Here is a 57,671-nt window from a genome sequence, read left to right on the forward strand (position 1 = left end):
CGCGGTTTCGGTTGGGACTGCCACGGCCTTCCGATTGAATCTCTCGTGCAGAACGAACTCGGTCTCGCGGGCGTTGCCGAAATTCAGAAGCTCGGTGTCGATAAGTTCAACGAAACCTGCCGCGGCAAGGTGCTCAAGTACACCAGCGAATGGAAGAAGACGGTGCGCCGCATGGGCCGCTGGGTGGACTTCGACAAGGGCTACAAGACCATGGACAAGAACTTCATGGAATCTGTGTGGTGGGTGTTCAAGCAGTGCTTCGACAAGGGCCTCATCTACCAGGGCTACCGCATCCAGCCGTACAGCCCGGCGCTTGCCACTCCGCTTTCGAACTTCGAAACGAACCAGGGCTATAAGGACCGTCAGGACCCGTCTCTCACGCTCATCTTCCCGCTCAACACGGACGAAGCCAAGTTCAAGGACACGAGCATCCTCGTGTGGACGACGACCCCGTGGACACTTTATTCCAACTTCTGCATTGTTGTTGGCCCGGATATGGACTACAACCTTGTGGAACAGGATGGCAAGAAGTACTGGATTGCCGCAAGCCGTACCGCTGCCTACTTCAAGAACACGAACATCGTGGATACCTGCAAGGGTTCCGAACTCGTGGGCAAGGACTACGAGCCGCTTTCCCGCATTTCCGATGCGTTCGTGACGCCGGACCAGCTGTCCCGCCACTACAAGATTTACCCCGCCGACTACGTGAGTACCGAAGACGGTACTGGCGCCGTGCATACCGCTCCTTCCTTTGGTGAAGAAGACTTCCAGAAGGGCGCTGAACTCGACCTCGGCCTTTTCGACCCGCTCGATACCGAAGGCAAGTTCACCGACAAGGTCCCGATGTGGAAGGGCCTCGGCGCAAAAGAAGCCGACAAGGAAATTATCCGCTATTTCAAGGAACAGGGCCGCGTGTTCAAGCAGGACGTGATTGTCCACAGCTACCCGCACTGCTGGCGTACCGGCGTTCCTCTGATTTACCGTGCCCTCAAGACGTGGTTCCTGAAGATTGATGCGCCTGTCACGAGCAAGGACGGCGTGACCAAGACTTTGAAGGAATGGATGGTCGAAAACAACCAGACCGTGAACTGGGTGCCGGACCACATCAAAAACGGACGCTTCGGCAAGTGGCTCGAAGGCGCCCGCGACTGGAACCTTTCCCGTAACCGCTTCTGGGGTACGCCGATTCCGGTGTGGCTCAGCGACGACGGCGACATGATTGCCGTGGGTTCCATCGAAGAACTCCAGCAGCTCACCGGCGTGAAGCTCGATGACTTGCACAAGCATTTTGTGGACAAGCTTACCATTGAAAAGAACGGTAAGGTTTACCGCCGTACGCCTGAAGTTTTCGACTGCTGGTTCGAATCCGGTTCTATGCCGTATGCTAGCCGCCATTACCCGTTCGAAAACAAGGAACTCGTGGAACGCAGCTTCCCGGCTGACTTCATCGCCGAAGGCCTTGACCAGACTCGTGGTTGGTTCTACACGCTGACCGTGCTTTCTAACGCTTTGTTCCAGAAGCCGGCTTTCAAGAACGTTATTGTGAACGGTATTATCTTGGCCGAAGACGGTTCCAAGATGAGTAAGTCCAAGCGCAACTACCCGGACCCGAACGACCTTATTGAACGCACGGGTGCCGACGCTATTCGCTTGTTCATGATTAACTCCGCCGCTTTGAAGGCCGAAGACCTGCGCTTCAGCGAAGAAGGCGTGAAGGGCATCGTGAAGCAGGTGATGTTGCCGCTCTGGAACGCCGTTGCATTCTTTGTCTCGAACCACAACGCCGACGCCGCCAAGGGCCAGCTCACGTGGAAACCCGGTCAGGAAGTCAAGAGCGATAACGAACTTGACCGCTGGATGCTTGCAACATTGCAGGATCTCGCTGCCAAGGTTGAAGTGGAAATGAAGGCTTACCGCCTGTACAACGTTGTGCCTGCTGTGATTGCCGCAGTTGATGACCTCACGAACTGGTACGTGCGCCGCAGCCGTCGCCGCTTCTGGAAGTCCGAAAACGATGGCGACAAGAACGCCGCCTACGCCACCATGTACAAGGTGCTGGTGGACTTCTCCAAGATTCTCGCTCCGTTCCTCCCGCTCCTCGCCGAAGAAATCTACCAGATTCTCGTTCGCGAAGTCGATGCCAACGCTCCGGTGAGCGTACACCTCTGCGAATTCCCGAGCGCCGACAAGTCCCTCATGGACGAAAAGCTCGTGGAACGCATCGCCATGGTGCGTGGCATGGTTGAAATGGGCCGCGTGATTCGTGCAACGAACAACGTAAAGAACCGTATGCCGATTGCCAGCATGACGGTGGTCGCTCACGGCACTGAAGAGAAGAACGTTGCTGAAACGATGAAGGACTTGATCCTCGAAGAACTCAACGTTCGCGAAATGAAGTTCTTGGAAGATGAGACGAAACTCGTGAAGCTCTCCGCCAAGCCGAACTTCCTTGCCATCAAGGCGAAGGGCCCGGATTACGCGAAGAACATGAAGGTGATTTCTGCCAAGCTGAATTCGCTGAGCGTTGACGAAATCAAGGCTCTGCAGAATGGCGAAACCATCAAGTTCGACTTCGGCGAAGTCGGTGCAGACTGCCTGATGCTCAACCGCATCGTGGCCGATGGCATGGCCGTGGAAGCCAACCAGCACTTCACCGTGGCTCTGGACCTGAAGATCACGGACGAACTCCGCCGCGCCTGCGTGGCCCGCGAACTTGTGAACCGCATCCAGAACAGAAGAAAGGATCAGAACTTTGCAATCTCTGACCGTATCAGCATTGAACTTTATTCTGAAAGCGAAGTGCTGAAACAGGCTGTAAAGGAAAACGAATCTTACATCAAGGGCGAGACCCAAGCTAACGCTATCGTGTGGAAGGATTCTGCTGCTGGCTTGCAGGAATCTGATGCAGATGGCGAAAAGGTCTTCGTTGAAGCTGTAAGATAACTGTCTCTAAGCCAACGATGCTGACGGGGAAGCGTTCAACTTCACGACTGTAAAGGCGTAATAAGGCTAGAGTCGCGCAATTGGCATCCTGAGCCCCGAAGGGGCGAAGGATCCAGACCCAAAACATTTATCCCCGGAATTCAAATTCCGGGGATATTGCGTTATACGCAAGACGGCTGCGGTTCCGAAATATCGAAACATGAATGTTTCGCTGCTTCGTAACCTTGCACGTTTTTTTGTATATTCATAACACCATGAAGTTTGTTAGGAATCTGATTTTTGCTTTAGCTTTGCTTTTGCCGGGTATTTCGATGGCTGAGGAAGGGTTTAGTCTTTATCCATATCCAATAGACTTTTCGATTGGGGGTGGACCAAGACTATTTTCAACTTCATTGGAATTTGTTTTAGGCTCTTGTGCAACACTCTATGAAACGCCAAAATCCGATTCTTTACAAAATTTTTTTGAGCCAAGACATGCACTAACATGGACTAATCGTATTCGGATGATTTATGATTACGACAATCATCAATATGGATTTCTTTTTCAACCAAGCATACGGTATATGTTCAAATTGATTGCATTCACTGCTGTAGTGGGCCCAGAAGTAGGATGGGAAACAGAAACAGGATTTGAATACGGAATGTCAGCTCGTGTTGGAGGACTTCCAGGATTGTTTTTGGCAAATTATGAAGTTGGCTATTTGATTAATTCCCAAAGGTTTTACTTTACGGTAGTATTTGATATGTTTTCTCTTTTGATGTTGTTAAGCGGGACGTGATTTCTACACAGGAAGCCAAAACACGGAGCATCCTTTTTTATATTCATAACATAATGAAGTTTATTCGTACTCTCGTTCTTCTTTTAGCCTTGCTCTTGCCGGGTTATTCCATGGCAGAAGCGGACTCAGTTTACACGCCCAAGACAAAAGCTACAGATTATATACCGATGCCAATTGGGTTTGAAATTGGTGGCAGAAGGTCTGTGGACGCCAGATGACGCGTTGATATGGATATTGAATGTTGAAGTTGGTTATTTTTTTTCGAAAAAAAAGAACCCATATGTGAGTTTTCTGTTCTCGCTATCCTTCCCGAGGTTTGGAATATTTGACCCGTAATTAAAAGAGTTGTTCTAAGAAAAAAGAGGGAATTTGATATTTTCCCTGGAATGCATTTTATCTATATTAAGATAAATTGATTACGAGTTGATGTGTATTATGAATTTTATTCATGTTTTTTTGTTGGTTCTTGTTTCGTTTACTTCTTTTTTGTGGGCCAAAACTTCGTATTATATTTTGCCGGTGCAATTTGAAGGTGTTCATGAAGATTATGCCAAGACCATATTCCATTTGACAAAAGAATATATCGAAAATGAAGGCGATGAAATTGTCTCCAATAAATCTGATTGCGATTTTTTATTGCAAATAAAGTTAATCTTAAAAGAAAAAGGAGTTGCTGTTGTTTTTGAAAAGATGAACGACAGTGGCGAAATCCTTTGGTCTTATGGTCACATAGCTTATTCGCCTGAGGGGTTTGTTCCTATTGTAAAACGTGTTGTTCGTAAAATGAATGCGTGGGAAAATGAATTTATTTGCGGATTTGGTTTTGGTGCCATGGGCTTGATTTCTTTGAATCGTTTTGTGGATTACAATTATGAACCTTTTATACAGTTTAATGTGGAATCCTTCAAGTTGGCGATGGATTTGGACATTGCTTATTTAGGATCAAAGCCTAAAGGTGTGCGAGGTTCCATGATGGGTATTTCATTTTCTGTAGCGTATATGTTTGGTCATCGTTTTGTAGTTCCCTATTTAGGAGCGGGTATGAATTACGCAATTTTTTCAACGGAAATAGAAAAGGAAGTCGAAAAAATGTATGGCGTAAAGGTCAAAGAGCCCTTTAGCGAAACGGGGCATACTCCGGGTTATTTTTTAGAAATGGGACTTTCGATGAAAATGAAAAATGAAATCCACATTATGCTTGAGTCTCGGTATTTTAGGGAACTTTATAAACAGAAGGATATTCTTGATGGCTCGAAAAGTATTGTTCATGGTTTTTCTGTTATGGTGAAGTTTGGTGTATGAGAAAGATTAGTCTATTGTTTTTGATGTTGTGGTTTGTTGGTTGCTCTTCTTATGTCCGCGTTCGCGTTTCGGATGGGGCTGGGGATTATTCTATTTATAGGAACGGTGAATTGGTGTGTTCGGCAAGCGATGCTTGCACTATTGAAAGTACGGTCGAAAGTGAAATGTATTTAGAAGCGAAAAAAGATAATGTTGTTTATGGTGCCGCTTATGTACATCGCCAAAAGCAAGATATTGACCACAGTCGTGATGATGAACGCGATTGGTTTACGGGGAAAACGAAGAAAGAGGAAAGGGAAGAGCTTGAAGCTGGGAATAGATCGTTAAGTTTCATATTTGCTTTTGTGTTTCCAGTGTTTTTGATTTGTATTGATTTTGGAAAATTCCCTAGCGAGTTTGTGATTCCTGTAGAAACGCCCGATTCTTCCGTTGAAAATTATCCTTGGGATCAGCCGTTAAGCAATGTCTATCGTTAATGGGGCTGAAAAAGTTTTTTTGTTTTTCAATATTTTGAAAACGGACCTAAAATGTTACGGGCTATTCGTGTAATATTTTACGATAAATGTAAAATTGAATGTTTAGCTTTACATATTTTGTAAAGCTTGGTTTTTTGTAAAATACAGAATAATTCCTTAAAATTGCCGTTTTTAGACGAATTTCGCGGTTTTTAACAATTTCTGTAAAATTGGCACGGTCTTTGCATATTGGGGGCGATAAATTAACCGCCTTCAATGGATTGTGCTTATGAATTTTTCAAAATGGACCGGGTTAGGTAACGATTTCGTGCTCCTGGAACCGGGTGAGTCGCTGGATTTTGGCAGCGGATTTGAACAGCGTATCATTAAACTTTGCGACCGCCGTTTCGGCATTGGTGCCGATGGCGTGGTCGCTGTGACACCGTTGGAAAACAATAACGGCGTGGATTTTGAAATGCGCATCTTTAATGCCGATGGTTCCGAGGCGGCGATGTGCGGGAATGCGACGCGCTGTGTCGCGAAGTACATTCAGACTCGCGGTCTTGCAAAAGATGCTGCTACCAAGGTTTTCAATTTGCATACGAAGAGCGGGCTTGTGCGCCCGACGCTTTTGGACGATGGGCGCGTGTGTGTTGACATGGGGCTTCCGAGGACGTTCCTTGGCTCGATTAAGCTTACGGCTGACTGCTATGATTTTACGGCCGAGACGGTCTCTATGGGCAATCCGCATGCGGTCATTTTTGTTGATGATATCGAAAAGATCCAACTTGAAAAATGGGGAAGTATTCTCGAGGTCGATAGGCAGTTCCCTGACCGTTGCAACATTGAATTTGCACAGGTAATTGCTCCCGGCAAGATCCGTATGCGTGTTTGGGAACGCGGCTGCGGTGTGACAATGGCTTGCGGAACTGGTAGCTGTGCAACTCTCGTGGCGGCCCAGCGTACAGGCCGAGTGGGCGTCGAAGCAGATGTTGTTCTTGATGGTGGCGTTTTGCACATCAAGCACGAAGACGGTGGCCCTGTCTTGATGACTGGCCCTGCGGAAGAAGTTTTCAAAGGAGATATCTGCGTTTAGCAATGAGCCGGGCGTTGCGGGCTGGCGATTGAAGCCCGCTAGAAAGGGTAGCGGATGCCGTTCCGGCAGAAGCGAGGGGAAGGCTTTCCCCACCCAGGATCCTTCGACTCCGCTCAGGATGACATCCCTAAAAATTAACACCTAATACCTAAAAAAATTATGAACGAATCTTACATTAACACCAATTACGATCGCCTTCCTGGCTCTTACTTGTTCTCGACCATTGCCCAGAAAATCAAGGAATATCAGAGCTCGCATGCAAATGCGGATATCATCCGTCTTGGCATTGGCGATGTGACGACTCCGCTTATTCCCGAGGTCATCAAGGCCATGCATGCGGCTGTAGACGAAATGGCGGTGAAGGGGACTTTCCGCGGTTACGGCCCGGAGCAGGGCTATGATTTTGTGCGCGAGGCGATTGTTCGTGGCGAATATACGGCCCGCGGCATTGAGATGGACCCGAACGATATTTTTGTGAGCGATGGTTCCAAGTGCGATGTGGCAAACATTCAGGAGCTTTTTTCAGAAAATGTAAAGATTGCAATTCCGGACCCGGTTTATCCGGTTTATTTGGATTCGAACGTGATGGCGGGACGCACGGGCGTGCTCCAGGCGGACGGTCATTTCTCGGAAGTGACTTACCTTGCTTCGACGGCGGAAAACGATTTCCAGCCGGACTTGCCGAAGAACCCGGTGCAGCTGATTTACCTTTGCAGCCCGAACAACCCGACGGGTACGGTGCTTAGCCGTGAAACACTCCAGAAGTTTGTCAACTACGCAAACGAAAATGGGGCCTTGATTTTGTTCGATGGCGCCTACAACTGCTACATTCAGGACGAAACGCTCCCGCATTCGATTTTTGAAATTCCGGGTGCCCGTACTTGCGCTATTGAATTCCGCAGCTTTAGTAAGACGGCAGGCTTTACGGGCGTGCGTTGCGCTTATACGGTCATTCCGCATGAACTTTCGAAACTCCATGCGATGTGGAACCGTCGCCAATGCACCAAGTTCAATGGCGTGAGCTATGTAACGCAACGTGCAGCCGAAGCGATTTATTCGCCGGTGGGCTGGCAGCAGACAAAGGAAGTCATTGCCGGTTACATGCGCACGGCTGGCGTTATCCGCAAGGAACTGACTGCAGCAGGTTACACAGTGTTCGGTGGTGAACATGCTCCGTACATTTGGTGGAAGATTCCGGATGGTGAAAAATCGTTCGACTTCTTTGACCGACTGCTTGCTACGTGCGAAGTTGTGGGGACGCCGGGAAGTGGCTTTGGCCCGTGTGGCGAAGGGTATTTCCGCTTGACGGCCTTCGGCGACTACGAACGCACCTGCGAAGCGCTGAGAAGAATCAGAGAGAAACTTTAGAGCTTAGAACTTAGAGCTTAGAACTTAGAACTTAGAACTTAGAACTTAGAACTTAGAACTTAGAACTTAGAACTTAGAACACTCTCTATTATCTTTAAGCAATTCTAAGCTCTGCCAACTAAGTTCTGCCAGCTAAGTTCTAAACTGCTAGTTACTAGGTCTTAAAAAATTTCTAGTAACTGATAACTATTAACTAGTAACTGCGCCGAAGGCGCGAATTCTAATTACTATCTTATGTCCATGCCCTCTTCTATCGGTCCTGAAATTTCGGTCATCCAGAAGATTAGCGTTGCGATTATTCACGAGCGCGATGTTGAAAAGTTGCTCGAGAATGTGCTTGGCATTTTGGAAACTGAACTTGGAATGCTGCGCGGAACTTTTGCGTTGCTCTTTGGCGATACGCTGAAAATCGAGGCTTCGCGCGGGCTTGACGAATCCGAAAAACAGCGTGGCTTTTACCATATGGGTGAAGGCATTACGGGGCACGTGGCCGAACGTGGCTTGAGCCATGTGATTCCGGACTTGCGCAAGGATTCCAGGTTCTTGAATCGTACGGGTAGCCGCCATTATGAATCTCAGGTGGCGTTTATTTGCGTGCCGCTGATTCATGACGGACAAGTTATTGGAACGCTTTCGATTGACCGCCCGGTGGACGGCTCGACGGATTTGGATCGCGATGTGGCGTTGCTCGAAATTATTGCAAATATCACGGGTGATGCGGCGAATGAATGCATTGAACTTCACGGTGAACGCGAAGCGATGCTCGAAGAAAACCGCAAGCTTCGCGATATGCTTTCGAATAATCCGGGTGAACTGGTAGGCAATTGCCGCGAGATGCGTCAGGTTTACGAACAAGTGCGCCAAGTGGCGCCGAGCGATGCTACGGTCTTGATTCGCGGCGGTAGCGGTACGGGTAAGGAAATGATTGCCCGTGCGATTGTGAACTTGTCTGCGAGAAAGGATAAGCCGTTCATTACGCTGAACTGCGCTGCGCTCCCAGAAAATCTTGTTGAAAGTGAACTTTTCGGCCATGAAAAGGGCGCCTTTACGGGGGCTTTGAACCGTCGTGTTGGCCGTGCCGAAGCGGCTGATGGGGGTACGCTCTTCTTGGATGAAGTTGGCGATTTGACGATGCAGACTCAGGTGAAGCTCTTGCGCTTTTTGCAGGAACGTACCTTTAGCCGTGTCGGTAGCAACGAAGAACTCCATTCTGATGTGCGCTTCTTGGCGGCGACGAGCCGTAATCTTGAAGAGCTCATTGCACAGGGCAAGTTCCGCGAAGACCTTTTCTACCGTCTGAATATTTTCCCGATCACGATGCCGGATTTGGCAAAGCGTAAGTCCGATATCATCTTGCTTGCGGAACACTTTATCGAAAAGATGAATTTGCGTTATGGCAAGAAGGTGGCTCGACTTTCGACGACGGCAATTAATTTGCTTATGAGCTATCACTGGCCGGGCAACGTGCGTGAACTGGAAAACTGCATTGAACGTGCGGTGCTTACGGCTACTGATGATTGCATCCATAGCTATAACTTGCCGCCTTCACTCCAGACCAGCCTGAGCGTTGGCTCTGTGGGTGGTGCCCCGAACGACAAGATTGCGCCTCTTGAAGTGATGATGGAAAATTACGAACGTGAAATCATTACTGAAGCGATTAAGCGCAATGATGGAAACATCTCTGCGGCAGGGCGCGATTTGGGCGTCTCTCCGCGTATGATGAATTACCGCATGAATAAGCTCGGGATTAAATCCGGACGATAGCGCTAGTTGTTTTATAGATAAAAAGGTTGTACGTTTTATGGCGTACAACTTTTTTTTGTTTCCTCGGAAAATTGTGTTGGCTGGATGCAAAAAAGTCACTCGCCAATGGCGAGTGACTTGTCTTCGGTTTTGATGTGCTTAAATCGTTTTACGAGTGCCGCGCATTTCAACGGCGGCTAGTAAATGAACAACATCTCACGATATTTCGGAAGCGGCCACTTTTCGTCCGGAACAATCTTTTCGAGAGAGTCCACAACCAAGCGGAGGTCGAGCATACCGTTCAAGATATCTTCGTGCTTCCCGGCGAGTGCCTTTTCCATCACTTCGATAGCGGAGAGCAACTTCTTGATGCCTTCACCAAGCGGCTTGGCGTAAGAATCGAGAGCCGGGAAGCCCTGGTTCAGAGCCATTTCGTTAGCCTTGAGAGCGGCGGAGTAAGCTTCGATAGCCTGCGGGAGAATGATGTCCTTGGCCATGTCGCGAGCGATTTCGCCTTCGATGTGAATCTTCTTGTGGTAGTCTTCCATGTTGACTTCGTAGCGGGAATCGAGTTCGCGCTTGTTGAACACGCCGTACTTTTCGAAGAGGGCAACGTTTTCTTTCTTGTTGAGTGCCTGGAGGGCTTCCATGGTGGTGCGGGTGTTCGGGAGGCCGCGCTTTGCAGCTTCTTCGACCCATTCGTCCGTGTAACCGTTGCCGTTGAAGATAACGCGCTTGTGTTCCTTGACGATCTTCTGCAAGAGGTTCTGGAGTTCTTCGTGGAACTTTTCTGCAGGAACGTTGGCGAGCTTGTCTGCGATGATGTCGAATGCTTCGGCGACGATCGTGTTGAGGATGACGTTCGGTTCAGAGCAGCTCTGGCTGGAGCCCGGTGCGCGGAATTCGAACTTGTTGCCAGTGAATGCGAACGGAGAAGTACGGTTGCGGTCCGTAGCGTCGCGCGGGAGCGGCGGGAGAGTGTCGGAACCGAGCTTGAGTGCGCCAGCCTGCTTGCTGGACTTCGGATCGCCTTTTTCGAGCTGGTCGACGACGTCAGCAAGCTGGTCGCCGAGGTACATGGAGATGATTGCCGGAGGAGCTTCGTTTGCGCCAAGGCGGTGGTCGTTACCAGCGCTTGCAACAGCCATACGGAGCAGGTCAGCGTGAGTATCGACGGCGTAAATCACAGCGCAGAGCGTGGTGAGGAAGATGGCGTTCTGGTGCGGGTCCTTACCTGGGTTCAAGAGGTTTGTCTTGCCGTAGTTCACGGACCAGTTGTTGTGCTTGCCGGAACCGTTGATGCCTGCGAACGGCTTTTCGTGCAGCAGGCACACGAGGCCATGACGGTCGGCGACCTGACGGAGGACTTCCATAATTTGCATGTTGTGGTCGCAAGCAAGGTTCACTTCTTCGAACATCGGGGCAAGTTCGAACTGGGCCGGAGCGACTTCGTTGTGGCGGGTCTTTGCCGGAATGCCGAGCTTCCAGAGTTCCTTTTCCACATCGTTCATGAAATTCAAAATGCGGGATGGAATGCTACCGAAGTAGTGGTCTTCCATCTGCTGGTGCTTAGCCGGAGCGGCACCGAACAAGGTGCGGCCAGCCTGGTAGAGGTCCGGGCGCTGGAGGTAGAAACGCTTGTCGACGAGGAAGTATTCCTGTTCGGCACCGAGCGTGACGGTGACCTTCTGCGGAGCGACGCCGAAGAGGCCCATGAGACGATCAGCGGATTTCTGCAAAGCCTGAATGGAGCGGAGGAGCGGAGTCTTCTTGTCGAGTGCTTCACCAGTGTAGCTGCAGAATGCGGTCGGGATGCAGAGCGTGGCGCCGTTGCCGTGACGTTTGATGAATGCGGGAGAGGTCGGATCCCAGGCGGTGTAGCCGCGGGCTTCAAACGTAGAGCGAAGGCCGCCGCTCGGGAAGGAAGATGCGTCCGGTTCGCCGACGATCAAGTTCTTGCCGCTGAACGCGAGGATGGCTTTGCCGTCTTCGGGTTCAAGGAAGGAATCGTGCTTTTCGGCGGTGGAACCGGTAAGGGGCTGGAACCAGTGCGTAAAGTGGGTGGCGCCGCGGTCGATTGCCCACTTCTTCATGGCGTGGGCGACTTCGCCTGCGATGCTCGGGTCGAGCGGTGCGCCGTCATCAATAGTAGCGAAGAGCTTTTTGCAAATGTCTTTCGGAAGGTAGGTGCGCATCGCTTCGGCGTTGAAAACATCTTCGCCGTAAAAGTCGATGTTTGCAGGTGCTGCGGGGAGGTTAGCGCCAACGTTTTCGCTGGCGATTTCCTTGATAGCTTTTAATCTGTATTCGTTGCTCATGGCAATCTCCTATTTGAATTTTCGGTCTGCCAAATGCAAAAAGTGTGCCAAAAGCTTATTTTTCGAAAAAATGCTAAAAATAAGTTCTTTTGCGATTTTTACAAAAATCAATAGTTTTCATTTTTTGAAATTATCGCTTGTAAATTACGGAATATGTAAAAGAGGGTGCTTCTACCAACAAAATTCCACCTATTAAGCTCCACCATCTAATTTCGACTAGTTGTCTGAGGTTTTTGGCAGTTTGTCTGTTTTTGCTTGAAATGGATGTTGTTGGATTTTATATTCAAGCCATCATGAAATTGAATGTGTTGTTTTTGGCTGTTGCTTTGGTATTATCTGGATGTAGTCTTTCTATAATCCATCCGCCTTCCGCTGCTGCGTTTATGGAAAAAGGCGATGGCGATTTGCAGAAAAATGTGGCGATGGCTTTTACTTCGGAACAAACCGAAAAGTATCCGCGTTACATTCCCTATAAAAGTGTAAAAAGTAAAATAGCTCCAAAGGATTACTCTTATAATGATGATGAAATTCCTTATCAAATAACATTTGATGTTCAAAAACAATTGGGAAATTTTAAAATTGGTGGAGGATTTGACTGGATTACGCCATATGTACAAGCAGGCTTTATTTCGGACTACTTTGGTGTAATGGGCTGGAGCAATATTTGTTTGTGGCAACTTGAGAAAAAAGAACACGCTTATTTTCAATGGGGTGGCGGTATTACAATTATTGAACAATTGCCTTTGCCTTCGGGTAATGTTCGCTTTGGTTTGACGCAACATATTTCCCGAAATGGTCGAGAAGCTTTTTTAGCAGAAGATGGTGCTATGTTTAATAGTTCTTCTGCCCCCGTCTTTTACGATGAAATCGGTGGTGGTGCTTATATTGCGTGGCATGCAGGAAAACGTCTCGGTCTTGGTGTCGAATTTCGTTATGGTCGTGATTTGACCTATAAAATTAAGGATTGGGATAAGGATTACGCTCACCCCATCGACCGTCTCACTTTGACTTTCAATCTCCAGTGGTGGTAAAATATCTCGATTACTATAAATCGGAATATATGTGTTTGTCTTTCTTAACTTTTTTTGTAAAAAGACGAATAATTTATAATCATATGTTCCATTAGGAGAGGTATGAAATGAAAAAAGTAGCGATCCTTTTGCTATTTGTTTGTTCTGTTGCCTTTGCGCAGAACGAATATGGTGCTTCTGTGTCTGCGAATGCTAGTACGGAATCGGTCGTGGCGACAGAATCTACTCCGGAGCCGGCTAAAGAAAGCAAGGATGCTTGGCATCAAGAATGGGAGAAACGTCGCCACAGTGTCAGTTTCATTGTCGGCTGGTGGCCTTTGACGGCCTGGCTTAACATTTTTATTCATGCGGCTAGTGATGAGAAGAGAGATCCCGACATGACTGCATATTCCTTTGCCTACGGTTATGAGGTTTACCGTTTGCTGGAACTCGGTCTCATGGTGGATTATACGACCGTTGCAGATAAGTCCGTCATTTCGGTTGTTCCTAGAGTAAAGTTCAATTTTATCAATAAAAAGTATTTCCGCATGTATATTTATGCGGGTGCCGGAGTGGTGTTCTGGGACGATGGCGCCTTCTTGATGATGAACGTCTCCTATCTGGGCTTTGAATTTGGCAATCCGATATCCTTTTTCGCAGAATGCGGTGGGGGCCAGGTGGGTATGCTAGCTGCCGGTCTCAAGTTCTCTTTCTAGAAGCGTTGATACTTGTATAGGTATAATTGAGTTTTACAATTTTTGTTGTTTTAGAAATTCTTTTTCATAAATTGTAAATGTTTAAGTCGGTTTTTCGGTGAAAAAATCGGCTTTTTACATTTTTTGGCGCTTTTTTCAATTAAAGGAGCGCTGTTTTGCATTTTATAAAATAGTTGGCACAGTTTTTGCAAAGAGGGGCGAAAAAGCAAAAAATGTAATATAAGGAATTTTATGAACGCTCAAGCACTTTACGATCCGGCCAACGAACACGACGCCTGCGGTGTCGGCCTGGTCGCTAATATTAATAATGTTGCCTCGCACCAGATAGTGTTGCAGGGTATCACGGTCTTGAAAAGACTTATGCATCGCGGTGCGGCTGGTGGCGACCCGGAAACGGGTGATGGCGCTGGCCTTTTGCTTTCTATGCCGCACAAGTTCTTCCGCAAGCTTTATCCGACGCTTCCGGCACGCTATGGCGTAGGCATGTTCTTTGTCGAAAATACGCTTGAAGCGGAATCCTTTGACGCCAAGATTCGTGAAGTTGCCGAAGCTGAAGGCGTGAAGGTTCTCCAGTTCCGTGAAGTTCCGGTAAACCCGACTAAGATTGGCCATACGGCTCGCGAAACCTTGCCGCATATTCGTCAGGTGTTCTTTGACGGTTCTGCTTTTGAAAACGACGGCGCGTTTGATATTAAGTTGTATGTTGTCCGCCGTCTGATTGAAAAGGCTTGCAAAGGTCTTTACGTCTGCAGCTGCAGCCGCCGTAGCATCGTGTACAAGGGCCTTTTGCTTGCAAGCCAGATTGAAGGCTTCTACAAGGACTTGAACGATCTCGATTTTGAATCCCCGATTGCACTTGTCCACCAGCGTTATTCTACGAATACGTTCCCGACTTGGCCCTTGGCCCATCCGTTCCGTTACCTCGCTCACAACGGCGAAATCAATACGTTGCGCGGTAACCTCAACAGCTTGCGCGCTCGTGAACCGCATTTGAAGAGCTCTGTTATCGGTGATGACTTGAAGAAGCTTTTGCCGCTCGTTCCGGGTGGTCAGAGTGACTCGGCTAGCCTTGATAATATGTTTGAACTTCTCGTCGCTGCGGGCCGTAGCCTTCCGCATGCGATGATGATGCTCATGCCGCAGGCCTGGGGCCAGAAGCATTACCTCGGCCGCGATGTGCGTGGCTTCTTTGAATATGAATCCATGCTCATGGAACCGTGGGATGGCCCGGCCGCTGTCGCATTCTCCGATGGTATTAACGCTGGTGCAATCCTCGACCGTAACGGCCTCCGTCCGGCACGTTACACTTTATGTAAAGACGGTCTCTTCGTGATGGCTTCTGAAACGGGCGTGCTTGACTTGCGCGATGACGAAGTCGAAGAAAAGGGCCGCCTCAAACCGGGTGAAATCATTTATCTCGATTTGGAAAATCACCGCATCTTGAAGAATGCTGAAATGAAGGCTCAGGTTGCCCGTAGCAAGCCTTACCGACGCTGGGTTGCCGAAAACAAGATGAGCGTACGTGGCCTCTTTAGCGAAATCAATCCCTCTGATGTTCCGGATGACTTGCTCGTGCAGCAGAAGCGCTTTGGCTATTCTGCCGAAGATTTGTCTGTCATCTTGAAGCCGATGGCCAAAAACGGTGCAGAACCGATTGGCTCCATGGGTAACGATGCCGCACTTGCCGTGCTTTCGGACAAGCCTCAGCCGCTGTTCAACTACTTCAAGCAGCTGTTCGCCCAAGTGACGAACCCGCCGATTGACCCGATCCGTGAAGAACTTGTGATGAGCCTTACGACTTACATCGGTAACCACGGCAACATTCTTGAAGAAACTCCGGAACAGGCGCATCTCATCAAGATTCCGCGCCCGATTGTGACGGAAGATGAAATCCGCCGCTTTGAAAATATCGGTGATAAGAGCTTCAAGGCTAAGGTGCTCAAGATGCAGTTCCCGCTGGGCGGAAACGGCGAAGTGCTCGAAGCCGCTTTACAGAATTTGGCTGGTGATGCCGTGCGTGCTGTGAACGACGGCTTTGATATCATCGTGCTTTCGGATAAGAACATTGACTGGGGCTATGTGCCGATGCCTTCGCTTTTGGCAACGGCTTGCGTGAACCGCACCTTGGTCGAAGCCGGTGTTCGTCCGGAAATCGGTTTGATTGTGCAGTCCGGTGAAGTCCGCGAAGTTATGCACTTTGCTTTGTTGCTCGGTTACGGTGCAACGGTCATCAACCCGTACCTTGCATTCCAGAGCCTTACCAGCATGTGCCATAGCGGCGACTTGGATGTTGATCCGGTGACGGCTGCAGCAAACTATGTAAAGGCTGTGGACAAGGGCCTCTTGAAGATTATGTCGAAGATGGGTATCTCAACGCTCCGTAGCTACCGCAGTGCCCAGATTTTTGAAGCTGTCGGCTTGAACAAGGAACTAGTCGAAAAGTTCTTGCCGGGTACGGCTAGCCGCATCGAAGGTATTGGCCTTGAAGAAATCGCCCGCGAAGTGGGTGAACGCCAGAACGTCGCATTTGCCGATGCAAGCAAGGTCTTGCAGTCGGGTGGCCAGTACAGCTTCCGCAAGGAAGGCGAAAAGCACTTGTGGACTCCGCAGTCGCTCGCTACATTCCGCCAAGCTGTGCAGGGTGGCGATTACGAAAAGTTCAAGGCTTACAGCAAGCTCATTAACGACCAGTCTGAACGTCAGGCGACTTTGCGTGGCCTCTTCAAGTTCAAGCAGACGACTCCGATTGATATTTCTGAAGTCGAATCCCGCGAATCCATTATCCACCACTTTGTTGCAGGCGCTATGAGCCTTGGCTCCTTGAGCCCAGAAGCCCACGAAACGATTGCTATTGCCATGAACCGCATCGGTGCCATGAGCAACTGCGGTGAAGGTGGTGAAGATCCGGACCGCAATACTCCTGCCGCAAACGGCGATATCCGTAGCTCCGCTATTCGTCAGATTGCTTCGGGCCGCTTTGGCGTGACGATTGACTACTTGCGCCATGCGAAGGATTTGCAAATCAAGATGGCTCAAGGTGCAAAGCCGGGTGAAGGCGGTCAGCTGCCGGCACATAAGGTGAACGAATTTGTGGCACGAATACGCCACTCGATTCCGAACGTGTCGCTGATTTCTCCGCCGCCGCACCATGACATTTACTCCATCGAAGACTTGGCTCAGCTCATTTACGACTTGCGCAATGCAAACCCGAAGGCTCGTGTCTCTGTGAAACTCGTTTCTGAAGTGGGCGTGGGTACGATTGCTGCCGGTGTCGCAAAGGCTCATGCCGACGTGGTGCTCATTTCTGGCCATGATGGCGGTACGGGTGCTTCTCCGCTTACTTCTATCAAGCATGCAGGTCTTCCGTGGGAACTCGGTATTGCCGAAGCGGAACAGACGCTTGTCCTCAATGACTTGCGTAGCCGCGTGAAACTCCAGGTCGATGGCCAGCTCAAGACGGGCCGTGACGTGGTGGTGGCAGCCCTCCTCGGTGCCGAAGAATTTGGCTTTGCCACGAACTTGCTCGTTAGCCTTGGCTGTGTGATGGATAGAAAGTGCCACACGAACCAGTGCCCGATGGGTATTGCAACGCAGGATCCGGAATTCCGTAAGCGCTTTGCCGGTAAGCCGGAATACGTTGAAAACTTCCTCTACTTCATTGCAGACGAAGTCCGTGAAATCTTGGCAAGCCTTGGCCTGCGTTCTCTCGAAGAAGCATGCGGCCGTAGCGACTTGCTCGAACGCGATGAAGCTATCGCCTTCTACAAGGCTCATAACCTTGACTTCTCGAAGATTTTTGAAACCGTCAATGGCGGCATCAAGTCTTACGACAAGAACTATGTGAAGGAAGCACTCGAAAACTTTGACCGTCGTGAACTCTTGCCGTTCGTTAGCGATACGCTCAAGAGCGGTGCCAATGTGGAACTCTGCACGGTTGTTCACAATACCGACCGTACGGTGGGTACGGAACTTTCCGGTGAAGTTGATGAACGCTTTGGCGTGAAGGGTCTCCCTGAAGATACGATTAAGGTTCACTTGCACGGTGTGGCTGGTCAGAGCTTCGGTGCGTTCCTTGCTCCGGGTGTAACGCTTGACCTCGAAGGTGAAGCAAACGACTTTATGGGTAAGGGCCTCTCGGGTGGTAAGATTATCGTCCGCCCGCCTAGCAATGCAAGCTTCAAGGCTGAAGACAACGTCATTGCCGGTAACGTTATCGGTTACGGTGGAACTTCTGGTAAGATCTTCATCAACGGTCTTGCTGGTGAACGCTTCGGTATCCGTAACTCCGGTATGCTCCTCGTCTCGGAAGGTGTTGGCGACCATGGTTGCGAATACATGACGGGTGGTCGCGTGGTTGTGCTCGGCCGCGTGGGCGTGAACTTCGCTGCCGGTATGACGGGTGGCTTTGCTTACGTGTACGACGAAACAGGTCACTTCGACTTGAGCTGTAACGTAGATTCTGTGGACCTTGAAAGCGTGCTTCCGGGTACCGATAGCGAAAAGGAATTGCTCGATATCATCGGTCAGCATGTGAAGGCTACAGGCAGTGAAAAGGGCAAGCGCATTCTTGAAAACTGGAATAGCGAACGTCCGAAATTTGTGAAAATATTCCCGGTGGATTACAGGAACGCATTGGCTATGGGAGGGTGTAGGTAATAGGTGGTAGGTATTAGGAATATAATCACGGCGAAGCCGTCCTTAAAAGTTTGCACAAGCGCAAGAAACTTTGCCTAAGACCTGTAACCTAAAACCTGTTACCTCAAATTGGAGATTTGATATGCAACAAATTAAGCGCATACAAGATGTCTACCGCCCTGTTGAAGAGCGCGTCAAGGACAACAAGGAAGTTGAACGTAAACTCACTTCTATTGAAGTGGTAAACCAGGCGGGCCGTTGCCATAGTTGCGGCATTCCGTTCTGCCATGGCGCTGGTTGCCCGCTTGGTAACCTTGTTCCGGAATTCAATGCCGCCGTTGCTTTAGGGAATGCAGAACGTGCTTACGACATTATCAGTAAAACCGCGTTCTTCCCTGAATTTACGGGTCGTGTTTGCCCCGCACTTTGCGAATCTGCTTGCACAGGCAATGTCCATAATGATCCGGTGATGGTCCGCCAGATTGAAAAGTTCATTATCGAGACTGCTTTTGAAGAAGGCCGTGTGGTGCTCCCCGAAGCGGAACCGAATGGCAAGACGGCGGCTGTGATAGGCTCTGGCCCTGCCGGGCTCTTTGCTGCCGAAGCGCTGCGTCGTAAGGGTTTTGCTGTCACGGTTTACGAAAAGCGTGAAAAGGCCGGTGGCCTGTTGCGCTACGGTATTCCGAACTGGAAACTCGACAAGTCTGTGATTGACCGCCGCGTGGCTTTGCTTGAAGCTGCTGGAATCAAGTTTGTCTATAACACCGAAATCGGTAAGGATATTGCTGCGGAGTATATCCACAAGAATTTTGACGAAGTGTTCCTTGCAATTGGTACACCGAATGCCCGTGACCTTAAAATCCCGGGCCGCGATGCCGAAGGCATTTTCCTTGCTCTCGACTTCTTGCATGGTGCCGAAAAGCCGGGCGAGACGAATCCGGAAAAGTTCTCCGCCAAGGGCCGCAAGGTGCTTGTGATTGGCGGTGGCGATACGGGTAACGACTGCGTGGGTAAGGCCATTCGTGAAGGTTGCGAAAGCGTTTTGCAAGTGGAATTCATGCCGAAGCCGCCTGAGGAACGTTCTCCGTCCACTCCGTGGCCGGATTGGCCGTATATGTTGCGTACAAGTTATGCCCAGCACGAAGGTGGTGAACGTCGCTGGAATGTGTCGTCCAAGCAGTTTATTGTGAAAGACGGTCGCGTTGCCGGTGTCGAAGCGGTCCGCGTGGAATGGGAAATGTCCCCGCAGGGGCGTCCGCTCAAGCCTGCTGAAGTTCCGAATTCGACCGAAGTCATCGATACGGATTTGGTGGTGCTTGCTATGGGCTTTACCGGTGTGCCTGCCGAAGGTATCGTGAATGATTTGGGTCTTTCGCTCACTCCGCGTACAGCGATTATCCAGGATCCTTCTCGCCATATTTATGCGGTGGGTGACTGCGCTAATGGTGCATCCCTTGTGGTGCGCGCCATGGCCGATGCCAAGGCAAAAGTTGCTACAATTAAGTAGCGGAGTTTTATAACCAAAAAAGATATGTTTGGATTCTATCGATTTGCGAGCGTTTCCCCGGTCTTGAAGGTGGCCGATACTGCCTACAATACCGAGGAAATCATCAAAAGTGCGAAGGAAGCTGCCTCTAACGGGGCGGCTTTTGTCGTATTCCCGGAGCTGTGCATTACGGGTTACACGTGTAGCGATCTGTTCCATCAGGAACAGCTGTTGCAGAATAGTTTTAACGCTTTATTGAAAATCGCGGGTGCTTTTGCCGATAGCGATGTTGTTCTTGCTGTGGGGCTTCCGCTTCGAATGTTTGGACGCTTGTACAACTGTGCCGCATTCTTACAACATGGCAAACTCGTTGCTGTGACGCCCAAGATTCATTTGCCGAATCAGCGTGAATTCTATGAGAAACGCCATTTCTCGAGCGGTCGTGACTTGTTGCGTGGTGCTGCTTGTGGCTCTGCCGGGGCCATCCGTTGCTATTTCGATGGCGTTGGCGAAGTGCCTGTGACGAATTACTTTACTGTAAAGTGCGGTGCGCCTGGTCAAGCGGGTAGCGGTTGCGCTGGTTCCGAAGTCCGCGTTGGCGTTGAACTTTGTGAGGACTTGTGGACGCCTGTACCGCCGAGCGGTGAACTTGCACTTGCCGGTGCAAATGTAATTGTAAATTTGTCTGCAAGCGATGATCTCGTGGGTAAACGCGATTACCGCAGGAACCTCGTGCTGAACCAATCGGCAAGATGTATGGCTGCCTACGTGTATGCGTCTGCGGGTGTTCATGAATCGACAACGGATATGGTTTTTAGCGGTCACTTGATGATTGCTGAAAATGGTTCGTTGATTGCCGAAAGTAAGCCTTTCTCGCGTGAAACAGAAATCGTTTACGCGGATGTTGATGTTGAACGTTTGAACATGCAGCGCTTGAGTGAGGGCTCGTTCCAGGATTTTGATAGTCGTGAAATTGTGGCTCGTGCATCAAGTTTTAATGGCTTGCGTGCCGTCAAAAAATTGCAATACCGGTTTGTTTCTCCGACGCCGTTTGTGCCGGGTTCTTTAGAATCTCGCGACCAGTCTTGCACTGAGGTTTTCAATATCCAGTGTGCGGGTCTTGCAAAACGTCTAGAAGCTTCTCGCTCCAAGCGTGCCGTGATTGGACTTTCGGGCGGCCTCGATTCGACGCTTGCGTTGCTCGTTGTCGCAGAAACGTTCAAGTTGCTGAAACGCCCTGCGCTAGAAATTTTGTCGCTTACAATGCCTGGATTTGGAACGACAAAGCGCACAAAGAATAATGCCGTTTTACTTGCGGAACTTTTGGGCGTTGAACTGCGGACTGTGAGCATCAAGGATGCGTGCCTCCAACATTTCAGGGATATCGGCCATGACCCTCAAAAACTTGACGTGACGTACGAAAATGTCCAGGCGCGCGAACGCACGCAGATTCTGATGGATGTCGCGAATAGCGAAGGCGGAATTGTGATTGGAACGGGCGACCTTTCCGAGATTGCGCTTGGCTGGAGCACGTACAATGCCGATCACATGTCGATGTATGCGGTCAACTGCGATATTCCCAAGACGCTTGTGCGCCATATCGTACACTGGTATGCGGACAATTCACTGAAGTTTAGTGCCGATGCTAAAACGGCGATGGAATTGAAGAAGGTCTTGTACGACATTCTCGATACGCCTGTGTCGCCGGAACTTTTGCCTGCCGATAATAACGGACAAATTGCGCAGAAGACCGAAAGCATTTTGGGTGCGTACGAAATCCACGATTTCTTCCTCTATCATTTTGCCAAGTACGGTGCAACTCCGCAAAAACTTTTATTCCTTGCGAAGTACGCATTTGCGGGCAAGTTTACGGATGAAGAAATTGAAAAAGCGCTCTCTGTCTTTGTGTGTCGATTCTTTACGCAACAGTTCAAGCGAAGCTGCATTCCGGATGGTCCGAAGGTCGGAACGATTTCACTTTCGCCCCGTGCGGACTGGCGCATGCCTAGCGATGCAAGTTTTGCGGACTGGCTTTAAAAAGTGAAAGACGTTTAACCTGCGACTTTGCACGGACAATTTTTTCTTTAAATCTTTTTGCAGTAACATGAAACCCCGGAACTTTCGTTCTGGGGTTGATTCGTCAACAGAGATTCTTTTTTGTATTTGTGCTTTAGCCGCAACGAGTCTTGTTCGTGTCAATCCCGATGTAGTCCGGATAGTTGTTGTCGAAACAGGCGGCGCAGTAATTTTCGCCTTCGCCCGTGCATTCCTTCATTCCTTCGACGCTTAAGTAGCCGAGGCTTTCGACGCCGAGCATTTTGGCGATTTCGTCTGGAGTCATGGAGCTTGCTGCAAGTTCGCCTTGGCTCGGGAAGTCCATGCCGAAGAAACAGGGATGTGCTACAGGAGGTGATGCAATACGGATGTGGACTTCGAGAGCGCCTGCATCGCGGAGCATTTTGGACAAAATCTTAAGCGTGGTGCCGCGAACGATCGAGTCTTCGACGACGCATACGCGCTTGTTTTTAAGAACGCCTACGATGGGGTTGAATTTTAGTTTGACTTTTTGTTCGCGGACGTTTTGCGTGGGGTCGATAAATGTGCGGCCTACATAGTGGTTACGCAAAAGGCCGATTTCAAATCGAATGCCGCTAGCTTGTGCGTAGCCGAGCGCAGCGGTTGTTGCGCTGTCGGGTACGGAAATCACGATGTCCGCATCAACAGGACATTCCTTGGCGAGCTGCTTACCCATCTTGCGGCGGATCTTGTCGCAACTTTGTTCAAAAATCTTTGAATCGGGACGGCTGAAGTAGATGTATTCAAAAATGCAGTGCGCTAGTCTGTCTTTTTGCGTGAATCGTTCCGAGTGAAGCCCGTTTTGTGAAATTGTCAGGAATTCGCCAGGCTGGATGTCGCGAACGTAATGGGCGCCGAGCAAGTCGAATGCGCAGGTTTCGCTAGCGACGCACCAGGATTTTCCCATACGTGCGATGGAAAGTGGCCTAAATCCATAGCCATCGCGGGCAACGTACATGGTGTCCTTGCTGATAAAGACAAGGCAAAAACTTCCTGTGAATTTTGTAATCGCTTTTTTGATTGCTTCGCCCAAAGTATCTGCGTGGGTACGTGCAATTTCGTGGAGGAGAATTTCGGAATCAGATGTTGTCTGAAAAATATGTCCGTCGGCTTCCATCTCGGCGCGGAGCTCGTTAGCGTTGGTGATGTTTCCGTTGTGTGCAACGGCGATTTGTCCCCATTTACAACTGACGAGAATCGGCTGCGCGTTTGCGAGTGTGGATGCCCCCGTGGTGCTGTACCGTACGTGGCCTATGCCAGAAAAACCTTGCAATTCGTCAATATTGTGTTCCCGCAAGAGCGTGGAAACGAGCCCCATTGATTTTCGAATTCGTATTTTATCGCCGTCTGTAACAGCAATGCCTGCGCTTTCTTGGCCGCGGTGCTGTAATGCGTAGAGCCCCATAGCGACGTTGCGTGCCACGTTATCGCCGTTATAGATGCCGATAACGCCGCATTCTTCATGTAATTCTTCGAGCATAATGCCTCTTGTGAATGGATGTTTCCCTTACCTTCATGGTCATAGCCCACCCGGACGGGTGCAAGCGAGGAAACGGACGATTTGGAGAAGCAAAAAATGTGCCAAAATTTGAAGGGTGCCGTTTTCCGTGAAAAAGAAACGATTTTGCAGGGTAGAAAAGTAATTTGGGTTATTATAAGAATTTTTGCTTTACATAAAACGTAAAACCCCGGAACATTAGTTCCGGGGTACTTTAGTCAACAGAGATACTTTTTAGTTGGTAGAACTTAGTTGGCAGAGCTTAGTTGGTAGAACTTAGTTGGTAGAACTTAAAGAGAAAGCTTTGTTCTAAGTTCTAAGTTCTAAGTTCTAAGCTCTAAGTTCTAAATACTACATATTGCTGAAGATTTGGAATCCGCTGTAAGCTTCTTGACCGTGTTCAGCTTGGTCAAGGCCGCGCATTTCTTGCTTTTCTGTCACGCGGAGACCCATGGTCTTCTTGATGACGAAGAAGATGAGGCTTGCGGCGGCGAAGCACGGGACAGCGTAGGCGAGGACGCCAACAGCCTGAGTACCGAGCGTGTAGTCACCAGTGATATCGAAGATACCGACAGCGAGCGTACCCCAGACACCGTTGACGAGGTGGACGGAGAGAGCACCGACCGGGTCATCCAAGTGCAAGCGGTCGAACATGAAGACTGCACCGACGACGAGCACACCAGCGATAGCGCCGATAATCCAGGAAGAGAGCGGGGTCACGACGTCTGCACCAGCGGTGATAGCGACGAGACCAGCAAGGCATCCGTTGAGAGCCATGGTGGCGTCCGGCTTCTTAGAAACAATCCAGCTTGTAAGCGTTGCGGTGATGATACCTGCGACAGCAGCGAGGTTTGTGGTCACGAGAATCCAGCTAGTAGCCTTCGGATCGCCGTTGAGTGCAGAACCGGCGTTGAATCCCCACCAACCGAACCAGAGCATGAACACACCGATTGTTGCAAGCGGAATGTTGTGGGCCGGGATAGCGTGAACCTTGCCGCCGACATACTTACCGATACGCGGTCCAAGAATCATCACGCCAGCAAGAGCTGCCCAACCCCCCACAGAGTGGACGAGAGTGGAACCGGCGAGGTCGTGGAAACCGTGAGCACCGAAGGTGGAAAGCCAGCCGCCGCCCCATGTCCAGCTACCGACAACCGGGTAGACGAGGGCCACGTAGGCGATGGTGAAAACGAGGAAAGAGTTGAGCTTCACACGTTCAGCAACGGCACCAGACACGATCGTTGCGGCAGTTGCTGCAAACATTGCCTGGAACAGCCAGTCTGTGAACAACGTAAAGTGTCCGTTGTAGGCTGCAGTGAAGTTTGCCGGATTTGCCCAGTCGCCAATGCCGAAGCCGGCGAAACCGAGAATTCCGTTGAAAGTGCCTGGGTACATAAGGCCAAAGCCGAGCAAGGCGTACATCGTAATACCGATTGCCGGCACAGCGATGTTTTTGAAAGCGACGTTTGCAGAGCACTTAGCACGCACAAGGCCTGCTTCGACACATGCAAATCCAAGACCCATGATGAACACCAACATGGCGCTGATCATGATCCAAATGTTTTCCGTCATAAAGATGGCGTCGTTGACGGTTGCGACTGTTGCTACTTCGTTCATTTGTATAAATTCCTTTTTTAGTTGATAGTTTGCTAACTAAGCAAGTAGACGGTAGGAAGTTAGAAGTAGGAAGTTTTAATCGGTTGATTATAAAGCTTTCCTTCCTACTGCCTACTGTCTACTTCCTACTAATCCTTATCCAATCGCTTCCGGTCCAGTTTCACCCGTGCGGATGCGGACACACTGTTCAAGCGACGTGACGAAAATCTTTCCATCGCCGATTTCACCCGTACGAGCGCCCTTGATGATAGCGTCAATGCAAGGCTGCACGAATTCGTCATTCACAGCAATCTTCAGACAAATTTTCTTGAGCAAATTAACTTCAGTAACAACGCCACGGAAACGTTGATTGTAACCCTTCTGCTGGCCGCAACCAAGAACGTTTGTGACAGACATCTTGTAGATTTTGTTCTCGTATAGCGATTGCTTTACGCTATTGAGCTTTTCTGGTTGAATGTAAGCTGTGACGAGCTTCATATTTGTATCCTTTTTTGTGGTTTTTATTTTTTTTGTTCGCTACCCCTAATGCAAAGCCCGTGCCAAAAAATTAAAATGGCGAAATTTGCTAAAAAACGCCAAAAGTAAAAGAAAAATCGCAACCGAGCTGGCTGCGATTACAAATTTTAGATTTACAATTTTTGCGTTAAATTCACAAAATGTAAAAAGAAACGAGACGCTTTTGGGCGTCTCGTGAACATGTTTGTATTACTTTGTTTTAGCCTTTTTCGCTTTTTCGGATGGCGCTGCAGGCTTTTTCCCGTTCGCTTTTTTCTGCTCGAGGGCGGCCTTTACAAGACCTGTAAACAGCGGGTGCGGATCTGTCGGGCGGCTCTTGAATTCCGGATGGAACTGGCAAGCTTCAAAGTATGGGTGATTCTTGAGTTCGACCATTTCGACGAGCTTTCCGTCGGGCGATGTACCTGCAATCTTGAGTCCCGCCTTTTCGAGTTCCTTGCGGAATTCGCTATTGTAGTTGAACTCGTAACGGTGACGATGGCGTTCGCTGATTTTTTCGCTCTTGTAAAGCTTGGCCGCGTTGGAATCCTTGGCGAGCTTGCAGGGGTAAGCGCCCAGGCGCATGGTGCCGCCTTTTTCCGTGACGTTCTTCTGTTCGTCCATCAAGTCGATGACCGGGTGCGTTGTATTTTCGTCGAATTCGGTGGAGTTGGCGTCCTTCCAGCCGAGAACGTCGCGCGCAAATTCAATCACGCAGCATTGCATGCCGAGGCAGATGCCGAGCAGAGGAACCTTGTTTTCGCGAGCATAGCGGATGGCAGCGCACTTGCCGTTGACACCGCGGCTTCCGAAACCGCCCGGAATCAAAATGCCGTCAGCCTTCTTGATGAGCTTCGGATTCTTTTCGAGTTCTTCGGCTTCGATGCATTCTACATTCACCTTGGCGTTGTTTGCCATGCCCGCATGTTGCAAAGCTTCGTGCACGGACTTGTAGGCATCGCGAATGGCGATGTACTTGCCGACGAGTGCGATGGTGCATTCGTACTTGGGCTGCGTGGCTTTCTTGACGAGACTATCCCATTCAGAATGTACAATCGGGTGGACGCTCAAATGGAGCTGTTCCAAAACGCGCAAGTCAAGTTCCTGCTTGGAAAGTTCGCGCGGCACGGCGTAAACGGAATCCTTCACGTCCTTCTCTTCGATGACGCATTCGGGCTTCACGTTGCAGAAAAGTGCGAGCTTGTCGAGATGTTCCTGCGGAATATGCATTTCGGTACGGCACACGAGAATGTCTGGGAAAATACCGATGTTGCGGAGTTCTGCGACGGAGTGCTGCGAAGGCTTGGTCTTGAGTTCGCCTGCAGCCTTGAGGTACGGCACCAAAGTCAGGTGGATAAAGCAAGTGTTTTCGACACCGACTTCAAAACGGAACTGTCTTGCCGCTTCGAGGAACGGGAGCGATTCAATGTCGCCTGCCACACCGCCAATTTCGCACAAGATAATGTCTGCGCCGCTTTCGGCTGCCGAACGGAATGCATCTTTTATTTCGTTTGTAATGTGCGGAATAACTTGCACCGTACCGCCCAAGTATTTGCCCGCGCGTTCTTTCGAAAGTACGGAAGCATAAATACGGCCCGAAGTGTAGCTCGAAGCCTTGGAACACTGCACGCCTGCAAAACGTTCATAGTGGCCAAGGTCCAAGTCTGTTTCGTAACCATCGTCTGTCACGAAAACTTCACCATGCTGGTAAGGGCTCATCGTGCCCGGATCCACATTCAAGTATGGGTCGAGCTTTTGCATGAACACCTTGTAGCCGCGACTCTTCAAAAGGAGCGCGAGCGATGCCGAGGTGATTCCCTTGCCGAGCGAACTTACGACGCCGCCCGTGATAAAAATGTACTTAGGCTGCTTAGCCGAATTCTTTGCGGTTGCCTTAGCCATGTAGCGTCTCCTTGCCGGCCACTGTGCCGGGGATTGTTATAAAGTTTGTATAAAAACAAAGGCAAAAGCCAATAGCTTTTGCCGAATGATAAAGACAGTTAAAGACGGAAAAAATCGGGTGCCTAATAGTTTGTTTGGAGAGGGGCGCCTGATGACGTTGCGAAATTGTTGCAACGGCTGAACTCAGGTGGGCTTCGATGGATTCCGATATTTTCATCGGACTTATAATGTAGTAAAAAAGTATGGGCGGGCAAGAATAACCTTGAAATTTTTTGTAACAATTTTTGTACTGTTACATTTTGTGTAAAGCAATTTGCTCTAAAACAAGAAAATGTAAAAGATTGACTCCATGTGCGATGCTTTGCGATTCCTACATCGGTGTTTGTGACTATTTTTTAATCAGGTATTTTTATGTCTATTATCAATGATATTCAAAAAGCGCTTTTTGCAAAACAGGATTTGAAGTTCAAATCTTTCCATAGCAAACTTATCCCGACGACGGAGGCGAAGTCAATTATCGGCGTGCGCACTCCCGATTTGCGAGCCATCGCAAAGGAATTTGCAAACCATCCTGACGTGGAAAAATTTTTGGTCACGCTCCCGCACAAGTATTACGACGAAAATCAAATCCATGCGTTTATTTTGTCTCTAATCAAGGATTATGATGATTGCGTGTCGCACATCGATGCGTTCTTGCCGTATGTGGATAACTGGGCAACGTGCGACCAGATGCGCCCTAAGGTTTTTGCGAAGGTTGCAAACCGCAAACGCCTTTTGAAAGATGTTGAACGTTGGATGAGTGCTCCCGTGACGGACGTTTACACTGTCCGCTTTGGTATCGAAACGTTGATGTCGTTCTTTTTGGACGATGACTTTGATCCGAAATTTTTGAAGTGGGTTGCGAAAATCCGCAGCGAGGAATATTACCTCAATATGATGGTGGCGTGGTTCTTTGCGACGGCACTTGCTAAGCAGTACGAGGCGACACTCCCGTTTATCGAAAAGCGCGTGCTTGATGCGTGGACGCACAACAAGACTATCCAGAAGGCGATTGAAAGCTATCGCATTACCGATGAACAAAAAGCATATCTGAAAACCTTAAAATTATAGTATCTTTAAAATATGATTGATTATACCGTACAGACCGTAAAAACCGACAATTTTGAAATGGACTACCTCAAGTTTGGCACAGGCGCGCGTACGCTCGTGTTGCTGCCGGGGATGAGTCTCAAGAGTACGATGGGTATCGCCTCGATGGTGGCTGATTCGTACAAGATATTTGCAGACGATTATACGGTCTACATGTTCGACCGCAAAAAGAATTTCGGTGAATCGTATCCGATGGAACAGATGGCAGCTGATACTGCCGAAGCGATGGATGCTCTTGGCATTGAACGTGCATGCTTCATTGGAATTTCGCAGGGCGGCATGATTTCGCAAATCATCGCTGAACAATACCCACAGAAGGTCGAACGCTTGGCGCTCGGCTGCAGTGCTGCCCGCTTGAACGATATGTCTCGCGCGGTGATGACGGAATGGAAACGCCTCGCCGAAGCTCGCGATATCGAAGCCCTCTGCTCGAATTTTATAGATAAAGTTTTTTCTGCTGAAACAATCCGCAAGTACAAAAAGAGCCTGATGCGCATGAACACGAATGCAACGGAACAGGACATGGCACGCTTCTGCGTGCTTGCCCGTGCTTGCCTCGAATACGATGCTTTTGCAGGACTCGAAAAACTCAAGTGCCCGACGCTCGTTTTGGGCGCCGAACTCGACCAAGTCTTGGGCGTAATCGCTTCCCGAGAAATCGCCGAAGTGCTAAAGCAAAATGGCACGCTAGTAGAACTCTACGTTTACGAGAACTACGGCCATGCCGCTTACGACGAAGCCCCGGATTACCGTGCAAGAATTTTGGAGTTCTTGAAGGGGTAGGGACTTCCTCTATTTTTCTTTAACGCTCCAGAAACCTGTTTTGTTGCTGCCGACGCGGACGATGAGGCCCTTTGTTTTGAGCGTGTTTATCGCACGTTTGACTGTTATGATGGATATGTTGAGCTGCGTGGCGATATTTTGAGCTGTAATATTGTTTTTTTGTTTTATGGAATCGAAAATTTGTCGTTCCTTTTCGGATAATTCGTTTATGGTATCATTTTTTGTATTTATGGTATCATTTTTTGTATTTATGGTATCATTTGTAGTATCGTTTTCTGTATTTGTAGTATCATTTGTGAAATTTATAGTATCATTTTCGCTCTTTGCAGTCCCATTTCGCAACAGTGTGGCCATAAAGAAGCCGGAACCTGCTTGATATTGTACGGGACTTGAACCAGCCTCTTTGCAGATGTCGGCGATTCTCAAAAGGCCTGTTCCCCATTTTTCAACGATGTTCATCTTTTGGAATATGTCTGCGATTTGCGTGTTGCGAACGCTAGAATAGCCTGCAAGGATTTTTTCGAGGGATAAATCTCCGAAAATACCACCTGGATTTTGGAATTCAATACGGTCGTCAAATACCGAAATTTGAATACAAGAACTGTCCATGTAGTTGCGGTGCATTACGGCGTTTGCCAAAAGTTCGCGGACCGCTTCGGGTGGGTAGTCATATATGTCTTTGCGGTAGAGACCCTTGATTTGGGCGCCTACATTGGTGTGCCTATAGATAAATTCAAATGCATCTTCAATTTGTTGGTAAATTGGTCCGGCAAATTCTTTGCGGTCGAGGAATACGGAACGTGTTAAACCTTTGAACCTTGCGCATTGGATTTTGGCGAAATATAGGTCGTTGGCGGCGAGTAGTCTAAATGCGATACTTGGAAGCAGACTGCCGTCTTGTTCCTTGAGTAAACCCCAGCTGATAAGGCTTTCTACAGAAACTTTTTTGTGGCTTGTAGAGCGTTCTGCGATGACGCGTCTCAATTCGTTAATCTGCTTCTTTGTTGCGGGCTTGACGCCTCGTTCTACAATTTCATCGTAGGATTTGTGGGCGCTATAAAGCATCATTTCGCGAATCTTTTCAGGTTCTGCCTTGCGTGTTGTTGCTCCGACGCGGATGTATACTCCATGACGTTCGCCTTCGTGCTTGAAAAAATAGGGTGGTCGGTCGCCTTTGAAAATTTCCATCACGACGATAGTCTTGTCTTCGATGGTTTCAAGATGTAAGTGTGGAAATATTTGCGGAGAACAACTGTCGCTGATCTCGTTCGTAATTGAGTCCATGAACTTGAATACGTTTACTGACGGAACGCCTGTGATTTTTAGTGAGGTGTCTTCGACTCCGAAAATAATAGAACCACCCTTGCCGTTTGCAAAGGCTATGGCGGTCTTTAACCATTTCTTTGGGTCTTCCGACAGCTCGTTCCCTTTGAATTCTAGAACTTCGGATTCGCCCCTCTTGATTTCGTCTGCCGTCATTGATGGTGTGCTCCTCGTATTTAGCTAGCCATAATATAAACCATTGAATGGAGTGCGTCAATATGTCGGATTGTGGAGCTGATTATAGATTTTCGTATTCGCTTTTATTTTCCACCTATACTTTATTTCAACAATAGGTTACGCCGCCATGAGCAGGCGGCATTCGTCTTCAAGCCCGCAGTCGATCAAAAACTTGCAGATGTTCTTCTTGATCTTGCCCGTGTTGGCGCGAGTGCAGTGCAGCGCCTGGGCGACTTCGACGTCGGTGTACTTGTCGCAATTGCGGCTGACTTCGTACATGGTGTCGAATGCCTTGAGCATCTTGGGGCTGTTGGCGAGGCGGAGCCTGATGATGTCGATGATTTCGCTCTGTTCGTAGTCGCTTTCGAGCTCGTTGCGTTCCTCGGTGAACGGGTTCGTGTCCTCGTTCTCGAGGCAGGAATAATCATCGTCATCGTTTTTTTTCAGCTTGCTTTCGACTTTTTCGACTTTGTCGCGCTTGGCGTTTTTGCGCTTTTCGTCAGCCATGTGCCAGCTGATTTTTTGGGCGAAGAAGGCTTCGAAGGGAACTTTCAAGGTCGGGTCGAAATCCTGTACAGCCTTGCAGAATACCATGTAGGCGTCGCCGGCCAGGTTGGCCTTGCGTTCCTTGGAGCTGCAACCGTTGAGGCTAAAGTCGGAGCTAATCAGGAACGAGTTCTTGGCGACGAGTGCCATGACGTAGTCCCCGAAGATGTCCCAAAGGGTGTACATCGCCTTGTCGTGGGCGTATTCGCTCGGGGTGGCCTGGGCGATGGCGATGAGGTTGTTGATCTGGGAGGCGGTGGCCTTGGTGGTGTTGTGCTGCATGAGCAAGCTCCTTTGGGAAGGTGAAAATTTTGAGACAAGACGGCAAAACGCCCTTTGATAATTTTTTATCAAAAGACTATGGCGTGAATTGCAAAGATGTTGTTTTATTTGGTCAAGCCGTTTGCTGGACCTATATAGACGAAAACCGGTGTTGCGCTGCTCAATGCGCTGGAAAAACGAATAGAGAAAATCTTATTCAATCTCATGTTCCTAAATATAGCAAACCGGTATGTCACAATATGACAGTCCGAAATCTCTTTTGTAAAGTTTTCTAAACTTTTGCGATTGAAGAGTGTAGACGTCCAAATCATAACTGTGTTATATATCGACTGTTGAAGTGAAAAAGTAAACTGGGAAAACTGTTTTTCTCAAAAAATATTGGCTGGACGGAAGCCCGGACTATTTGCGGGGAGTATTTTGGAGGTTGTTTTTAAATTTTTTTGACTTGACGTGTTTACATGTGATTGTGTTTAATCGATATCATGGTGTATGCATCTTTGGAGGTTCGCGTGAAACTCTTTAAACCCCTTTCATTTAAAATCTTTGGCTCGTCTTTAGGCGAGTGGTTGTTGTGGCTTACTATCGGCTTAATCATTGGTGGGATAATCTCCATATTTTTTAGTAGGGTGGAAATTTCGTGGAAGCCTCCCCGTAATTATGCGCATTGTCCTGAAAAGGATATTGATAGCTACTATTTTCAGAAGCTCGAGACCTTTGTGGACCCGCGCGATAGCAACGAATATATAGTGCTGAAGTATGCGGAATACAGGGGCTGTGGCATGTCGGAACACGATTCGGGTTTTGTGGCGGGTGGCGATACCGTGACGTTCCATTTGATGCTGGAAAATTTGCGGTACAAGACGCATTGCAGTTTCTGTCTGGATTCCACTTGCGAACGAGGGCGCTATTATTCTTCTATAGGGCGGCTCAACGCGTGTCCTGCGGGCTGGAAAATCGCCTCGGCGGAGCAGAATGCGGGGCTGTTTTTCTCCCCAAAGGGGCATTTGATGTATTGGCCGACATTTAGCCCTATTAAGGTCGTGGATACTTCGGATCCGAGCGGCTTGAAGCGTTTGCGAGCTCACCTGCACGAAGAAACTTATGGGTATGTCGATACGGTTGAACTGAACCTGTCCGGGTTTTACAATAACGAGAAGGATTCTATGGAATTTGTGGACTCCCTGAGTGTCGTCTGGACGGGTGATGGGTTCCCGACTGTGATTGTACCGAGCCATTACACGAAAGAGCAACAGAATGAGATTAAGGAAACCTTGAGAGGGATCCTCTTGAAACAGGATTATTATTACCCCATCCGTTGCATTCGTATAGACGATCCGAACCACATGATGGATAGCCAGAAATCGAATATGACTACGTTCTATAATAATATGAGACAACTGCCGTATCTGTATCGGTAGGAAATGACTTTTCCCACACTAGACACGCCCCCCTATAATTTCTATCTTTGCACTCGTCCAAGCAATATCGCCTGGGCGTAAACAATCACCGGCTTGCAAGAGTCGCTTCGGTGGCGCGGTACAATTGATATTGACTTCGCTTTGTGGCTTAATTGCAGTCCGGGTAGTAACAACCGAAAAGGAAAATATACTATGGCTAATTTGCCTTCCGTCGAAGATCTGCTTGCTGCAGGCTCCCACTTTGGTCACCAGACTCAGCGCTGGAATCCGAAAATGAAACCGTACATCTTGGCAGAAAAGAACGGCATCTACGTTCTCAACCTCTCCAAGACTCGTGACCTCCTCGAAGAAGCTGCTAAGGCTGCTGCCAAGATTTCTGAATCTGGCAAGACTGTGCTCTTCGTTGGCACGAAGCCGACTGCACGTCAGTGCGTGCTCGACGCTGCTGCTACCTGCAACCAGTTCTCCGTCACCAACCGTTGGTTGGGCGGTATGCTCACGAACTTCCAAACTGTCCGCAAGTCCATCAAGAAGATTGACAAGATCGACACCATGGAACAGGACGGCACCTTCCAGGCTCTCTCCAAGAAGGAAGTCCTCGACAAGACTCGTGAACGCGCCAAGCTCCTCGACGTGTTCGGTGGTATCCGCGAAATGGTGAACCTCCCGGGCCTTCTCGTCGTGACCGACCTCGCTCACGAAAAGATCGCTGTTGCAGAAGCTCGCCGTCTCCACATTCCTATCATCGGCATCTGCGACACGAACGTCGATCCGACCCTCGTGGACTACCCGATTCCGGCAAACGACGACGCTGTGAAGTCCCTCAAGCTCATTGTGGACTACATCGCTGCTAACGTCAAGCCGCGCGTCGCTGCTGACAAGAAGGAATCCAAGGAAGAAGTGAAGAAGTTCGACAACGGCGAGGACAAGTAATATGCAGATTACCGCATCCCTCGTTAACGAACTCCGCCAGAAGACTGGCGTCGGCATGATGCAGTGCAAGAAGGCACTCGTCGAAACTGACGGTGACATGGACAAGGCCGTTGAACTCCTCCGCAAGCACGGTGCTGCTGTCGCTGCAAAGCGCGCAGACAAGGCTGCTAAGGAAGGCCGCGTTTACCTTGTCGAAACTGCTGACAAGGCTGCCGCTTTTGAACTCACCTGCGAAACTGAACCGGTTTCCAACAACGACGACTTCGTTGCCCTCGCTGCTATGGCCACCAAGGCTGTTGAAACGCAGGATATCGCTTCCGTCGAAGATCTCAAGAACGCTGTCGTCGATGGCGTCAAGATCAATGACCGCCTCCAGGACGTCCTCGTGAAGATTCAGGAAAACATTGACTTCCGCAAGTTTGCAGAAATCAAGAAGGTCCCGAACTCCGTGTTTGGCGTTTACAGCCACATGAAGGGCAAGATCGGTGTTATCACTGAACTCGCTTTCGAAGGCTCTGCTGACGAAGCTGCTCTCAAGCAGGCTGCTAAGGACATCGCTATGCAGGCCGCTGCATTCGCTCCGGTTGCATTGAACGATGCTGCAGTTCCGGCTGAAACGATCGAAAAGGAAAAGGAAATTGCCAAGGCTCAGATCGAAGCTTCTGGCAAGCAGACCAAGCCTGAATTCATGCAGCGCCAGATTGATGGCCGCGTGGCTAAGGTCCTTAAGGAAATCGTTCTCGAAGACCAGGAATTCTTCATGTCTGAAAAGAACCCGAAGAAGCTCTCTGTCAAGGACTACCTCCAGGAAGTCGTTGCAAAGCAGCTCGGCCTTACCAGCTTGAAGGTCGTGAACTTCATCCGCTTCGAACGCGGTAACTAAGTTCGCCTGCTGTCATCCTGGAGCCTCGATAGAGGCGATAGGATCCAGACCGAAAATTAAATTGGTCGTCCCTCGCGGGGCGGCCAGTTTTTATTCGCGCGGTTCCAGATTGACCTTGTAGCCATGTTCTATGGTTGTCCCGAGCCGCAACTGGATTAACTTCATCGCATGCTCGCGTGCTCTGCGCTTGAGCTCCTCGCTGTTTTCCTGCTCGTACTTTTTTTGTTCGGAAATAAAGAACTGCTTGAAGTCCTCAAAACGGATGTTGTTGAACCAGCCCTGCCTTTCCCAAAGAATTTGTATGCTCTCGAAATCGATGCTGTGGCTTAGAATCCTGGGCTCCGGCAGATAAATAAAAATGCTTTGCGTGTTCGGCTCGACAAGAATCTTGATGTCCTTCAAATTGTAACCTAGCTTGACATCGCCCTCATAAACAAGCGAAAATTCCTTGATGGATTTGTTGATTCTCCAGTCGGGCATGTATTCGAGGAGTTTTTTCGCGTCCTGGTAGTTTGCATTTTTGCGGTAGTGGTGGTGGAGGGTCGCAAGCTCCGAAATCTCGCTAATTTGCTGCTCCACAAACTCGCTTGTGATGCTCGTCCGTTTTGTGTCGGAGTATAGCTTTTTCATGACAAGCGCAGTCGTTACACTTGTAACGCAAATGATGAGCAAAATTGCAATTATTTTTAGAGCGGGTTTCATGCTATAAATTTATGCAAAAAAGATGTGAAAGGTAAAGCTCATCGGATTTTTCTTGTCATCATTTCTTTCGTCTATAGCATCTTCTTCATGCTCCAGCTGCCGATTTTCCGTCCGTTGTGCTCGATTTCGCATTCATGGAAAACCTCGTAGCCGCGTTTGCTGTAGTTTCATGGTTACTCCTTACCTGTGTCTGACTGGTCCAACATCTGAGTGAGAAGAGCGAAAAATTCCTCGGGCACATTTTTATGGAACGCAATTCCAAACATGTACGGAATTTTCGCTGCGGCAAATAGCGGAAACCGGCGGGTCGCTTCTTCAATTTGCTGTTTGTCGTTAGTCCCGAGATAGGCCGAAAAGAAAATGTTCCAGTGGGTCTTCATCGTTTCTGACGGCAGATGAAATAGAAAGTCTAGTTTATCCGCATCTGGCATGTGCGCCAAGTTCCACATAAGTGCAAGGTCCCATTCCGGAGCACCGTATCCGAACCCGCCCAAGTCAATCCAAAGTGTCCTCTTTCCGTCGGTGATGGCGTTTCCAATTTGCAAATCGCCATGGAGGCAAGTCTCTGTGTCAGGAACTTTATCCAAAAATTTCAAGATGCGATTTCTGTAGTCTTCCGGTACAAAATCTTCGTCAGAATAGAACTTCGTAATCATTTGCTTGTAAGACTTGAGCCGCGAAGTATCTGCTTTTGTCGCGTGAAGCTCTCGTGCCATACGGGCTAATTCCAAGGAAATATCTTCTAGCCGTTCGGGCTCCTGCGAAATGATTCGCGAAAAAGAACGCTTGCCTTCAATGAGCTCGTACTCACCGCCAAAACGCTTGCCGTCCGTAATCAAACGAAACGGTTCCGGTGTAGAAATGCCCAACTCGAAAGCCGTCCGCGATGCCCAAAATTCATTTTTTATTGTGTTTGCGTCAAAATCCGGATTGTACAACTTTGCAAGCGATTTGCCGTTCCTATGCGTATACGCGAGCGCAGTCCCGCCTTCGCCCGTCTGGATGTAATCATTCAGATCAATCTTCTGAAATTCGTTGTTCGCTCCCATAAAAATTCTCCATCTGATTGTAAAGCTATACAATTTTTCGGGTGATAGCGCGCGGGATGGAATTTTTTTGAAGGGGGAAGAATCCCCCTCGCTCCAGCCCCGACTTACAAGTGCAAAATGCGGCATGTCATGCCCGCCACCGAGCGGGCATCGCCTCTATCTGTCAAAAACACATCGTCGGGTCTTACGCTACCCCTTCGAGCGGGTGCTCAAGCGCCGCACCCGCAACGCCCGGGCTTAACTTTTTATGTATATTACAGACCAAGAATACCGATGACTGTTTAGCCAAATCTGGAAAATGGATGATGACAAGAGACCAAGAACTTACAGAACTTCTAGATTCCTGCATAAGAACTTATGCTGTGGAAAATCGTTTCTTGGAATTCAAAAGCAATCACGTAAGTCCTGAAGATTTGGGAAAGTACATATCGGCTCTTTCTAACGGGGCTTGCCTTGAACAGAAGGACGACGGCTATCTCTTTTTTGGTGTTGACGACCATTCACATAAAGTTGTTGGAACTTCATTTGACATTTCGATTGCAAAAAAGGGAAATCAGGACCTTGAACTTTTTCTTCGCGTAAATACGACTCCGAAAATCAATTTCCAAGTAGAACGTTTTTTCTACAAGGGAAACGAAAATTGTCCAATATCGGTTTTCATAATCCCTGCGGCATCCGAACAACCGACATGTTTTCAGAACATTCCCTATATCAGGGTAAATAGTTCGACAACGAATTTGCGGGATTACCATGATTGGATGCGTTCCATTTACAACTCAAGAACGGATTGGAGTAAGGAAATAATACCTGAAGCATCGCTGGATGATCTTGACCCTGAGGCGGTCATTAAAGCTCGCCATGGATTTGCCGAGCGGTATCCTGACAAAAAAGAATACATTGATTCTTTAGATGATTCCACGTTTTTGGATAAGGCGAAAATAACGGTTGGTGGAAAAATAACCCGAACGGCTTTGTTGTTGTTGGGTAAGGACGAATCATCACACTACTTGAATCACATTTCCCAAATTGTTTGGCGATTGAATTCTGGCGATGAGCAGGCAGGTGATATTTTCTCTCTTCCGTTTCTTCTCTCGACCGACCGTGTTTTGGCTAAAATACGCAATTACAGGTTCAAAATTTATCCAAGCAACAGTTTAATTCCGGCAGAAGTTTGGAAGTACGATACCAAGACGATATTGGAAGCTTTGCACAATTGCATTGCCCATCAAGACTATAGTGCGAATTCGAGAATTGTCGTTACTGAGGAAAAAGATAGCCTATGCTTTGAAAATGCAGGCTCTTTCTTTGATGGCAACTTTGAAGATTATATTCGCGGACGACGGACTCCTGCCCGTTACAGGAATCCGTTCCTTGTTCAGGCGATGGTCAACTTGAAGATGATTGACACGCAGGGCTACGGCATCCATTCGATGTTCCTTAGCCAACGTAATCGCTGCTTGCCCATGCCCGATTACGAAAGCACGAAGGAAAAAGTCGTGCTGCGTATTCCAGGAACGGTCATAGATGAAAATTACAGCAAGATGCTTTTGGAGAACACTTCCATCGGTTTGGATGAGGCTGTGTTGCTTGATGCCCTCCAAAAGAAGAAACCTTTATCTGCGGAAGCGATTAAGCTGTTGAAACGGGATGGTCTTGTCGAAGGTCGTGGAAAAAACATTTTCATATCGAAATATGTAGCCTTGGCGACAAATCAAGAAAAGGAACACTCGCAGGCGAAAGGGCTTAGCAATACTAATTATCGAAATATTATTTTGGATTACTTGAGGGACTACGGCGAACTGAGCAAGTCTCAAATCTATGCAATGCTTCAGCAGTATTTGCCGACGACGTTGGATGATCGTCAGAAGAAAAGCAAGGTGGAAAATTTGCTTTCTAGTCTTAGGATGGCAGGGCGGATTCAGTACAATGTTTCCAAGAAATGGGTCCTATCAAAGATGGATAAAACCTCTTAAATTTAGTACGCAAGTTTGAAATTTAAGAGGCTTTTTAAGAGGAAATTGGCAAAATTTGCCTAAAAAACGCGTTTTAACCTCTTAAATTAGTTGCTTTTACTTTTTTTTAAGAGGTTTGGGAAAAAAGTTAAGAGGCTGCATGCACCCCTAATTCCAATTTGGAATAAGCGTCTGGCGGTCCAAGATGGGGCGTTTTTGGCGATTTTTCGCACAAAAACAGGCTGCTTTGTAAACTTTTGTTGCGTCTGGGCTGTATTTAAGTTATTTTTAGATTGGACATATTAGAGAGTTTAGCTCTTGTTCTCTAAGTGAAATCTCGACAGTTTCCCTGAACGAGAATAAGGCGAACGCTCACGCAGGTATGCCGTTTTGCGGTGTATCTCGGTTTGCTGTACCGGCCTTTTAGCCGGTCTTTGGTCATATAGCCAAAGAGCAACAGCCCTTTTGGGGCGTGGGTCGTTTGTGTTTATCGTTCAGAGGCAGTCGAGAGCCCCACTTAGGTAAATGCAACGATCTACGCCTTTCTTGTATCCATACAAATTTTGGCGAAGTTCATTGCGGTTCTACAGGGGCGAACTACAGAATTTTAAAACGATGGAGGCTGTTATGACACAGAAAGCAAGATGGTTCATTTCGCTGGCTGCTACGGTGGTGTTCCCGTTTGCACTCTCCGCTTGTGGCGATGAAGTGACCGAAGAACATATTACCCAAGTCGTAGAAGAAAAAATTCTGGTGGTTGCCGATGTATCGGAACTTCCTGATTGTTCCTTAGAAAATCAGGGCAAGCAGGTTCTTGTCAGGGGAGAGGCTTCGCCTCGCATCTGTGTTGATGGCAAGTGGATTGCTTCATTTGCTGAAACTCAGGATGATTTAAAATGCACTGCGGAATACTTGCCCGACGGTTCTGGTTTGAAAATCATTTGCAACGGGGATTCCATCGGTGTGGTGTTGAATGGAACTATAGGCCCACAAGGAGTCCAAGGTGAACAAGGTATTCAGGGCGAGCAAGGACTCCAAGGTGAAAAAGGCGACAAAGGAGACCAAGGCGAACAGGGACTCCAAGGTGAAAAAGGCGACAAAGGAGACCAAGGCGAACAGGGACTCCAAGGTGAAAAAGGCGACAAGGGAGACCAGGGTGAACAGGGAATCCAGGGAGAGAAAGGCGACCAGGGTGAACAAGGAGCTCAGGGCGAGAAAGGTGACAAGGGTGATACGGGCGAAGGTTGCTCTGTTGAACAAAATGGGGTTCTCATTACGATTACTTGTGGCAACCAAAATGCTGTTGTTAATATCATAGGAGTATGTTCTGGTTCTAATGAAAATGTAGTTAAAGAATATGAAAACGCCTACTATGTTTGTCATTCTAATATGTGGGTGGATGCATCTGTGTTAGAATACGATACCTATGGAAAAATTTGTTTTGAAAATGGGGCGATTGTTGGTGGAGTTGTCGATACCATTAATAAGTATGTGTGCGATGCAGATACATTTAGAGTTGCGGATGAAAAAGAAGTTGCTTTGAGTAAGGGGTGTGTTAGCTATACAGAAAATGATGTCGTTCGAAAACAAATTTCTGATGAGCAGGATTCTGTTTATGTTTGTAAAAATGGCGTATGGAGCGGCTCTCTGGGTAAACATGTCGTGTACGGGACACTATTGGATAAAAGAGATCAAAAAACTTATAAGACGGTTGTCATAGGTGAACAGATATGGATGGCAGAAAATCTAAACTACGCCGATAGTATAAGTTACCCTGGTATGCAAAAACGTAACTGGTGTTACTATAATAATTGTGAAAAGTATGGTCGCCATTATAACTGGGCCGCAGCCATAGATAGTGCTGGCACTTTTAGCACCAATGGAAAATATTCTGGCTATGAACGGCTATATGCGCTGATTTATCCTGTTCGTGGAATATGTCCTGAAGGGTGGCATTTGCCTGATAGCACAGAATGGAAAACGCTGTATTCTGCGATGGGCTTTTCCCCTTATGCTATGCAGGCGGTGGGCTATGAAAAATGGCCTGACGCATTGGATACGTATGGGTTCTCTGCACTTCCCGCTAGTGTTCGCGATAATAGCACAGGCTTTGATTATTACTTCCGAGACATGGCTATATTCTGGAGTTCTACTCAGAAGGACTTTTATTCGGCTTATGTGTTGTATTTGGATAAGAATTCCGCGAATGCTGCCGGCATTGGTAATAAACGCAGTGGTTACTCAGTTCGTTGTCTAAAAAATTCTCTGTGAAACTTTTTCTAGACATAAACCATGGCGCTTTATTATTGCGGTTAATTCACTCGGTGGTAGGATTTATTAAAACAAGTTTTTCGTTATGAATCTAAAATTAGACAATTCAAAAAGGATTGGAATGTGGTAAAAAGAAGTAACATTTTTAAAAGTGATACCTTGTTGAAAACAGCGGCATCCGTTATTGAAAGAACGTTTGGGTTACCTAATGGATGTGTGAAGTTAGTGAAGAAAGATGGTCGTAAAATGCGTGATGATGCAGTGGTTAAAACATTAAGAAATCACTGGGAGAAAGAATGATGAAAAAGAAAATAATTGATGCATCGTTAAGCAAGCGTTTGGGTGTAGATGTTTGTGCTCAAGATTTCTTAGAAGCCGAATTGCCGTATTTACAATGGGAGATTATCTATATCTCGGATGAAACGGGTGATGCGGAAAAAGAATATGTGCAATATGAAGCAAATGATGAAATGTCTGAAGAAAAATACGAAAATACAAATCTGTGCCCTGGGGAAATAGATGAGATTAATTTAGTAGATGGGAACATGGTTGAAGTTGACGATGTTGAATCGTGGGCGGAAGAACAAATTGATTTGCTCTTGAAAAAGAAACCTAAGGTTGTTCGTGCAATTTTGAAGGAAAGACTCCTTGGAAAAAATACGATTGATGCAGAATACGAACCAAGGCGCTCTTTTGCGTGGTCTCGCACACTTGCGGAAATCGCTCACATATTGGAAAAGGAAAACTGCTTGCCGAAAGGGACTGTTGTCTTCCGAAAAAAAGGAGCCGTTTTAAATCTTCGGAAAAAATTGGCTTGCCTGTATCAAAATAAATAATTGATTCTTCTGTAAAATTGTTTTCATAGCGCTGTCAATTTTGTTGGGAACCTAAAAGAAGTTTTGTAGATTTTTCGTTATGCTTTTGTAAATGACAAAGGCCCCGGATCTGCATCCGAGGCCTTCAATTTTTTCTAGATCCTTTCGACTTCGTGCCTTGCGGCACTCCGCTCAGGATGACACCAGTGCGTGGCAGCGGCTATTCCTAGCCACTAACCACTGTTTACTAATTACGCCTGCTTGTAGCTTTCGAGCGATTCCACGCGGAGGCTCTTCACGAAGTTGTAGTGCTTTGCGACTTCGGCTTCGGCGAGGTTCAAGTACACCTTCATGCTCTTGTCGAACAGTTCCGGTGCCTTGGTGGCGTCGCGGAGGAGCAACTGGGTCATCACGCAGTTGGCGGCGAGTTCGTACAAGTGACGGCTGCAGAGGTCGGTGAATTCGTTGTTTTCAACGGACTTCACGTATTCAATAGCTTCGTTGTACTTTTCGTCCATAGCCTTGGCGCGAGCCTTGAGGCTTTCGTATTCCGGGCGAACGTCCATGGCTTCGAGTTCTTCGAGCATGAGGCCGTAGCTGCCGGTGGTGATGTGCGGAAGTGCTGCAACCGTCTGCAACTGCGTCGTGCCTTCGTAAATCGAAGTGATACGAGCATCGCGGTAGAGGCGCTGGCAAGCGTATTCGAGCATGTAGCCCGAACCGCCGTGAACCTGGATACAGTCGTAGCTGTTCTGGTTTGCGTATTCGGAGTTCATGCCCTTGGCGAGCGGCGTGCAAGCGGAAGCGAGCTTCTGGTAAAGTTTGAGTTCCTTCTTTTCGTCGTCGGTGAGCTTGCGGGTGCGTTCGATGTCTTCGAGGCACTTGTAGATATCGACGTAACGAGCTGTCTGGTACAAGAGGGCGCGGCCTGCATCGAGACGAGCCTTGATGTTCGAGATCATCTCGTAGACGGCCGGGAAGTTCACGATAGCCTGACCGAACTGCTTACGGTCCTTGGCGTAGGCGAGAGCTTCGTTGTAAGCCATCTGGCTGATACCCACGGACTGAGCGGCAATGCCGAGGCGTGCGCCGTTCATGAGGGCCATCACGTACTTGATGAGACCGAACTTGCGGCGGCCGCAGAGTTCAGCCTTGGCGTTCTTGTAGACAAGTTCGCAAGTCGGGCTTCCGTGAATACCGAGCTTGTTTTCGATGCGGCGAACGTCAACGCCACCGTCGCGCTTGTCGTAAATGAACATGGAAAGACCACGACCGTCGTGCGTGCCTTCTTCGGAGCGGGCGAGCACCAGGTGGATGTCGGAGTCGCCGTTCGTGATGAAGCGCTTCACGCCGTTCAAGTACCAGCACTTGTCAGCTTCGCTGTAGGTGGCCTTGAGCATCACGCGCTGCAAGTCAGAACCTGCATCCGGTTCGGTCAAGTCCATGGACATCGTTTCGCCGGCGCAGATGCGCGGGATGAAACGGGAACGCTGGTCTTCGTCGCCGAATTCATAGAGCGTTTCAATGCAGTCCTGGAGGGACCAGATGTTCTCGAAACCGGCGTCTGCAGAGGCGATCATTTCGTTGATGGCCGTGTAGGCGGTAATCGGGAAGTTGAGACCGCCAAAGCGGCGCGGCATCGTGACACCGTTGAGGCCAGCCTTGCGGGTGGCTTCGAGGTTTTCGTAGGTCTTGGATGCGTAGCGGACGCGGCCGTTTTCGCAGTGCGGACCTTCGGCATCCACGTCTTCGGAGTTCGGGAAGACCGTGTTTGCGGTGATGTCGCCAGCGACTTCGAGCACGCGGTTGTAGTTGTCCATAGCGTCGGCAAAATCTTCCGGCGCATAGTCGAAATTGTCCTTGTCTGCAAAGCCGTTTTCCTTGAGTTCGACAATGCGCTGCATCAAGGGGCTGCTTTCGAGGTTGAATTTAATCTCGGGGTGATCTGTGTAGAAATTTGCCATAGCGCTTACTTGTTGTTTGCCTTGTAATACTTGATCATCTTCGGGAGAACTTCTTCGACGGTGCCGTTGATCACGTAGTCAGCGATAGCGTTGATCGGAGCTTCGGGGTCGGAGTTCACGGAGATGATGATACCTGAATCCTGCATACCAGCGAGGTGCTGGATCTGGCCGGAAATACCGAAAGCGATATAGACCTTCGGGCGAACCGTCACGCCAGTCTGACCGATCTGACGGTCATGATCGACGAAACCTGCGTCCACAGCGGCGCGGCTAGCACCGACTTCAGCGTGGAGTTCCTTGGCAAGTTCGAACAGCATGTCGAAGTTTTCCTTGGAGCCCATGCCGTAACCACCGGCGACCACGATCGGAGCGCCCTTGAGGTTGTGCTTGGCCTTTTCCACATGGCGTTCGAGCACCTTGACCACGTATTCCGTTTCCGGAACGTACTTGGCCACGTCGTGCTTGATGACTTCGCCCTTGTAGTTCGGGTCCACGATTTCCTTCTTCATCACGCCTTCGCGGACGGTTGCCATCTGCGGGCGGTGTTCCGGGTTCACAATCGTTGCGACGATGTTACCGCCGAATGCCGGACGGATCTGGCAGAGCTGGTTTTCGTAGAACTTCTTCACGCCACCGATGCTCATTTCGAAGCTGTCGATTTCGAGTTCGGTGCAGTCAGCGGTAAGGCCGCTGTGCATGGCGCTAGAGATGCGCGGGCCGAGGTCACGGCCGATAACCGTTGCACCGAGCAAGCAAATCTGCGGCTGTTCTTCCTTGAAGAGGTTCACCACGAGAGAGGCGTGCGGGTTGGTGGTGTAGGGGAACAGGCCTTCGGCGTCGAACACATGAACCTTGTCCACACCGTAAGGGAACACCTGTTTTTCGATGCCATCAAGGCCCTTGCCAGCGCAAATGCACTCGAGCTGAACGCCGAGAGTGTTGGCCAACTTGCGACCCTTAGAAAGCAGTTCAAGGGAAACGTCAACGACGGTGGTTCCCTCAATTTCGCAATATACAAATACGTTATTCATAGGTTAGCCAATAATCTTCCCGTCTAAAAGTTCCTTGATAAGTCCTTCAATGTCGGCGTCGCTTGCGGAGAGCGTGCGGCTTTCCTTGGCCTTGAACACGATGTTCTTGACGGCCTTCACGTTCGTCGGCGAGCCAGCCTTACCGATCTGGGCAGGGTCGGCGTCGATGTCGGCTGCACCCCACTGCGGGATGTCGAGGTAGGGCTTCTTTGCGATGAGAGCTGCGTACTTGTCTGCATCTTCCGGCTTGCGTTCGGCAACTGCAGTAGCGTTCTTGAACTTCATGATGCGCTTTGCATTGCGCGGACGGCACGGAGCTGCACTGCCGTTCACGGTTACGACCAGCGGGAGCGGTGCTTCCACAGTTTCGACACCACCGTCGATGTGGCGGCGGATCACGACCTTGCGTGCCTGTTCGTCGAGCTTCAAGATTTCTTCGGCGTAAGTGACCTGAGTAAGTCCGAGCTTTTCTGCAATCTGCGGACCGACCTGTGCAGTATCGCCGTCGATAGCCTGGCGGCCACCGAGGATAATGTCGTAGTCACCGATCTTCTTCACTGCCTGGGCGAGCGTGTAGCTCGTAGCGAGCGTGTCAGCACCACCGAGCGGGCGGTCCGTCACGACGTAACCGCAGTCAGCACCGCGGTACAAAGCTTCGCGGACGACTTCGGCAGACTTCGGGAGACCCATGGTCAAGACGGAGATGGTGGAACCAGGGAACTGGTCCTTCAAACGAAGGGCTTGCTCCAGGGCGTTCAGGTCTTCGGGGTTGAAGACCGCGGGCAATGCGGCACGATTGATAGTACCCTGCGGCGTCATGGCGTCCGGGCCTACGTTTCGTGTATCAGGTACTTGCTTTGCAAGCACAACGATTTTAAGACTCATATTACTATAGTGTTTTAATTTAACGGTTAATTGAAAATCCTGCTACTCTGCAAAATTTTACGCAGTATAAAATAGAATTTTCTCTCGAATGTCATTCCCGGCTTGACCGGGAATCGCCATATTCATTCGTAAATTATGTGTAAGAAAACTGTGATGATTTCGTAAGATGCGGTTTTGCGCAATGAGGGGGAGGGTTGGACTAAAGTCCCAACTGTTCGGCTCAATCATGCCAGTCCGTAAACGGCCTGTCGCGATACTCACCTTAAGCAGTTGTCCCCCTGATTACAGCCCCGGCTTACAATGTCATGCCCGCCACCGAGCGGGCACCTCCTTCTCGTATAGTATCAAAGCATTCCCGCCGGGTCTTCCATCACCCCCACGTGCGGGCTTCAGACGCCAGACCACCTAAAGGTGGCCATGTCCACGTAAGCGCTAAAGCGCTAAGTGGCCAAAGGCCGTCACGCCTGGCTTGGAAATGCTGTTAGCTAGAGCTTTATTCAAAACTTACTGAAGCCATTTCTGAAATTAAATATGGTGCAGAATGTGTTGATGCTGAAAAATTCTTGAAGGATTTAATGAAATCACCTTCAAAAAAGAATAATGACTATTCGCAGCAAATCAACAAGGTAAAGTGAAAACTTTTTGCGTTTTTTGCTAAAGTTTTCAGTAGAGCGTGGGGCTGTGCTTCCTTAATTTCGGGCGTTAATCCGCTTTCAAAGCGAGATTCATCAAAGTTGCAAAATTCAGCGAGCGCCCCCATGTCCGAATTTCTTCTCGTATAAAGCGAGCCCGGATTTTTTCATGTATTCTTTTTCAGAGATGGTCTTTTCTCCGGCAACAACCTCAGAATTTTTTTTCTTAAATACGAATCCCTCTGAATCTTTAATATATATATGTGGCATAATTAAACAGTTTTTCAGGTGAAATTTCGACTTTTTCAGATTGGGTAAATATTGTTTGCCAAATCTGTTCTTGATGGAGTTTGTTTCAGCCCTAGTAGTATCATTAAACCTAAATCTTTGCCAATGCAAAAAGATGATTGAATCTGTTTTGTGCTTTGTTCAGCCATTTTGAGATTTCTGTTTCGTTTGCTATTTTTGCTAGCTCTCTTTTGAAATCACTGAAATAAATTGAAGCATTGTCTAAATCTTTCTCAACAAGGAATGTGAGTTTTTCGTTGTCTTCGGAATCGATTTTTATGTGTAGTATCGCAGAAAATCTGAAAAATCCTTGTCCTTGAAATAAGACTTCTTTGACTTTATACAGATGGACATTTCCTTTTATTATTTTGGAAACACCTGCATCGAGGACTGATGTATGCTCATGGACAATAATCCAATTATTTGCGTATTTGCTGTTTAGTAAAGCTATGTCTCGAACTTTATTTGCTTCGTAAACAGTTTCCAATTCTTTATTGAGCTTGTTGATGTCGGCTTTTATTTCTTCTAGTGTTCTCATTTGTTATACCAATCAGATGTATGATATATTTTAATATATCTTCATTTACAAATTGCCGCAAGTGCTTTGATTTTGTGATTTAATAACAATGGTGGTGAAATCTTTTCACTATATTTAACACGAAAATTTTCTGAATAAGGGGAGCAAAGTATGATTGCAAAAATTTTTGCGGTTGGTTCTGTGGCGGCGATGTTCTTGACTGGCTGTTGCGATAAGCGGGCGTCTTGTGAAGATTGCTCGAAATATGAGGAGAAGTCCGCGGCGGTTCAAAAGTCCGCGGCAGTTCCGGCGGAATCTCGGGATGCCGCGACTCTTGCCGAGCAATCCAAGCAAGCCGTACTTCCCGAGAAACCTCAAGAATCTCTTTCGCTTTGGAATGATCATGCTCCTGCGAAAGATTCTCTCGAAGCGTTTGTGCGTGCAACGACTGATTCGACCTCTCCAGATTTTATCCCGGCGGAACGCCGCATTGCTGTTTTCGATTGGGATGGTACGCTGTTCCTCGAAACCGCTCCGACGTATTTTGATTGGATGCTTTTCGAGCACCGCGTTCTTGACGATTCCACTTACAAGCCTTCGAAAAAGCAGTTGAAGGCGGCACGCGAGGGCCGGGAAAAGAAGGTTTTTCCGGGGCTGAGCGCAGAGCGCGAACGCATGGTGGCTGAGGCTTACAAGGGCATGACGCTTTCGGAATTCGAAGCGTATGTCCGTGCGTTTATGCAAGAACCGCAGCCGGGCTTTACGGGACTCAAGCGTGGCGAGGCTTATTACAAGCCTATGGTCGAAGTGGTGAAATTCTTGACGGCGAACGGCTTCACGGTTTACGTGAGTAGCGGTACGGAACGCTATACGATGCGCCCAGTTGTTGTTGACGGTCTCGGCCTCCCGCCTAAACAAATTATCGGTTCCGATGTGGTCGTGGTGTCAAACAACCAAAAAGGTGCGGATGGCCTTGCGTACACATTCCAGAACGGCGACAATCTTGTACTTGCTGGGCAGAGCATTATCAAGAATTTGCAGACGAATAAAGTAACGACTCTCGCGAGCGAAATCGGTTACCGGCCGGTACTCGCCTTTGGCAACAGCGGTACGGATGCAAGCCTCTTGAATTATGCAATTTCCAACAACAAGTACAGGGCTATGGGATTCATGCTGCTTTGCGATGACTTGGATCGCGAATATGGCAACGAGGCGAAAGCCGAAAAAATGCGCGCTGCAAGCGAAAAGTACGGATGGATTCCCGTGTCCATGAAAAACGACTGGAAAACTATCTACGGGGACGGTGTCCAGAAGGCAAAATAAAATGCGCAGCGGGTGCCGCGCATTCCGAATTACTTCGCTATTTCCACGTAAATTCCTTTAGGCAGGTCGGGCATCTCGCCCGACTCTGTTCTTTTACCGACGGGTTTTCCGAGCGCATTGAAAATCATGTTTCCGGGCTTGCCGCGTTTTGAACTGCGAATGTTTGAAATCCTCGTTGTCTTTTGCGGTATCGTGACCGTGATTTCAAAAGTGACTTGCTTGCTTTCGTAAACGACCGCTTGTCGCACGGTGAACGAATCTCCGGCCTTGACTTTGTTCGGCATGTGTCCGATTTTTGTGGTCATTGTCGAAAGGTCTACGTTAGAATAAACGATGCTTGACCCGTTCGGATCCCAGGCAACGATTTTGCCGTCGGCGTCAAACCAGTGTCCGGTACCTTCGCCGGTTGTGTTGCTGTTGAGGCTTCCGTTGGGCTCTACACCGTAGAACTTGACTTTATTTGCAATTTCGTTTTGCTTGATGTCTAAAATCTTGGCGACATCGCTGCCGTTCAGGTCAAGCGTTACGGGGGCGTAATTGTCGCTAATCGGGAGTGTTGTTTCAAGTGCGATTTTCTGAACCGTGATTTGGACAGAGCTGCTCGAGCTTCTCGGTGGCGTCACGCTAGACGAACTCGACGAGCTTGAAACAGCCGGCGCACTTGACGAACTCGACGCAATCCCTGTTGAACTTGACGATTCTTGTGCTGGGCAGTTCCCGCCTATGCAGAATGATAGCGTTTCTCCGGGCGTCCCGATGTCCGTAATCTTGAGTCCTGTTTTGGAGCCGTTGTACCAGCGGATGGCGGGGTACTTGTCGTCCGAAAATTCAGGGTAGGCGCTGTAACTAAAGAATGCGTTTGCTGCACTGCCTGGACTTGGCCATTGGTCGGCGACGTTGTCGTTGGACTTGCCTGCGGCGTTTGCGTGTACGATTCGGAGTCCGAGCTTGTCGGCAGAAGAATTAGCGCCAATTGAAAAATCGTAATGTTGCATCAAAAGGCCGCTTCCCCTAAGAACTTTGTTGCGGCCCGTGTTCCGTACGTAAGACCAAACTAATCCTTCATTGTCAGGCCTTGCGGGGTTCTTGTAGCGGTAGCAGACTTCGCCTGGCTTTGTCGTTTCAAGGCTCACGTCGTTGCTGGTTACGTCTACGAATGGAATCCAGCCCTGGTCCGCACGGTAAAAATCGTTGATGGCGACTGGATTTAAGTCGTTTGCGCGGTTACCCATGGTGCAGTAATCCCCGTACCAGTAAAGGTCTGGCCAGCCAAAAATCATGTGTCCCGATTCATGCACAAAGACGTAAATGGAGAATTTGCCGGGCATGTCCGTCATTTGATGATGCGTGAGCCGGACTCCGTCGCGCCTTTCGTTGGACCATCCGGAATGCGGCCAAAGGCCTTGTCCCCATGTTTGTCCGGGGCCTGCGTAGACGATGTTGATGGCTTCGGTGGTGCCGTCCTTGTCATTGTCGTAGCGCGAATAATCCACCTGCGAATCGAAATACGCGAATACTTCTTTCATGAGCGAATCCGATCCCGTATATCCTTGCAAGCTTTCATACCAGGATTTGGGATGCTTTGCGCGGTACCAGCCGAAAACTTCGTTGGTAAGGTCGAGCTGCCCGTTCGAAACGTCTAGATAGTAGTCGCGCACGGATCCGTTACAGCCGTCCCTGTTGAACCCTTCCTTGTTCAGCCATTCTTCAACGTCGGCTACCGAGACGGGCGCCTTCTGGTCTGAAAAATCGACGAGGAGCGTGAGACTATAAATTTTGCCCTTTGGGGCTGCATAATGGCTCTTGTTTTGTGTGACAGGCGTTCGTGCCAAGAGAAAACTTGGCTTGTCTGTGCTTGGGTTGTTGAATGTCGGTCGAGCCTCTTCGGGCCATTCCTGGACGCGTTTCCCCTGATACACGATGTCTGCAAAAAGCATCGTTGGGAGTAACAGTAAGCTAGATAAAACGCCAAATGCAATTTTTGTTTTCATAAAAACATCCCTTTCTCTTTTTAGAAATACATTAATTTGCGGAAAGAAGGTATATCGTACGAAAAATGCAAGGACTATTAGTATTGTTTATAGCCTATTTTTATTACATTTCCCCCGAGACACTAATAACTAATGACTAATAACCAGTGACCAAATTATGAAATTCAAACGCATTCTCCTCAAGCTCAGTGGCGAAGCCCTCGCAGGCGAAAAGGGCCACGGCATCGACAACCAGATTCTTTCTGACATGGCCTCCGAAATTGCATCCATCGTCAAGCAGGGCGTTCAAGTAGCTCTCGTGATTGGCGGCGGCAACCTCGTTCGCGGTATTTCCGCTTCTGCAGGAGGCATGAACCGCGCCCAGGGCGATGCCATGGGCATGCTCGGCACCGTGATGAACGGCCTCGCCATGCAAGATGCTTTGGACAAGCAGGGTATTGACTCCGTCGTGATGTCCGCCATCCGCATGGAACCGGTTTGCGAATTCTTCGACCGCCGCAAGGCTCTCAAGCTCTTGTCCGCTGGCTCCGTGGTCATCTTCTCTGCCGGTACGGGTAACCCGTTCTTTACCACAGACAGCTGCGCCGCTCTTCGCGCTATCGAAAGCGAATGCGATGTCATCATGAAGGCCACCAAGGTCGACGGCATCTACACGGCCGACCCGGTCAAGGATCCGACGGCCACTCGCTTCGACGACATCAGCTACAAGGAAGTCATTTCCCGCGGCCTCAAGGTGATGGACACCGCAGCCGTTGCTCTCTGCATGGAAAACAACATGCCCATCTTTGTGTTCAAGATGGAAAAGGGCAACCTCACGCGCGCCGCTATCGAAGGCGACCTCGGCACTCTCGTGCATTGCTAAAAAATCTGAATCTGCTAAGCGCTCGTTCGTTGATAAAAAGTTAGATTTTCCCTAGAGGAATACTATGGAAATATTTGACCAGGTTATCGACAGAAACGGGCGCAATTTTGTTAAGAACAATGAGGACTTTTTAAGGAACGTGTTCAAAAACGACCCGGATGTGGAAAACGTTGTTAAGGACGTAATTCCATTGTGGGTGGCGGACATGGATTTTAAAAGTCCTCCCGCGGTGATTGAGGCTATCAAGGACTACGCCGATTACGGTATCTTTGGTTACCCGAGGTCTGGCCCGAAGGCCCGCAGAGCCGCTATCGAATGGTATAAACGGCGCCACAACTGGGTGATTGAAGACGATAGCCTCCTTGCCGCTCCGACGGTGATGTTTTCTGTGGCGATGGCGATTCGCGCTCTTTCAAGGGAAGGCGAGAGCGTTATTATTTTCCAACCGGTTTATCCGCCTTTTGCCGGAGTTGTTCTTGCGAATAAACGTAACCTGGTGGTATCGGAACTGGGATTGCAAGACGGCCGCTACGAAATAGACTTTGAAGATTTTGAAAAGAAAGTTGTCGAAAATCATGTGAAAGTCTTGCTGTTCTGCTCTCCGCATAATCCTGTGGGTCGCGTGTGGACCATCAATGAACTGAAGCGGCTTGCTTCGATTGTGGAACGCTACGGGGTGAAGGTCATCAGCGATGAAATCCATTGCGACTTTGTCTTTGATGGGCATGAGCATATTCCTTTTGCTAAGGTGTCTGAATATGTGAAGCAGAATTCTATCACGTGTATTGCACCGACCAAGACTTTTAATTTGGCTGGAATCCAGGGCTCGTTTTGCGTAGCTGCGAACAGAAGTCTGAAGGTCGCTATTTTGGAACCTTGGGAAGCGACGGGCTTGCATACTCCAAGCGGAACCGCATTTGCCGCCATGGAGGCTGCTTACCGTTATGGCAGTGAATGGTTTGATTCCTTGCGAGAATATATTTATGATAACGTAAAGCTTGTGGAAGAAGCTCTCAAGGAAACGAAAATAAAGGTGATTCCTTCTGAAAGTACATACTTGCTTTGGCTGGATTGTCGCAAAATGGATGTGCCTCCCAATACGCTTTTGCTTAAGTATTTCTTGAAGGAGGCCCATGTGTGGCTGAACGAGGGATTGACTTTTGGCGAAGGGGGAAGGGGCTTTGTGCGCATGAACGTTGCAAGTCCAAGGAGCGTCCTAAAAGAAGCTTTGCGCCGCATAACATCACTGAACGCGGTCAAATAAAAAACTCCACTTTCTTTACGAAAGTGGAGCGTGTTTGAGGGTTTTAGACAGAACTTAGATAGAATAGTCTTTTTCCATCATGCCGTAGTCGATGAGAATTTGTTCCAAACGGTCCTGAGTCATCGGTGTCGGGATGGTGAGAAGTTCGTTTTCATCAATGTTCTTTGCGAGTTCGCGGTAGACGTTTGCCTGAGAACATTTGGGCTCGAATTCAATCACGGTTTTCTTGCGGATTTCGGCTTGCTGCACGACGTTGTTGCGCGGCACAAACTGGATAAGCTGTGTGTTGAGTTCCTTGGTGAATGCACGGAGCAGGTCAAGTTCGTTGTCAACATTACGGCTGTTGCAGATGATGCCGCCCAAGCGGACTTCGCCGCGTTCGGCATACTTTGCAATACCCTTGCAAATGTTGTTTGCTGCGTAGAGGGCCATCATTTCGCCAGATGCGACAATGTAGATTTCCTTGGCCTTGCCTTCGCGAATCGGCATGGCGAAACCGCCGCACACCACGTCACCAAGCACATCGTAGAACACATAATCGAGATCTTCGGTGTAAGCGCCGAGCTGCTCGAGCATGCTGATGGAAGTGATGATGCCGCGGCCTGCACAGCCTACGCCTGGTTCCGGGCCGCCGGATTCTACACAGCGTACGCCTTTGAAACCGACCTTTTCGAGGTCCGCAAGTTGGATTTCGGTTTTGTTGTCGCGTATAGTGTCGAGAACCGTTTTCTGGTGAAGGCCGCCAAGCAAAAGACGTGTAGAGTCTGCCTTGGGGTCGCAACCGACAACGAGAACGTGCTTACCTTGTTCGACAAGCCCGGCGGTCAAGTTCTGGGTCGTGGTGGATTTGCCGATGCCGCCCTTGCCGTAAATAGCGATTTGACGTAACTTCTTTGACATTGTGTCTCCTTAGGATTTTATTCCCTACAGAAACACTAGGCGAATGTGAATTTAGGTACTTTTTGGAGCGAAGACAAGCCAATTGGGTTGTATTTTTTTATAAAGTCAAGAAAAAAGCGGTTGTTTATAAGCCTAATCTTTTGTACGGTATATGTTTTTTCTATAAGAGTGATTTGAAATTTTGTTGGCTATAATAAGCGATAGCTATTATCTATAACTTGAGGCTTTTTTCCATTTTTCTTAAAAAAAGAAACTCGTTTTTATTGACATTCTTTTATTGTAGACCTAATTTTGTCCTCAAAACAGAAAAACCTCTCTACCGGAACACTAGGCAAAAACTCCAGGTAATTGAAGAAAATTACATCCGAGAGGTTTTATGACAGAAAAAAAATTTGAAACGATGCAGCGCGAGCATCCGTGCTTTGGTGGCTGCAAAAATAATAAAGGCCGTATTCATTTGCCTGTTGCACCAGGCTGTAATATTGAATGTCGCTTTTGCGACAGACGTATAAATGAAGACGCCCAGATTCCTGGCAATACGAGCAAGGTAATTAAGCCTGAAGAAGCTTGTGGCTATATTCGCAAGGCGTTAGAGTTTGTTCCAGAACTGACTGTTGTCGGTATTGCGGGGCCGGGCGATACGCTTGCGACGCCGTTTGCTTTAGACACGTTCCGTCTCGTTAAAAAGGAATTCCCGGATTTAATCCGTTGCATGAGCACTAATGGACTTTTGCTGAATGACAAGGCGGACGAAGTCATTGAAGTGGGAATTGATACTTTGACGGTTACGGTGAATGCCGTGGACCCTGAAATAGAAGCGATGATAAATGCAAAAATCGCATATAAGGGAAAGATTTATCGCGGTATCGAAGCGGCGGAAATTTTGATCCATAACCAGTTAGAAGGCATCCGCAAGGTCTCTCGTGCCGGTGTTATGGTCAAGGTGAATACGGTACTTTGCCCAGGAATTAACGACCACCACATAGAGGATGTCGCAGCAACTGTCAAGGATGCTGGGGCTATTATATACAATATTATTCCGCTAATCCCGCAGAACGGTTTCAAGGATTTGCCAGCCCCGACGCCAAGGCTCTTGGCAAAAGCCCAGGAAGAAGCTGGTGTGTTCATTAACGTGTTTAAGCATTGTTCCCACTGCCGTGCTGATGCTGTGGGTGTGCCGGGCGTTTATGATGTGGGTGCCCAAATCTACATGGACCGCATCCGTGTAAAGGAGACCTTTTCGCATGGCTAAGTATAAAGTTGCAATAGCTACAAATGACGGTCTCTATGTGAATGTGCACTTTGGCCATGCCGCCGCCTTCGATTTGTACGAGGTAGACGAAGATTCCGGTAAATATGAATATATCGGGATTAGGCAAAAGCCAGAACATTGCGATGGCACTTGCGGACACCGTGAAATTGAAAATTCGTCGATGCTTTCGGCTGCGAAGAATTTGGAAGATGTTGATTACGTGCTGTGCGAACAGATTGGGCCCCATGCGATTCAGGCTCTTGCCCGCTTCGATATTCGCGCCTTCGATGTCTCGCTCCCGATTGCCGAGGCTATCGAAAAAATCAACACGTACCGCGTCAAGATTAAAAACAAGCAATCTCTTAGAAAAGGATAACACATGCCATTTAACTTTAAAAACAGTAACGTAGCCGTGCGTGAAAATCGCCTCGGATCCATTACGGGGTTCAAGGGCGATTTGGAAACGCTCGTTCATCGTTCCCAGTGCGGCTCCTTGAAGAACCGCGAGCGTTGTTTCAGCCAGTCCAGTTCCTGTCTCTCTGGCTGTGCCCTTTCGCAACTGCAGGGGATAAGGAACGTTGCCATCATTTACCATGCTCCAGCGGGTTGCACGGCGATGGCGTCGGGCACGGATTCCCTTTATCGTCAGATAGCAGACAAGATAAATGAAACGACGAAGTCTGTGTACATCTGCACGGACCTTAACGAAAAAGATACGGTTTTCGGTGCAATCGAATCCCTGCGTGAAGCTATTTTCCACGCTTGGGATGAATACCGCCCGGAAGCAATTTTTGTCTCGTCCTCTTGCGTGTCAGGCGTGATTGGTGAGGATATCGATGGTCTCGTTGAAGAAATCAAGGACGATTTTCCAGTTCCGATTATTTCTGTCCATTGCGAAGGCTTCAAGAGCCGTATTTGGGCGAGTGGTTTTGATATTGCCGACCATGCAGTGATGCAGGGCATCGTGAAGCCGCCTAAAGAAAAACGTAATACGATTATCTTCAAGAACTTCTTTGAAACGGAACGTCCGTTCATTACGGAACTTTTTCGCCGCTTTGGCTACGAGACGCAGTTCCTTTATGTGAACTCCACTGTAGAACAACTGAGCCATTTGAGCGAGGCTGCTGCAACGGTTTGCATTTGCGGAACGCTTGGCACCTATTTGGGCAATGCTCTCGAAGAAACTTACGGTGTTCCTTACATCCGTACGGTGAACCCCAATGGTATCATTGGCTTTGAAACGTGGCTCCGTGAAATTGGCAAGACGATTGGCAAATCCGAGGAGGTAGAAAAGTACATCGCGGAACAGCGTGCTATTTACCTCCCGCAGATTGAAGAAATCAAGAAGGAACTCAAGGGCCTCCGCTGCGTGATTGGTATGGGCCCGGGCTACACGTACGAAGTTGCCCGCGTGCTGATTGAGCTTGGCATGGAAGTGGTTTACGGCCTTGCCTGGCATTACGACTACAAGTACGATAATGGTGATGTCCCGCCGGCTCTCGAATACCTCAAGGAAAATGCCCCGAAGGATTTGCAGCTCTCTGTGGCAGACCAGCAGAACTACGAAGTTTTGAATATTTTGAACCGCTATAAGCCGGATTTGTATTTCAGCCGCCACCCGGGTACGACCGTGTGGGCGATTAAGCAGGGCTATGCCGCCGTATTCGTTGCTGACGAATACATGATTTTCGGTTACGAAAAGACCTTGCGTTTTGCAAAGACCGTGCTTGACACCGTGAAGAACCGCAGCTTTGAAAAGAACCTTGCTGCACGTATTAAGCTGCCCTATACCCAGTGGTGGTATGACCAGCCTGTTGACAAACTTATCAAACAAGAAGGGGAACGCTAACCATGGCAAAAATTCTCGATCAACCTCGTTACAAGTGTGCTCTCGCCGCTATGCAGACGGTGCAGGCCATTCCGGGTGCCATTCCCGTTCTCCATTCCGGTCCGGGTTGTGCCGCAAAGCTCAATGACAACAAGGGGACTAGCGGTCGCTTTAGCCCGAACATTTATCCGTGCACTAGCATTAGCGAAAAGGAAGTGGTGTTCGGCGGTGCCGAAAAACTCCGTTCTACCATCAAGAATGCGTTGCGCGTGATTGATGCCGATTTGTTCGTTGTGCTTTCCGGTTGCACGGGCGAAATTATTGGTGATGATATCCAGTCTGTTGCCGAAGATTTCCTTGATGAAGAAAAACCGGTTGTCTGGACAAAGACTCCTGGCTTCAAGGGTAATAACTACTTGGGCCACGATTGGATTTTGACAAGCATTCTCGACCAGTACATCAAGGGACCTGTTCCTGCCCAAAAGACAAAAGGGCTTGTGAACTTGTTTGCTGGCGTGCCGCAACAGGATCCGTATTGGCTTGGTAACCTTCGCGCTTTGGAACGTCTCCTTGTTGAGATTGGCCTTACCCCAAATACTATTTTTGGATTTGGTCGTAGCATCAAGAACCTGGATAAGATTCCGGAAGCGGAATTCACGATTCTCGTGTCGCCGTGGGCTGGCATTGAAAGCGCCAAGTTTATCGAAAAAAAGTTCAACGTTCCTCTGCTCCATTATAAGACACTCCCTATCGGGGCGACCGAAACGAGCAAGTTCCTGCGCGCAGTTGCTGATTTTGCAAAGCTCGACAAGGAAAAGGTTGAAGATGTTATCCGTCATCACGAAGCGGAATTCTTCTACTACGTGGAACGCTTTGCAGATACTATCCTTGAAACACGCGTGCTTGGCAAGCACTTTACCGTGGCAGGCGATAGCCAGTACACCGATGCTGTCATCAAGTTCCTCGTGAATGACATGGGAATGTTCCCGGAAAAGTCTTTCATCACTGATGATGCTCCGGAAAAGTACCGCGAAGAAATCCTGAAGGAAATCAATGACTTGAATTATGGAATCAAGGCTGATGTGGAATTTACCACGGACGGCTTCCAGATTCACGAAAAGATCCGCAAGATTGACTTTGACGGGCCGGCGCTTATTTTCGGATCGAACTGGGAAAAGAAACTCGCCATTGAACTGGACGGTCTTTTTGTGA

Annotated in this window: 43 protein-coding genes (1 of these 43 running past the window's edge); 28 read left to right on the forward strand and 15 right to left on the reverse strand. The window is 48.7% G+C overall.

From position 1 onward, the window contains the following. The 7 genes from ileS to B3A20_RS14965 form a co-directional block, all read left to right on the forward strand. The coding region (ileS, locus tag B3A20_RS14935) for an isoleucine--tRNA ligase (RefSeq protein WP_290766495.1) at positions 1 to 2,943 on the forward strand (2,943 nt) is incomplete at its 5' end. A 254-nt stretch (positions 2,944 to 3,197) separates the two neighbouring features. Continuing rightward, positions 3,198 to 3,722 carry a hypothetical protein gene (locus tag B3A20_RS14940; protein WP_290766496.1) on the forward strand — a complete coding sequence of 175 codons (525 nt, stop codon included), beginning with the start codon at positions 3,198 to 3,200 and terminating at the stop codon, positions 3,720 to 3,722. 435 nt (positions 3,723 to 4,157) lie between these two features. Then, positions 4,158 to 5,024, forward strand: a complete 867-nt coding sequence (locus B3A20_RS14945) for a hypothetical protein (RefSeq protein WP_290766498.1) — start codon at positions 4,158 to 4,160, stop codon at positions 5,022 to 5,024. Then, on the forward strand, positions 5,021 to 5,500 hold the full coding sequence (locus B3A20_RS14950; protein WP_290766501.1) for a hypothetical protein: 480 nt from the start codon (positions 5,021 to 5,023) through the stop codon (positions 5,498 to 5,500). Before B3A20_RS14945 ends, B3A20_RS14950 begins: the two co-directional genes overlap by 4 nt. A gap of 268 nt (positions 5,501 to 5,768) precedes the next feature. Next, a complete protein-coding gene (gene dapF, locus B3A20_RS14955; protein ID WP_290766504.1) occupies positions 5,769 to 6,575 on the forward strand; it encodes a diaminopimelate epimerase in 807 nt (268 codons plus the stop codon). Between the two features lie 159 nt (positions 6,576 to 6,734). Continuing rightward, a complete protein-coding gene (locus B3A20_RS14960) occupies positions 6,735 to 7,943 on the forward strand; it encodes an LL-diaminopimelate aminotransferase (protein ID WP_290766507.1) in 1,209 nt (402 codons plus the stop codon). Between the two features lie 234 nt (positions 7,944 to 8,177). After that, positions 8,178 to 9,707 (forward strand): sigma 54-interacting transcriptional regulator, encoded by a 1,530-nt coding sequence (locus B3A20_RS14965; protein ID WP_290766509.1) that lies wholly within the window; start codon positions 8,178 to 8,180, stop codon positions 9,705 to 9,707. A 176-nt stretch (positions 9,708 to 9,883) separates the two neighbouring features. On the opposite strand, the gene B3A20_RS14970 is transcribed toward B3A20_RS14965, so the two are convergent. Beyond that, positions 9,884 to 12,004: a glutamine synthetase III gene (locus B3A20_RS14970; RefSeq protein ID WP_290766512.1), complete on the reverse strand. Its 2,121-nt coding sequence runs from the start codon at positions 12,002 to 12,004 to the stop codon at positions 9,884 to 9,886. 233 nt (positions 12,005 to 12,237) lie between these two features. Between B3A20_RS14970 and B3A20_RS14975 the strand changes: the two genes are divergently transcribed. The 5 genes from B3A20_RS14975 to B3A20_RS14995 all read left to right on the forward strand — a co-directional run bounded on the left by B3A20_RS14975 (position 12,238) and on the right by B3A20_RS14995 (position 21,888). After that, entirely contained in the window at positions 12,238 to 13,035 is a 798-nt protein-coding gene (locus B3A20_RS14975; protein WP_290766515.1) for a hypothetical protein, read from the forward strand. A 107-nt stretch (positions 13,036 to 13,142) separates the two neighbouring features. Then, positions 13,143 to 13,730, forward strand: coding sequence for a hypothetical protein (locus B3A20_RS14980; RefSeq protein WP_290766518.1), 588 nt, complete (start codon positions 13,143 to 13,145; stop codon positions 13,728 to 13,730). A 231-nt stretch (positions 13,731 to 13,961) separates the two neighbouring features. After that, positions 13,962 to 18,386, forward strand: a complete 4,425-nt coding sequence (gene gltB / locus B3A20_RS14985; protein WP_290766521.1) for a glutamate synthase large subunit — start codon at positions 13,962 to 13,964, stop codon at positions 18,384 to 18,386. Between the two features lie 121 nt (positions 18,387 to 18,507). Beyond that, positions 18,508 to 19,872 carry a glutamate synthase subunit beta gene (locus B3A20_RS14990; RefSeq protein ID WP_290766523.1) on the forward strand — a complete coding sequence of 455 codons (1,365 nt, stop codon included), beginning with the start codon at positions 18,508 to 18,510 and terminating at the stop codon, positions 19,870 to 19,872. A 24-nt stretch (positions 19,873 to 19,896) separates the two neighbouring features. Next, entirely contained in the window at positions 19,897 to 21,888 is a 1,992-nt protein-coding gene (locus B3A20_RS14995) for an NAD(+) synthase (protein ID WP_290766525.1), read from the forward strand. A gap of 133 nt (positions 21,889 to 22,021) precedes the next feature. Here B3A20_RS14995 and purF read toward each other — a convergent pair whose 3' ends face one another. The 4 genes from purF to B3A20_RS15015 form a co-directional block, all read right to left on the reverse strand. Further along, positions 22,022 to 23,407 carry an amidophosphoribosyltransferase gene (gene purF, locus B3A20_RS15000; protein WP_109572770.1) on the reverse strand — a complete coding sequence of 462 codons (1,386 nt, stop codon included), beginning with the start codon at positions 23,405 to 23,407 and terminating at the stop codon, positions 22,022 to 22,024. Positions 23,408 to 23,776: 369 nt separating this feature from the next. Further along, a complete protein-coding gene (locus B3A20_RS15005; RefSeq protein WP_109572769.1) occupies positions 23,777 to 25,042 on the reverse strand; it encodes an ammonium transporter in 1,266 nt (421 codons plus the stop codon). A 135-nt stretch (positions 25,043 to 25,177) separates the two neighbouring features. Further along, positions 25,178 to 25,519, reverse strand: a complete 342-nt coding sequence (locus tag B3A20_RS15010) for a P-II family nitrogen regulator (protein ID WP_088629766.1) — start codon at positions 25,517 to 25,519, stop codon at positions 25,178 to 25,180. A 228-nt stretch (positions 25,520 to 25,747) separates the two neighbouring features. Beyond that, entirely contained in the window at positions 25,748 to 27,439 is a 1,692-nt protein-coding gene (locus B3A20_RS15015) for a CTP synthase (protein WP_290766533.1), read from the reverse strand. 411 nt (positions 27,440 to 27,850) lie between these two features. Between B3A20_RS15015 and B3A20_RS15020 the strand changes: the two genes are divergently transcribed. Continuing rightward, positions 27,851 to 28,549: a DNA alkylation repair protein gene (locus B3A20_RS15020; RefSeq protein WP_290766535.1), complete on the forward strand. Its 699-nt coding sequence runs from the start codon at positions 27,851 to 27,853 to the stop codon at positions 28,547 to 28,549. A gap of 12 nt (positions 28,550 to 28,561) precedes the next feature. Continuing rightward, on the forward strand, positions 28,562 to 29,371 hold the full coding sequence (locus B3A20_RS15025; RefSeq protein WP_290766538.1) for an alpha/beta fold hydrolase: 810 nt from the start codon (positions 28,562 to 28,564) through the stop codon (positions 29,369 to 29,371). Between the two features lie 9 nt (positions 29,372 to 29,380). On the opposite strand, the gene B3A20_RS15030 is transcribed toward B3A20_RS15025, so the two are convergent. Both B3A20_RS15030 and B3A20_RS15035 read right to left on the reverse strand, forming a co-directional pair. After that, positions 29,381 to 30,850, reverse strand: a complete 1,470-nt coding sequence (locus B3A20_RS15030) for an RNA-binding domain-containing protein (RefSeq protein WP_290766541.1) — start codon at positions 30,848 to 30,850, stop codon at positions 29,381 to 29,383. Between the two features lie 138 nt (positions 30,851 to 30,988). Continuing rightward, a complete protein-coding gene (locus tag B3A20_RS15035; protein ID WP_290766544.1) occupies positions 30,989 to 31,699 on the reverse strand; it encodes a hypothetical protein in 711 nt (236 codons plus the stop codon). A 626-nt stretch (positions 31,700 to 32,325) separates the two neighbouring features. Here B3A20_RS15035 and B3A20_RS15040 point away from each other — a divergent pair. From B3A20_RS15040 to tsf, 3 genes are all read left to right on the forward strand, one after another. Continuing rightward, entirely contained in the window at positions 32,326 to 33,117 is a 792-nt protein-coding gene (locus B3A20_RS15040) for a hypothetical protein (RefSeq protein ID WP_290766546.1), read from the forward strand. A gap of 192 nt (positions 33,118 to 33,309) precedes the next feature. Further along, positions 33,310 to 34,050 carry a 30S ribosomal protein S2 gene (rpsB, locus tag B3A20_RS15045; RefSeq protein ID WP_015731872.1) on the forward strand — a complete coding sequence of 247 codons (741 nt, stop codon included), beginning with the start codon at positions 33,310 to 33,312 and terminating at the stop codon, positions 34,048 to 34,050. A 1-nt stretch (position 34,051) separates the two neighbouring features. Continuing rightward, positions 34,052 to 34,933 (forward strand): translation elongation factor Ts, encoded by an 882-nt coding sequence (tsf, locus tag B3A20_RS15050; protein ID WP_290766549.1) that lies wholly within the window; start codon positions 34,052 to 34,054, stop codon positions 34,931 to 34,933. A gap of 90 nt (positions 34,934 to 35,023) precedes the next feature. Here tsf and B3A20_RS15055 read toward each other — a convergent pair whose 3' ends face one another. Together B3A20_RS15055 and B3A20_RS15060 are read right to left on the reverse strand one after the other, a co-directional pair. Next, positions 35,024 to 35,563, reverse strand: a complete 540-nt coding sequence (locus tag B3A20_RS15055) for a DUF4230 domain-containing protein (protein WP_290766551.1) — start codon at positions 35,561 to 35,563, stop codon at positions 35,024 to 35,026. A gap of 245 nt (positions 35,564 to 35,808) precedes the next feature. After that, entirely contained in the window at positions 35,809 to 36,684 is an 876-nt protein-coding gene (locus B3A20_RS15060; protein WP_290766553.1) for a TIGR02172 family protein, read from the reverse strand. Positions 36,685 to 36,794: 110 nt separating this feature from the next. Between B3A20_RS15060 and B3A20_RS15065 the strand changes: the two genes are divergently transcribed. From B3A20_RS15065 to B3A20_RS15080, 4 genes are all read left to right on the forward strand, one after another. Next, a complete protein-coding gene (locus tag B3A20_RS15065; RefSeq protein WP_290766555.1) occupies positions 36,795 to 38,657 on the forward strand; it encodes an RNA-binding domain-containing protein in 1,863 nt (620 codons plus the stop codon). A 606-nt stretch (positions 38,658 to 39,263) separates the two neighbouring features. Next, positions 39,264 to 40,907, forward strand: a complete 1,644-nt coding sequence (locus B3A20_RS15070; protein ID WP_290766557.1) for an FISUMP domain-containing protein — start codon at positions 39,264 to 39,266, stop codon at positions 40,905 to 40,907. 123 nt (positions 40,908 to 41,030) lie between these two features. After that, positions 41,031 to 41,207, forward strand: a complete 177-nt coding sequence (locus B3A20_RS15075; protein ID WP_290766559.1) for a hypothetical protein — start codon at positions 41,031 to 41,033, stop codon at positions 41,205 to 41,207. Further along, positions 41,204 to 41,743: a hypothetical protein gene (locus B3A20_RS15080; protein ID WP_276990570.1), complete on the forward strand. Its 540-nt coding sequence runs from the start codon at positions 41,204 to 41,206 to the stop codon at positions 41,741 to 41,743. Before B3A20_RS15075 ends, B3A20_RS15080 begins: the two co-directional genes overlap by 4 nt. A gap of 230 nt (positions 41,744 to 41,973) precedes the next feature. Here the strand turns inward: B3A20_RS15080 and B3A20_RS15085 are convergent, their stop codons facing one another. From B3A20_RS15085 to B3A20_RS15100, 4 genes are all read right to left on the reverse strand, one after another. Continuing rightward, complete coding sequence (locus B3A20_RS15085) at positions 41,974 to 43,686, reverse strand: acyl-CoA dehydrogenase family protein (protein ID WP_014545690.1); 1,713 nt, start codon at positions 43,684 to 43,686, stop codon at positions 41,974 to 41,976. A 5-nt stretch (positions 43,687 to 43,691) separates the two neighbouring features. Then, positions 43,692 to 44,717, reverse strand: coding sequence for an electron transfer flavoprotein subunit alpha/FixB family protein (locus tag B3A20_RS15090; RefSeq protein WP_072827777.1), 1,026 nt, complete (start codon positions 44,715 to 44,717; stop codon positions 43,692 to 43,694). Between the two features lie 3 nt (positions 44,718 to 44,720). Next, complete coding sequence (locus B3A20_RS15095; RefSeq protein WP_014545688.1) at positions 44,721 to 45,602, reverse strand: electron transfer flavoprotein subunit beta/FixA family protein; 882 nt, start codon at positions 45,600 to 45,602, stop codon at positions 44,721 to 44,723. A 1,011-nt stretch (positions 45,603 to 46,613) separates the two neighbouring features. Beyond that, on the reverse strand, positions 46,614 to 47,060 hold the full coding sequence (locus B3A20_RS15100) for a hypothetical protein (protein WP_290766566.1): 447 nt from the start codon (positions 47,058 to 47,060) through the stop codon (positions 46,614 to 46,616). A gap of 150 nt (positions 47,061 to 47,210) precedes the next feature. On the opposite strand from B3A20_RS15100, the gene B3A20_RS15105 reads away from it, so the two are divergent. After that, positions 47,211 to 48,362, forward strand: a complete 1,152-nt coding sequence (locus B3A20_RS15105) for an HAD family hydrolase (protein ID WP_290766568.1) — start codon at positions 47,211 to 47,213, stop codon at positions 48,360 to 48,362. 29 nt (positions 48,363 to 48,391) lie between these two features. Here B3A20_RS15105 and B3A20_RS15110 read toward each other — a convergent pair whose 3' ends face one another. Next, positions 48,392 to 50,353 (reverse strand): M6 family metalloprotease domain-containing protein, encoded by a 1,962-nt coding sequence (locus tag B3A20_RS15110; RefSeq protein WP_290766572.1) that lies wholly within the window; start codon positions 50,351 to 50,353, stop codon positions 48,392 to 48,394. Positions 50,354 to 50,510: 157 nt separating this feature from the next. Here B3A20_RS15110 and pyrH point away from each other — a divergent pair, with 157 nt between their 5' ends. Both pyrH and B3A20_RS15120 read left to right on the forward strand, forming a co-directional pair. Beyond that, a complete protein-coding gene (gene pyrH, locus B3A20_RS15115) occupies positions 50,511 to 51,215 on the forward strand; it encodes a UMP kinase (RefSeq protein WP_072827780.1) in 705 nt (234 codons plus the stop codon). Between the two features lie 64 nt (positions 51,216 to 51,279). Continuing rightward, a complete protein-coding gene (locus B3A20_RS15120; RefSeq protein ID WP_290766577.1) occupies positions 51,280 to 52,479 on the forward strand; it encodes a MalY/PatB family protein in 1,200 nt (399 codons plus the stop codon). A 54-nt stretch (positions 52,480 to 52,533) separates the two neighbouring features. On the opposite strand, the gene nifH is transcribed toward B3A20_RS15120, so the two are convergent. Beyond that, positions 52,534 to 53,379: a nitrogenase iron protein gene (gene nifH, locus B3A20_RS15125; RefSeq protein ID WP_290766581.1), complete on the reverse strand. Its 846-nt coding sequence runs from the start codon at positions 53,377 to 53,379 to the stop codon at positions 52,534 to 52,536. Positions 53,380 to 53,755: 376 nt separating this feature from the next. On the opposite strand from nifH, the gene B3A20_RS15130 reads away from it, so the two are divergent. The 4 genes in view from B3A20_RS15130 to B3A20_RS15145 are tightly spaced (at most 3 nt apart) and all read left to right on the forward strand, a layout consistent with a single transcriptional unit that may run on beyond the window. Then, a complete protein-coding gene (locus tag B3A20_RS15130) occupies positions 53,756 to 54,631 on the forward strand; it encodes a radical SAM protein (protein ID WP_290766584.1) in 876 nt (291 codons plus the stop codon). Beyond that, positions 54,624 to 55,007, forward strand: coding sequence for a NifB/NifX family molybdenum-iron cluster-binding protein (locus B3A20_RS15135; protein WP_290766587.1), 384 nt, complete (start codon positions 54,624 to 54,626; stop codon positions 55,005 to 55,007). The genes B3A20_RS15130 and B3A20_RS15135 overlap by 8 nt, the downstream gene beginning before the upstream one ends. A gap of 3 nt (positions 55,008 to 55,010) precedes the next feature. After that, positions 55,011 to 56,480, forward strand: a complete 1,470-nt coding sequence (locus tag B3A20_RS15140; RefSeq protein WP_290766590.1) for a nitrogenase component 1 — start codon at positions 55,011 to 55,013, stop codon at positions 56,478 to 56,480. Positions 56,481 to 56,482: 2 nt separating this feature from the next. Continuing rightward, positions 56,483 to 57,671, forward strand: partial view of a nitrogenase component 1 gene (locus tag B3A20_RS15145; RefSeq protein WP_290766593.1) — the 5' portion only. The gene runs 119 nt beyond the window's last position; only the first 1,189 of its 1,308 coding nucleotides appear in the window; it begins with the start codon at positions 56,483 to 56,485; its stop codon lies off the right edge, out of view.

This window comes from Fibrobacter sp. UBA4297 (assembly GCF_002394865.1).
Classification (GTDB): Bacteria; Fibrobacterota; Fibrobacteria; order Fibrobacterales; family Fibrobacteraceae; genus Fibrobacter.

What these genes read in the sequence shown, in the direction of transcription:
- B3A20_RS15005 (WP_109572769.1), bottom strand. Translation starts at nt 25,042, where the DNA reads ATGAACGAAGTAGCAACAGTCGCAACCGTCAACGACGCCATCTTTATG.
- B3A20_RS15020 (WP_290766535.1), top strand. Translation starts at nt 27,851, where the DNA reads ATGTCTATTATCAATGATATTCAAAAAGCGCTTTTTGCAAAACAGGAT.
- B3A20_RS15095 (WP_014545688.1), bottom strand. Translation starts at nt 45,602, where the DNA reads ATGAGTCTTAAAATCGTTGTGCTTGCAAAGCAAGTACCTGATACACGA.
- B3A20_RS14980 (WP_290766518.1), top strand. Translation starts at nt 13,143, where the DNA reads ATGAAAAAAGTAGCGATCCTTTTGCTATTTGTTTGTTCTGTTGCCTTT.
- B3A20_RS15110 (WP_290766572.1), bottom strand. Translation starts at nt 50,353, where the DNA reads ATGAAAACAAAAATTGCATTTGGCGTTTTATCTAGCTTACTGTTACTC.
- rpsB (WP_015731872.1), top strand. Translation starts at nt 33,310, where the DNA reads ATGGCTAATTTGCCTTCCGTCGAAGATCTGCTTGCTGCAGGCTCCCAC.
- B3A20_RS15055 (WP_290766551.1), bottom strand. Translation starts at nt 35,563, where the DNA reads ATGAAAAAGCTATACTCCGACACAAAACGGACGAGCATCACAAGCGAG.
- B3A20_RS15090 (WP_072827777.1), bottom strand. Translation starts at nt 44,717, where the DNA reads ATGAATAACGTATTTGTATATTGCGAAATTGAGGGAACCACCGTCGTT.
- pyrH (WP_072827780.1), top strand. Translation starts at nt 50,511, where the DNA reads ATGAAATTCAAACGCATTCTCCTCAAGCTCAGTGGCGAAGCCCTCGCA.
- B3A20_RS14995 (WP_290766525.1), top strand. Translation starts at nt 19,897, where the DNA reads ATGTTTGGATTCTATCGATTTGCGAGCGTTTCCCCGGTCTTGAAGGTG.
- B3A20_RS15025 (WP_290766538.1), top strand. Translation starts at nt 28,562, where the DNA reads ATGATTGATTATACCGTACAGACCGTAAAAACCGACAATTTTGAAATG.
- gltB (WP_290766521.1), top strand. Translation starts at nt 13,962, where the DNA reads ATGAACGCTCAAGCACTTTACGATCCGGCCAACGAACACGACGCCTGC.
- B3A20_RS15100 (WP_290766566.1), bottom strand. Translation starts at nt 47,060, where the DNA reads ATGAGAACACTAGAAGAAATAAAAGCCGACATCAACAAGCTCAATAAA.
- B3A20_RS15105 (WP_290766568.1), top strand. Translation starts at nt 47,211, where the DNA reads ATGATTGCAAAAATTTTTGCGGTTGGTTCTGTGGCGGCGATGTTCTTG.
- B3A20_RS15070 (WP_290766557.1), top strand. Translation starts at nt 39,264, where the DNA reads ATGACACAGAAAGCAAGATGGTTCATTTCGCTGGCTGCTACGGTGGTG.
- B3A20_RS15085 (WP_014545690.1), bottom strand. Translation starts at nt 43,686, where the DNA reads ATGGCAAATTTCTACACAGATCACCCCGAGATTAAATTCAACCTCGAA.
- B3A20_RS14945 (WP_290766498.1), top strand. Translation starts at nt 4,158, where the DNA reads ATGAATTTTATTCATGTTTTTTTGTTGGTTCTTGTTTCGTTTACTTCT.
- nifH (WP_290766581.1), bottom strand. Translation starts at nt 53,379, where the DNA reads ATGTCAAAGAAGTTACGTCAAATCGCTATTTACGGCAAGGGCGGCATC.
- B3A20_RS14950 (WP_290766501.1), top strand. Translation starts at nt 5,021, where the DNA reads ATGAGAAAGATTAGTCTATTGTTTTTGATGTTGTGGTTTGTTGGTTGC.
- purF (WP_109572770.1), bottom strand. Translation starts at nt 23,407, where the DNA reads ATGCTCGAAGAATTACATGAAGAATGCGGCGTTATCGGCATCTATAAC.
- B3A20_RS15030 (WP_290766541.1), bottom strand. Translation starts at nt 30,850, where the DNA reads ATGACGGCAGACGAAATCAAGAGGGGCGAATCCGAAGTTCTAGAATTC.
- B3A20_RS15035 (WP_290766544.1), bottom strand. Translation starts at nt 31,699, where the DNA reads ATGCAGCACAACACCACCAAGGCCACCGCCTCCCAGATCAACAACCTC.
- B3A20_RS15060 (WP_290766553.1), bottom strand. Translation starts at nt 36,684, where the DNA reads ATGGGAGCGAACAACGAATTTCAGAAGATTGATCTGAATGATTACATC.
- B3A20_RS14990 (WP_290766523.1), top strand. Translation starts at nt 18,508, where the DNA reads ATGCAACAAATTAAGCGCATACAAGATGTCTACCGCCCTGTTGAAGAG.
- B3A20_RS15080 (WP_276990570.1), top strand. Translation starts at nt 41,204, where the DNA reads ATGATGAAAAAGAAAATAATTGATGCATCGTTAAGCAAGCGTTTGGGT.
- B3A20_RS15015 (WP_290766533.1), bottom strand. Translation starts at nt 27,439, where the DNA reads ATGGCTAAGGCAACCGCAAAGAATTCGGCTAAGCAGCCTAAGTACATT.
- B3A20_RS15140 (WP_290766590.1), top strand. Translation starts at nt 55,011, where the DNA reads ATGCCATTTAACTTTAAAAACAGTAACGTAGCCGTGCGTGAAAATCGC.
- B3A20_RS15120 (WP_290766577.1), top strand. Translation starts at nt 51,280, where the DNA reads ATGGAAATATTTGACCAGGTTATCGACAGAAACGGGCGCAATTTTGTT.
- B3A20_RS15135 (WP_290766587.1), top strand. Translation starts at nt 54,624, where the DNA reads ATGGCTAAGTATAAAGTTGCAATAGCTACAAATGACGGTCTCTATGTG.
- B3A20_RS15010 (WP_088629766.1), bottom strand. Translation starts at nt 25,519, where the DNA reads ATGAAGCTCGTCACAGCTTACATTCAACCAGAAAAGCTCAATAGCGTA.
- tsf (WP_290766549.1), top strand. Translation starts at nt 34,052, where the DNA reads ATGCAGATTACCGCATCCCTCGTTAACGAACTCCGCCAGAAGACTGGC.
- B3A20_RS15130 (WP_290766584.1), top strand. Translation starts at nt 53,756, where the DNA reads ATGACAGAAAAAAAATTTGAAACGATGCAGCGCGAGCATCCGTGCTTT.
- B3A20_RS14940 (WP_290766496.1), top strand. Translation starts at nt 3,198, where the DNA reads ATGAAGTTTGTTAGGAATCTGATTTTTGCTTTAGCTTTGCTTTTGCCG.
- B3A20_RS14970 (WP_290766512.1), bottom strand. Translation starts at nt 12,004, where the DNA reads ATGAGCAACGAATACAGATTAAAAGCTATCAAGGAAATCGCCAGCGAA.
- B3A20_RS14965 (WP_290766509.1), top strand. Translation starts at nt 8,178, where the DNA reads ATGTCCATGCCCTCTTCTATCGGTCCTGAAATTTCGGTCATCCAGAAG.
- dapF (WP_290766504.1), top strand. Translation starts at nt 5,769, where the DNA reads ATGAATTTTTCAAAATGGACCGGGTTAGGTAACGATTTCGTGCTCCTG.
- B3A20_RS14960 (WP_290766507.1), top strand. Translation starts at nt 6,735, where the DNA reads ATGAACGAATCTTACATTAACACCAATTACGATCGCCTTCCTGGCTCT.